The 55,327-nt window shown below is 71.4% G+C and carries 59 protein-coding genes, 1 pseudogene and 1 riboswitch (2 of these 61 only partly in view); of the genes and pseudogenes, 31 read left to right on the forward strand and 29 right to left on the reverse strand.

Annotation, left to right across the window (positions count from 1 at the left end):
- The 5 genes from QYS60_RS08020 to QYS60_RS08040 form a co-directional block, all read right to left on the reverse strand.
- On the reverse strand, positions 1-631 hold the 5' portion of the coding sequence (locus tag QYS60_RS08020; RefSeq protein ID WP_289377700.1) for a ZIP family metal transporter. 134 nt of this gene lie to the left of the window's left edge; the window shows 631 of its 765 coding nt (coding positions 1-631); its start codon is at positions 629-631; its stop codon lies beyond the left edge, outside the window.
- Positions 632-741: 110 nt separating this feature from the next.
- A complete protein-coding gene (locus QYS60_RS08025; protein WP_289377701.1) occupies positions 742-1,857 on the reverse strand; it encodes an MBL fold metallo-hydrolase in 1,116 nt (371 codons plus the stop codon).
- A 55-nt stretch (positions 1,858-1,912) separates the two neighbouring features.
- A complete protein-coding gene (locus QYS60_RS08030; protein ID WP_003936369.1) occupies positions 1,913-2,644 on the reverse strand; it encodes an enoyl-CoA hydratase in 732 nt (243 codons plus the stop codon).
- Between the two features lie 69 nt (positions 2,645-2,713).
- Positions 2,714-2,914: a hypothetical protein gene (locus tag QYS60_RS08035; protein ID WP_003936370.1), complete on the reverse strand. Its 201-nt coding sequence runs from the start codon at positions 2,912-2,914 to the stop codon at positions 2,714-2,716.
- A 15-nt stretch (positions 2,915-2,929) separates the two neighbouring features.
- A complete protein-coding gene (locus QYS60_RS08040) occupies positions 2,930-3,817 on the reverse strand; it encodes an SPFH domain-containing protein (protein ID WP_003936371.1) in 888 nt (295 codons plus the stop codon).
- A gap of 150 nt (positions 3,818-3,967) precedes the next feature.
- Between QYS60_RS08040 and QYS60_RS08045 the strand changes: the two genes are divergently transcribed.
- Together QYS60_RS08045 and QYS60_RS08050 are read left to right on the forward strand one after the other, a co-directional pair.
- A complete protein-coding gene (locus QYS60_RS08045; RefSeq protein ID WP_371382864.1) occupies positions 3,968-5,068 on the forward strand; it encodes an NAD(P)-binding domain-containing protein in 1,101 nt (366 codons plus the stop codon).
- On the forward strand, positions 5,065-6,129 hold the full coding sequence (locus QYS60_RS08050; RefSeq protein ID WP_081005201.1) for a S1C family serine protease: 1,065 nt from the start codon (positions 5,065-5,067) through the stop codon (positions 6,127-6,129). Before QYS60_RS08045 ends, QYS60_RS08050 begins: the two co-directional genes overlap by 4 nt.
- 75 nt (positions 6,130-6,204) lie before the next feature.
- On the opposite strand, the gene QYS60_RS08055 is transcribed toward QYS60_RS08050, so the two are convergent.
- Both QYS60_RS08055 and QYS60_RS08060 read right to left on the reverse strand, forming a co-directional pair.
- A complete protein-coding gene (locus QYS60_RS08055; RefSeq protein ID WP_289377705.1) occupies positions 6,205-6,711 on the reverse strand; it encodes a pyridoxamine 5'-phosphate oxidase family protein in 507 nt (168 codons plus the stop codon).
- A gap of 213 nt (positions 6,712-6,924) precedes the next feature.
- Positions 6,925-7,749, reverse strand: coding sequence for an aldo/keto reductase (locus QYS60_RS08060; RefSeq protein WP_289377706.1), 825 nt, complete (start codon positions 7,747-7,749; stop codon positions 6,925-6,927).
- A gap of 86 nt (positions 7,750-7,835) precedes the next feature.
- On the opposite strand from QYS60_RS08060, the gene QYS60_RS08065 reads away from it, so the two are divergent.
- The 8 genes from QYS60_RS08065 (at position 7,836) to QYS60_RS08100 (ending at position 16,422) form a co-directional block, all read left to right on the forward strand.
- Entirely contained in the window at positions 7,836-9,473 is a 1,638-nt protein-coding gene (locus QYS60_RS08065) for an ABC-F family ATP-binding cassette domain-containing protein (protein WP_371382865.1), read from the forward strand.
- Positions 9,470-9,844 carry an RNA-binding S4 domain-containing protein gene (locus QYS60_RS08070; protein WP_003936377.1) on the forward strand — a complete coding sequence of 125 codons (375 nt, stop codon included), beginning with the start codon at positions 9,470-9,472 and terminating at the stop codon, positions 9,842-9,844. The genes QYS60_RS08065 and QYS60_RS08070 overlap by 4 nt, the downstream gene beginning before the upstream one ends.
- A 103-nt stretch (positions 9,845-9,947) precedes the next feature.
- On the forward strand, positions 9,948-10,238 hold the full coding sequence (locus QYS60_RS08075) for a helix-turn-helix transcriptional regulator (RefSeq protein ID WP_003936378.1): 291 nt from the start codon (positions 9,948-9,950) through the stop codon (positions 10,236-10,238).
- Entirely contained in the window at positions 10,235-10,780 is a 546-nt protein-coding gene (locus tag QYS60_RS08080; protein ID WP_371382866.1) for a hypothetical protein, read from the forward strand. Before QYS60_RS08075 ends, QYS60_RS08080 begins: the two co-directional genes overlap by 4 nt.
- A gap of 33 nt (positions 10,781-10,813) precedes the next feature.
- Positions 10,814-11,704, forward strand: a complete 891-nt coding sequence (locus QYS60_RS08085; protein ID WP_371382867.1) for an ABC transporter ATP-binding protein — start codon at positions 10,814-10,816, stop codon at positions 11,702-11,704.
- Positions 11,701-12,897: an ABC transporter permease gene (locus QYS60_RS08090; protein ID WP_289377709.1), complete on the forward strand. Its 1,197-nt coding sequence runs from the start codon at positions 11,701-11,703 to the stop codon at positions 12,895-12,897. The genes QYS60_RS08085 and QYS60_RS08090 overlap by 4 nt, the downstream gene beginning before the upstream one ends.
- A 9-nt stretch (positions 12,898-12,906) precedes the next feature.
- On the forward strand, positions 12,907-14,409 hold the full coding sequence (locus tag QYS60_RS08095) for a carboxyl transferase domain-containing protein (protein WP_003936382.1): 1,503 nt from the start codon (positions 12,907-12,909) through the stop codon (positions 14,407-14,409).
- A 120-nt stretch (positions 14,410-14,529) separates the two neighbouring features.
- A complete protein-coding gene (locus tag QYS60_RS08100; RefSeq protein WP_003936383.1) occupies positions 14,530-16,422 on the forward strand; it encodes a propionyl-CoA synthetase in 1,893 nt (630 codons plus the stop codon).
- Between the two features lie 91 nt (positions 16,423-16,513).
- Here QYS60_RS08100 and QYS60_RS08105 read toward each other — a convergent pair whose 3' ends face one another.
- The 3 genes from QYS60_RS08105 to QYS60_RS08115 all read right to left on the reverse strand — a co-directional run bounded on the left by QYS60_RS08105 (position 16,514) and on the right by QYS60_RS08115 (position 19,384).
- Positions 16,514-17,428, reverse strand: coding sequence for a type IV toxin-antitoxin system AbiEi family antitoxin domain-containing protein (locus QYS60_RS08105; RefSeq protein ID WP_289377712.1), 915 nt, complete (start codon positions 17,426-17,428; stop codon positions 16,514-16,516).
- A 157-nt stretch (positions 17,429-17,585) separates the two neighbouring features.
- A complete protein-coding gene (locus QYS60_RS08110) occupies positions 17,586-17,825 on the reverse strand; it encodes a DUF3618 domain-containing protein (RefSeq protein WP_289377713.1) in 240 nt (79 codons plus the stop codon).
- Positions 17,822-19,384: a YhjD/YihY/BrkB family envelope integrity protein gene (locus tag QYS60_RS08115; RefSeq protein WP_371382868.1), complete on the reverse strand. Its 1,563-nt coding sequence runs from the start codon at positions 19,382-19,384 to the stop codon at positions 17,822-17,824. The genes QYS60_RS08110 and QYS60_RS08115 overlap by 4 nt, the downstream gene beginning before the upstream one ends.
- Positions 19,385-19,500: 116 nt before the next feature.
- Between QYS60_RS08115 and QYS60_RS08120 the strand changes: the two genes are divergently transcribed.
- Positions 19,501-20,253: a pyrimidine reductase family protein gene (locus tag QYS60_RS08120; protein WP_289377715.1), complete on the forward strand. Its 753-nt coding sequence runs from the start codon at positions 19,501-19,503 to the stop codon at positions 20,251-20,253.
- Here QYS60_RS08120 and QYS60_RS08125 read toward each other — a convergent pair.
- Positions 20,228-21,280, reverse strand: a complete 1,053-nt coding sequence (locus tag QYS60_RS08125; RefSeq protein WP_289377716.1) for a YbdK family carboxylate-amine ligase — start codon at positions 21,278-21,280, stop codon at positions 20,228-20,230. The genes QYS60_RS08120 and QYS60_RS08125 overlap by 26 nt on opposite strands.
- 80 nt (positions 21,281-21,360) lie before the next feature.
- Here QYS60_RS08125 and QYS60_RS08130 point away from each other — a divergent pair, with 80 nt between their 5' ends.
- Complete coding sequence (locus QYS60_RS08130) at positions 21,361-21,849, forward strand: CinA family protein (protein WP_371382869.1); 489 nt, start codon at positions 21,361-21,363, stop codon at positions 21,847-21,849.
- Here the strand turns inward: QYS60_RS08130 and QYS60_RS08135 are convergent.
- A complete protein-coding gene (locus QYS60_RS08135) occupies positions 21,818-22,432 on the reverse strand; it encodes a TetR/AcrR family transcriptional regulator (RefSeq protein WP_371382870.1) in 615 nt (204 codons plus the stop codon). The two genes, QYS60_RS08130 and QYS60_RS08135, sit on opposite strands and share 32 nt — an antisense overlap.
- Positions 22,433-22,510: 78 nt before the next feature.
- On the opposite strand from QYS60_RS08135, the gene QYS60_RS08140 reads away from it, so the two are divergent.
- Positions 22,511-23,080, forward strand: a complete 570-nt coding sequence (locus QYS60_RS08140) for a dihydrofolate reductase family protein (RefSeq protein ID WP_289377718.1) — start codon at positions 22,511-22,513, stop codon at positions 23,078-23,080.
- Here the strand turns inward: QYS60_RS08140 and QYS60_RS08145 are convergent.
- Positions 23,077-24,876 carry an acyl-CoA dehydrogenase gene (locus QYS60_RS08145; protein WP_289377719.1) on the reverse strand — a complete coding sequence of 600 codons (1,800 nt, stop codon included), beginning with the start codon at positions 24,874-24,876 and terminating at the stop codon, positions 23,077-23,079. The two genes, QYS60_RS08140 and QYS60_RS08145, sit on opposite strands and share 4 nt — an antisense overlap.
- A gap of 104 nt (positions 24,877-24,980) precedes the next feature.
- Between QYS60_RS08145 and QYS60_RS08150 the strand changes: the two genes are divergently transcribed.
- The 4 genes from QYS60_RS08150 (at position 24,981) to QYS60_RS08165 (ending at position 27,988) form a co-directional block, all read left to right on the forward strand.
- Positions 24,981-25,610 (forward strand): TetR/AcrR family transcriptional regulator, encoded by a 630-nt coding sequence (locus tag QYS60_RS08150; RefSeq protein WP_081005203.1) that lies wholly within the window; start codon positions 24,981-24,983, stop codon positions 25,608-25,610.
- Entirely contained in the window at positions 25,607-26,302 is a 696-nt protein-coding gene (locus QYS60_RS08155; RefSeq protein ID WP_289377720.1) for a response regulator transcription factor, read from the forward strand. Before QYS60_RS08150 ends, QYS60_RS08155 begins: the two co-directional genes overlap by 4 nt.
- Positions 26,299-27,621 (forward strand): sensor histidine kinase KdpD, encoded by a 1,323-nt coding sequence (locus tag QYS60_RS08160; protein ID WP_289377721.1) that lies wholly within the window; start codon positions 26,299-26,301, stop codon positions 27,619-27,621. The genes QYS60_RS08155 and QYS60_RS08160 overlap by 4 nt, the downstream gene beginning before the upstream one ends.
- An 88-nt stretch (positions 27,622-27,709) precedes the next feature.
- Positions 27,710-27,988 (forward strand): hypothetical protein, encoded by a 279-nt coding sequence (locus QYS60_RS08165; RefSeq protein ID WP_289377722.1) that lies wholly within the window; start codon positions 27,710-27,712, stop codon positions 27,986-27,988.
- A 72-nt stretch (positions 27,989-28,060) separates the two neighbouring features.
- On the opposite strand, the gene QYS60_RS08170 is transcribed toward QYS60_RS08165, so the two are convergent.
- From QYS60_RS08170 to QYS60_RS08185, 4 genes and pseudogenes are all read right to left on the reverse strand, one after another.
- Positions 28,061-28,414 (reverse strand): FKBP-type peptidyl-prolyl cis-trans isomerase, encoded by a 354-nt coding sequence (locus QYS60_RS08170; RefSeq protein ID WP_274521210.1) that lies wholly within the window; start codon positions 28,412-28,414, stop codon positions 28,061-28,063.
- 21 nt (positions 28,415-28,435) lie between these two features.
- Positions 28,436-28,786: pseudogene (locus QYS60_RS08175) on the reverse strand (FKBP-type peptidyl-prolyl cis-trans isomerase); the annotation flags it as partial.
- Positions 28,787-28,812: 26 nt separating this feature from the next.
- Complete coding sequence (locus QYS60_RS08180) at positions 28,813-30,111, reverse strand: citrate synthase (protein ID WP_289377723.1); 1,299 nt, start codon at positions 30,109-30,111, stop codon at positions 28,813-28,815.
- Between the two features lie 261 nt (positions 30,112-30,372).
- A complete protein-coding gene (locus QYS60_RS08185) occupies positions 30,373-31,311 on the reverse strand; it encodes an aldose 1-epimerase family protein (RefSeq protein WP_289377724.1) in 939 nt (312 codons plus the stop codon).
- 130 nt (positions 31,312-31,441) lie between these two features.
- Between QYS60_RS08185 and QYS60_RS08190 the strand changes: the two genes are divergently transcribed.
- A complete protein-coding gene (locus QYS60_RS08190) occupies positions 31,442-32,359 on the forward strand; it encodes an MBL fold metallo-hydrolase (protein ID WP_371382871.1) in 918 nt (305 codons plus the stop codon).
- 99 nt (positions 32,360-32,458) lie between these two features.
- Here the strand turns inward: QYS60_RS08190 and QYS60_RS08195 are convergent, their stop codons facing one another.
- From QYS60_RS08195 to pdxH, 3 genes are all read right to left on the reverse strand, one after another.
- Positions 32,459-32,746, reverse strand: coding sequence for a hypothetical protein (locus QYS60_RS08195; RefSeq protein WP_289377726.1), 288 nt, complete (start codon positions 32,744-32,746; stop codon positions 32,459-32,461).
- Between the two features lie 87 nt (positions 32,747-32,833).
- Positions 32,834-34,102 (reverse strand): MFS transporter, encoded by a 1,269-nt coding sequence (locus QYS60_RS08200; RefSeq protein WP_289377727.1) that lies wholly within the window; start codon positions 34,100-34,102, stop codon positions 32,834-32,836.
- Positions 34,099-34,752, reverse strand: a complete 654-nt coding sequence (gene pdxH, locus QYS60_RS08205) for a pyridoxamine 5'-phosphate oxidase (protein ID WP_054372933.1) — start codon at positions 34,750-34,752, stop codon at positions 34,099-34,101. Before pdxH ends, QYS60_RS08200 begins: the two co-directional genes overlap by 4 nt.
- 245 nt (positions 34,753-34,997) lie before the next feature.
- Here pdxH and QYS60_RS08210 point away from each other — a divergent pair, with 245 nt between their 5' ends.
- The 4 genes from QYS60_RS08210 (at position 34,998) to QYS60_RS08225 (ending at position 39,259) form a co-directional block, all read left to right on the forward strand.
- Positions 34,998-36,125, forward strand: coding sequence for a citrate synthase 2 (locus QYS60_RS08210; protein WP_003936403.1), 1,128 nt, complete (start codon positions 34,998-35,000; stop codon positions 36,123-36,125).
- A 115-nt stretch (positions 36,126-36,240) separates the two neighbouring features.
- Positions 36,241-37,362, forward strand: a complete 1,122-nt coding sequence (gene serC, locus QYS60_RS08215; RefSeq protein WP_289377728.1) for a phosphoserine transaminase — start codon at positions 36,241-36,243, stop codon at positions 37,360-37,362.
- A 244-nt stretch (positions 37,363-37,606) separates the two neighbouring features.
- Complete coding sequence (sepH, locus tag QYS60_RS08220; protein ID WP_371382894.1) at positions 37,607-38,494, forward strand: septation protein SepH; 888 nt, start codon at positions 37,607-37,609, stop codon at positions 38,492-38,494.
- A gap of 15 nt (positions 38,495-38,509) precedes the next feature.
- Positions 38,510-39,259, forward strand: coding sequence for a hypothetical protein (locus tag QYS60_RS08225; protein ID WP_371382872.1), 750 nt, complete (start codon positions 38,510-38,512; stop codon positions 39,257-39,259).
- A 40-nt stretch (positions 39,260-39,299) separates the two neighbouring features.
- Here QYS60_RS08225 and QYS60_RS08230 read toward each other — a convergent pair whose 3' ends face one another.
- The 4 genes from QYS60_RS08230 to QYS60_RS08245 form a co-directional block, all read right to left on the reverse strand.
- Positions 39,300-39,581, reverse strand: a complete 282-nt coding sequence (locus tag QYS60_RS08230) for a DUF2537 domain-containing protein (RefSeq protein WP_003936407.1) — start codon at positions 39,579-39,581, stop codon at positions 39,300-39,302.
- Positions 39,578-40,384 carry an RNA methyltransferase gene (locus QYS60_RS08235; protein WP_289377731.1) on the reverse strand — a complete coding sequence of 269 codons (807 nt, stop codon included), beginning with the start codon at positions 40,382-40,384 and terminating at the stop codon, positions 39,578-39,580. Before QYS60_RS08235 ends, QYS60_RS08230 begins: the two co-directional genes overlap by 4 nt.
- Before the next feature lie 81 nt (positions 40,385-40,465).
- Complete coding sequence (locus QYS60_RS08240; RefSeq protein ID WP_003936409.1) at positions 40,466-40,897, reverse strand: MarR family winged helix-turn-helix transcriptional regulator; 432 nt, start codon at positions 40,895-40,897, stop codon at positions 40,466-40,468.
- A 43-nt stretch (positions 40,898-40,940) separates the two neighbouring features.
- Positions 40,941-42,425 (reverse strand): NCS2 family permease, encoded by a 1,485-nt coding sequence (locus QYS60_RS08245; RefSeq protein WP_371382873.1) that lies wholly within the window; start codon positions 42,423-42,425, stop codon positions 40,941-40,943.
- A gap of 74 nt (positions 42,426-42,499) precedes the next feature.
- Here QYS60_RS08245 and QYS60_RS08250 point away from each other — a divergent pair, with 74 nt between their 5' ends.
- Positions 42,500-42,748, forward strand: a complete 249-nt coding sequence (locus QYS60_RS08250) for a DUF2530 domain-containing protein (RefSeq protein WP_003936411.1) — start codon at positions 42,500-42,502, stop codon at positions 42,746-42,748.
- 22 nt (positions 42,749-42,770) lie between these two features.
- Here the strand turns inward: QYS60_RS08250 and QYS60_RS08255 are convergent, their stop codons facing one another.
- The 3 genes from QYS60_RS08255 to QYS60_RS08265 are packed head-to-tail and all read right to left on the reverse strand — an operon-like array spanning position 42,771 to position 47,070.
- Positions 42,771-43,406 carry a phosphatase PAP2 family protein gene (locus QYS60_RS08255; RefSeq protein WP_371382874.1) on the reverse strand — a complete coding sequence of 212 codons (636 nt, stop codon included), beginning with the start codon at positions 43,404-43,406 and terminating at the stop codon, positions 42,771-42,773.
- On the reverse strand, positions 43,319-46,078 hold the full coding sequence (locus tag QYS60_RS08260; protein ID WP_371382875.1) for a sacsin N-terminal ATP-binding-like domain-containing protein: 2,760 nt from the start codon (positions 46,076-46,078) through the stop codon (positions 43,319-43,321). The genes QYS60_RS08255 and QYS60_RS08260 overlap by 88 nt, the downstream gene beginning before the upstream one ends.
- A gap of 2 nt (positions 46,079-46,080) precedes the next feature.
- On the reverse strand, positions 46,081-47,070 hold the full coding sequence (locus QYS60_RS08265) for a DUF3027 domain-containing protein (RefSeq protein WP_371382876.1): 990 nt from the start codon (positions 47,068-47,070) through the stop codon (positions 46,081-46,083).
- A 49-nt stretch (positions 47,071-47,119) separates the two neighbouring features.
- Here QYS60_RS08265 and QYS60_RS08270 point away from each other — a divergent pair, with 49 nt between their 5' ends.
- The 3 genes from QYS60_RS08270 to QYS60_RS08280 all read left to right on the forward strand — a co-directional run bounded on the left by QYS60_RS08270 (position 47,120) and on the right by QYS60_RS08280 (position 50,134).
- Complete coding sequence (locus tag QYS60_RS08270) at positions 47,120-47,926, forward strand: glutaminyl-peptide cyclotransferase (protein WP_371382877.1); 807 nt, start codon at positions 47,120-47,122, stop codon at positions 47,924-47,926.
- A gap of 61 nt (positions 47,927-47,987) precedes the next feature.
- Complete coding sequence (locus QYS60_RS08275) at positions 47,988-49,670, forward strand: MFS transporter (RefSeq protein WP_371382878.1); 1,683 nt, start codon at positions 47,988-47,990, stop codon at positions 49,668-49,670.
- Positions 49,667-50,134, forward strand: a complete 468-nt coding sequence (locus QYS60_RS08280; protein ID WP_289377736.1) for a DUF2771 family protein — start codon at positions 49,667-49,669, stop codon at positions 50,132-50,134. Before QYS60_RS08275 ends, QYS60_RS08280 begins: the two co-directional genes overlap by 4 nt.
- Positions 50,135-50,219: 85 nt before the next feature.
- Here QYS60_RS08280 and QYS60_RS08285 read toward each other — a convergent pair whose 3' ends face one another.
- Positions 50,220-50,630: a cold-shock protein gene (locus QYS60_RS08285; protein WP_193788702.1), complete on the reverse strand. Its 411-nt coding sequence runs from the start codon at positions 50,628-50,630 to the stop codon at positions 50,220-50,222.
- A gap of 167 nt (positions 50,631-50,797) precedes the next feature.
- Between QYS60_RS08285 and QYS60_RS08290 the strand changes: the two genes are divergently transcribed.
- The 3 genes from QYS60_RS08290 (at position 50,798) to QYS60_RS08300 (ending at position 52,460) form a co-directional block, all read left to right on the forward strand.
- On the forward strand, positions 50,798-51,040 hold the full coding sequence (locus tag QYS60_RS08290; RefSeq protein WP_289377737.1) for a hypothetical protein: 243 nt from the start codon (positions 50,798-50,800) through the stop codon (positions 51,038-51,040).
- The gene (locus QYS60_RS08295; RefSeq protein ID WP_054371186.1) at positions 51,037-51,429 is read left to right on the forward strand and encodes a YccF domain-containing protein; all 393 of its coding nucleotides are present in this window, start codon (positions 51,037-51,039) and stop codon (positions 51,427-51,429) included. Before QYS60_RS08290 ends, QYS60_RS08295 begins: the two co-directional genes overlap by 4 nt.
- Positions 51,430-51,713: 284 nt before the next feature.
- Positions 51,714-51,866: riboswitch (cyclic di-AMP (ydaO/yuaA leader) on the forward strand.
- A 9-nt stretch (positions 51,867-51,875) separates the two neighbouring features.
- On the forward strand, positions 51,876-52,460 hold the full coding sequence (locus QYS60_RS08300) for a resuscitation-promoting factor Rpf1 domain-containing protein (protein WP_371382879.1): 585 nt from the start codon (positions 51,876-51,878) through the stop codon (positions 52,458-52,460).
- 64 nt (positions 52,461-52,524) lie between these two features.
- On the opposite strand, the gene QYS60_RS08305 is transcribed toward QYS60_RS08300, so the two are convergent.
- Positions 52,525-52,713 carry a hypothetical protein gene (locus QYS60_RS08305; RefSeq protein ID WP_289377739.1) on the reverse strand — a complete coding sequence of 63 codons (189 nt, stop codon included), beginning with the start codon at positions 52,711-52,713 and terminating at the stop codon, positions 52,525-52,527.
- A 60-nt stretch (positions 52,714-52,773) separates the two neighbouring features.
- Between QYS60_RS08305 and QYS60_RS08310 the strand changes: the two genes are divergently transcribed.
- Together QYS60_RS08310 and QYS60_RS08315 are read left to right on the forward strand one after the other, a co-directional pair.
- On the forward strand, positions 52,774-55,056 hold the full coding sequence (locus tag QYS60_RS08310; RefSeq protein WP_371382880.1) for a helicase-associated domain-containing protein: 2,283 nt from the start codon (positions 52,774-52,776) through the stop codon (positions 55,054-55,056).
- A gap of 76 nt (positions 55,057-55,132) precedes the next feature.
- Positions 55,133-55,327: the 5' portion of a DNA repair helicase XPB gene (locus QYS60_RS08315; protein WP_289380903.1), read on the forward strand. It continues 1,464 nt past the right edge of the window; only the first 195 of its 1,659 coding nucleotides appear in the window; its start codon is at positions 55,133-55,135; its stop codon lies beyond the right edge, outside the window.

Raw genomic sequence — 55,327 nt, forward strand, 5'->3', positions numbered from 1 at the left:
CCAAGGGCAGGGAGATCGTCTCGGGCGGGGTCACCGCCAGTGGCCCGGCTCCGACGACGACGGCGACGGTCAGCAGCGCGGCGCACGCCACCCACATTCCGAGGATGTATTTCCGGGACCGGCCCTGGGCGCGCATGGAGGCACTGCCGACGAGCGACTCCGGGAAGTTGGATACGAAGATCGCAACCAGCAGAGCGAGACCGCCGGTGCCCTCCCCCAGGGACACACCCAGCGCCACGTTCTCGGGCACCCCGTCGAGGGTGACCGCCGCCAGCAGCGCCAGCCCGGCGGCCCCGCTGACCGAGGACGACGACGGCGCGGTTTCCTCGGCGGCCGCAGCGACGTCGAGTTTCTCGCTGCCGTGGTCCTTTTCGCGGCGACCCTCGGCCACCCGGTCCAGCCACGCGCTGAGCGCGGTGAACACGACGGCGCCGACGACGAGGCCGATCGCCGCACGCCAGATGCCACCCTTCTCGTACGAATCCTCGAACAACTCGAACGACAAGGCGGTGATGAGCGCGCCGGCGGCGAACGCCAGCATCGCCGCGAGAACGCGTTTGGGGATTTCCACCCATCCGCCCACCAACGCGCCGAGCACCAGCGCGCTCGACGCGATGACCCCGAAGAGCAACGATTCGACGATGACCCGGCCCTCCCTCCGACGCTCCCCGACGGACGACCGGATACCCGCGGCGACGGGCCGGAAACCCTACCGGCGCACCGAAGTCGACCGAACCGAAGTCAGCCGAGCGGAACCCACCACGGATCCTGCGAGCCCGGCCGCAGCGCGTCGACCCGCTGGCCCGGCATCGGCACGGCCGTGGGCACCCCCTCCGCCCGCGCGGCCGGCAGGAGCCGCGCGATCGGCTCCGACCAGGCGTGGAACGCCAGATTGAAGGTGCCCCAGTGCACGGGGACGAGCAGGCTGGGATAGTCGCAGCCGCCGAGGTCGGTGTGCGTGCGCACGGCCTCCTCCGGGTTCATGTGCACGTCGGGCCAGCGCGGGTCGTACGCGCCCACCGGCAGCAACGTCAGATCGAACGGCCCGTAGCGGTCTCCCAGGTCGGCGAACCGGGGCGTGTAGCCGCTGTCGCCGCCGAAGAACACCCGCCGCGTCGGCCCGGCGATCACCCACGACGACCACAACGTGATGTTGCGGATCAGGCCGCGGCCGGAGAAGTGCCGCGCCTCGGTGCAGGTGACGGTGAGCGCACCCACCTCGGTGTGCTGGTCCCAGTCCAGCTCGACGATCCGGTCGGCGGGGATCCGCCACCGGCGCAGGTGCGCCCCCACGCCGAGCGGGACCAGGAACCGGGCCTCGGGCTGCGTGGCCGCGAGGGCCTCGACGGTCCCGCGATCCAGATGGTCGTAGTGGTCGTGGGAGATCACGACGGCGTCGATCGGCGGCAGTTCCGCCAGCTCCACCGGCGACGGGTGCAACCGGGCCGGGCCCACGGCCGGCGACGGCGAGACCCGCTCGCTCCACACCGGGTCGGCGAGGATCCGGTGGCCGTCGATCTCGAGGAGGGCACTCGAGTGTCCGTACCAGGTCACCGCGAGCTCCGCGGCCTGCACCGGGGCGAGCTGCGGCGCGAGCGGCACCGCGTCGCGCGGCACCCCGGAGGACCGCCGGGTGAGCATGTCCTTGACGAGGCTGCCGCCGGCCTCGGGCAGCACGGTGCTACTCGGCTCCGAGTTGTGGAAGCGCCCGTTCCGATACCGGGGGGACCCGGCGGCGTACGGGCGGATGTCCGCCGGGGTCGCGCCGATCGTGCCCGGGACGCCGCGGGCGGCCCGCGCCACCCACAGCAAGCCGGCGCCGGCAAGGGCGGACGAGGCGGTCTGCTTGACGCTCACCCCACCACTGTAGGGGCGCAGGGACGCGGGCGCGCTCGGCCGGCGCGGTCGCGCCTCAGCGACCGCGGAAGACCGGCGCCCGGCGTTCCGTGCGGGCCCGGCGCGCCTCCTGGGCGTCCTCGCTGAGCCACGCCTCGGCGAGCGCGGCCGTCTGCTCGGGCGACGGCTCGTCGCGCGTGCCGTCGTCGTTGAGGAACAGCTTCATCGCGTGCAGCGACAACGGGGCGAGTTCGGCGATCTCGCGTGCCCAGGACTGCGCGGCGACGAGATCGCCGATCCGGTTGGCCAGACCGCGGTCGACCGCCTCGTGTGCGTCGACCGGTTCGGCGGCGAGCAGCACGGCCCGCGCGGGGCCGCCGCCGAGCAGGGCGACGAGCCGCCGGACCGTCCAACGGTCCACCGAGATACCGAGACGCGCCGCCGGAATCGCAAATCGAGCCCCCGGTGCGACGACCCGCAGGTCCGCCGCGAGGGCGAGCTGGGTGCCCGCTCCGATCGCGGGGCCGTTGATCGCGGCGATCACCGGGACGGGCGCCTCCTGGATCGCACGGAGCATCTCCCCCAGGCTGTCGAGGAATCCTTCCGCGTAGACGTCCCCCGACAGGTCGGCGCCGGCACAGAAGCTCGAGCCGCGCCCGGTGATCACGACCGCACGCGCACCCCCGTCGAGAGCCTCCTCGAGTCCCTCCCGGACCTGGACGCACAGCTCGGTGTTGAGCGCGTTGCGGCGCTCCTCGCGCCGCAGTTCGAGCGTGACCACGTCGCCGTCACGGCTGATCCCCATCATGTGTGCTTCACCTTTCGTCGACGGCACGCATCATCGCACCCGCCGCGGGCAGGCGCGAGGGCGCTCCCGTCAGTCCTCGTCCGCGCGCGGCCGGCCGGGTTTGCGGATGCGCCCGGCCTCGCGCGGCATGCGTCCTGCCTCGCTCAGCGCACGACGGAGCAGGAACTCGATCTGTGCGTTGGTGCTGCGCAACTCGTCGGCGGCCCACCGTGCGAGCGCATCGTGGACCGCAGGATCGAGCCGGAGCAGCAGCTTCTTGCGTTCGGCCATGGTGTCGACGACGCGTCAGGCGTAGAGCGACCCGGTGTTGAGCACCGGTTGCGCGCTCTGGTCGCCGCACAGGACCACGAGCAGGTTGCTCACCATCGCGGCCCTGCGCTCCTCGTCGAGTTCGATGGTGTGTTCCTTCTCGAGCTGTTCGAGGGCGGTTGCGACCATGCCGACCGCGCCCTTGACGATCTGCTCACGCGCGGCGATGACCGCACCCGCCTGCTGCCGGCGCAGCATGGCCTGCGCGATCTCGGGCGCGTACGCGAGCCGGTTGATCCGGGATTCGACGACTCGCACGCCGGCGGATCCGACCCGCTCGTCGACTTCGGCGGACAGCCTCGAGGTGATCTCGTCGGCGTTCTGCCGCAGCGACAACGTCTCCGGGCCCGCGTCGTACGGGTAGCTACCGGCGATGTGACGGACCGCGGCCTCGGTCTGCACGGCGACGAACTCCTCGAAGTCGTCGACATCGAACACGGCCCGGGCGGTGTCCTCGACCTGCCACACGATGACCGCCGAGATCTCGATGGGGTTGCCGTCGGCGTCATTGACCTTGGCGATCCCGGTCTCGTGGTTGCGGATCCGGGTCGAGACCTTGCGCCGGGTGTTGAGCGGATTCATCCAGCGCAGCCCGTCCTTGCGGAGGGTGCCCGAGTACGAGCTGCCGAGCAACTGCAGCACCCGCGCCTCGTTGGGCTCGACGAGGACCAGGCCGGCGAGCGCCACGGTGGCAGGGACGATCAGCACCGCTCCGACCACGATCAGCGCGACGTTGCGGTTCAGCGCGCCGAACACGACGAGCGCCACGGCCGCGGCATCCACGGCGAGCGCGATCGCGAGGACGGACCAGCCGTCGACGGACCTTCCGGGTCGCTCCGTGACGACGGAGGGGGTGGCGGACATGGCGGGACTCCCTTACCGGAGAAGTTCAATGAGATATTAAAGTGATATCACATTATCGGCCGGCCGGACAGCGGCAACGGACACGTCGGTGCATCACGCGACGGACACGTCGGTGCATCATGAAGACGGGCCACGGAAGGGAGAGCGGCGATGACGACGGACGCACCGGCCACCGCCGTCGACGTCGTCGTGATCGGCGCGGGCCAGGCCGGGCTGTCCACCGCCTACTTCCTGCAACGGTTCGGCGTCGAACCGCAGTCCGGGTTCGTCGTCCTGGACCGGTCGTTCGGCCCCGGCGGCGCGTGGCAGCAGCGGTGGCCGTCACTGACGCTGAGCACCGTCAACGGAGTGCACGACCTGCCGGGGTGGCCGTTCTCCGAGGCGGTCGACACCACCGCCGGAGAGGTCCCGGCCTCCGCCGCGGTGCCCGAGTACTACCGCGCCTACGAGGCGCGCTTCCACCTGCCGGTGCACCGCCCCGTCCAGGTCGCCGTGGTGTGCGACCGCGGCGAGCGCCTGCGGGTGGAGACCGACCACGGGGTGTATTCCGCCCGCGGGCTGGTCAACGCCACCGGCACGTGGGAACATCCCTTCGTGCCGTGGTATCCGGGAGCCATGCGCTTCCGCGGGCGCCAGCTGCACACCCGGGACTACCGCAGCGCCGACGAGTTCGCCGGTCGTCATGTCCTCGTCGTCGGCGGCGGCATCTCGGCGGTACAGCTGCTCGACGAGATCTCCCGCGTCACCGAAACGACGTGGGTCACCCGTCGCGAACCCGCTTGGCGTGACGAGGATTTCACGCCGGAACTCGGGCGTTCCGCCGTCGCACTCGTCGAGGACAGGGTACGACAGGGGCTGCCGCCGGGCTCGGTGGTGTCGGTGACCGGTCTGCCGGTCACGCCGGCGATCCGCGCGGCGCGTGAACGCGGCGCCCTCGACCGCCTCCCGATGTTCGAGGAGATCACCGAGACCGGCGTCCGCTGGTCCGACGGCACCACGCTCGCCGTGGACGTCATCCTGTGGTGCACCGGTTTTCGTAGTTCCCTCGACCATCTCGCTCCCCTCGGCCTGCGTAATCCCGGCGGCGGCATCACCATGACGGGCAAGCTGGCGACGCAGGTCGCGGCGGACCCGCGGATCCATCTCGTCGGGTACGGGCCCTCGGCGTCGACCATCGGCGCGAACCGTGCCGGACGCGCCGCCGCCCGCGAACTCGTCGATCACCTCGCGGCCACCGCGCCGGGGCCGTGATCCGCCGCCTCGGCGCCGTTCTGGCGATGGTGGCCGCCGGCCTGGTGCTCACCGCACCGGCGACGGTCGAGATCGCCGTGCCGCCGCCACCGCCCCCGGCTCCCGCTCCGCCGATCGTGCCGCCCACGGCGGAGGAGGTTTCGGCACGGATCGCTCCGGCCGTCGTCACCCTCACCGCGAACCGCGGCTGGCGCGGCATCTCGGGCACCGGCATCGTACTCACCGCCGACGGCACGGTACTCACCAACCACCACGTCGTCACCGGGGCCACCGACATCAGCGCGGTGAGCCCCCACACCGGTGCGAGCTACGACGTCGCGGTGCTCGGCTACGACTCCACCCTCGACATCGCCGTACTGCAACTGGGCTCCGCCGCCGATCTGCCGGTCGCGGCCGTGACCGAGACTCCCCTCCCGCAACCGGGCGCGCCCGTGACGGCCTTCGGCAACGCGGACGGCGGCGGCGTCGTCGTGCCCGCGCCCGGCACGATCGTCGCCGTCGACAAGACGGTGTCGGTACGCGACTCGATGGACGGATCCCTACGTCGGCTGCGCGGAATGCTGCAGGTCAGCGCGGCGATCCGGCCCGGAGACTCCGGCGGTCCGCTCGTCGACGCGTTCGGCACCGTCGTGGGGGTCAACACCGCCGGGGCGGTCGAACCGGACCCGGCCGCCGTCCCCGACCCACCCGAGGCGTACGCGGTGCCCATCGGGACCGCCCTCGACGTGGTGGACCAGGTCCGTGCCGGGACGAGCGCCGGGACGGTGCACGTCGGCCCGACGCCGCTGCTCGGAGTGAGCGTCACCACCGACCGGACCGGCAACGAGGAAACCGGCGCCGAAGTGCTGTGGGTCGGCTACGGCACCCCCGCCGCCGGCACCGGCCTCGAGATCGGCGATGTCATCGTCGCGTTCGACGGGCGCCCCGTCACGACCACGGTGGACCTCGAGGAGATGCTGATGGCGCGCCGACCGGGCGACAGCGTGGAGATCGGCTGGCTCGACGCCGCCGGCCGGCAACGCACCGCCCGCGTCGTGCTGGACGCCGGCCCGCCACGCTGACCCCCGAACCCCCTTGGCCGAATGTCACATTCAGTCGGTCACGTCGACCGAATGTGACATTCGGTCACGGGCAGGTCAGGCGAACCGGTGGGTGGTCTGACCGAACGGCCCCTTGGCGAAGACGAGCACCTTGCTCGGCACGACGCGGAAGACCCAACCCGGATCGTCCACCGGGCCGACGGCGTCACCGTGGACCTCGAAACGCCACTGCTGGCCGTACTTGACGAAGTACGCCTCGGCGACGGCGCGCAGCTCGTCGCCGTCGGTGACCCGGCGGGCGCGCCCCTCGACGACGACGTCCGTGCCGGCCGCCCAGGTCGCGACACCCGTCGTGACCGCGACGGCAGCGTTGTGCCGGAGGTTGTGGGTCTTCTGCTCGCCCGGACCCGTACAGAAGACGAATCCGCCCGCCTGCCACAGTCCGATCAGCGGCGTCACGTGCGGGACGCCGTCGCGCCGGACCGTGCTGAGCCAGTACAGCTGCGCGGACTCGAGCAGCTCCTCGGTGTCGGGCCATGGCAGGGGCGGCTCCCCGTCGTCCCCGAAACGCGCATCGACGGTAGTGGTGACCGGTGTACTCACGACGACTCCTCTCCCGGCTCCGGCCGGAGCCCGTATCGGTACCGACCGGCCGGACGGGGAGAACTCATCGCGCAGGCCGAATGTGCGGACCGAAAGTGGTGGCCGAATGTCACATTGCGTCGATCAGATCGAACGCATGTCACATTCGGTCACCACCACCACCATCGCCACCGCCACCGACGACGACGACGGCGGCGGCGGCGGCGGCGGTGATCAGGAGAACGTGGCGGGGTCCCCGCCGATGCGGCCGCTGTCGTCGTGCAGCCCGCGGATCCGGTCGAGGTCGTCCGGGGACAGCTCGAAGCCGAAGACGTCGAAATTGCTCGCGATGCGCTCGGGGGTGACGGACTTCGGGATGACGATGTTGCCGAGCTGGATGTGCCAGCGCAGGATCACCTGCGCGACGCTGCGGCCGTGAGCCTGCGCGATGGCCGTCAGCGTGGGGTCGTCGAGCACGGTGCCCTGGCCGAGGGGACTCCACGCCTCGGTCGCGATGCCCTTACCGGTGTGGTAGGCCCGCAGCTCGGCCTGATCGAACCGCGGATGCAGTTCGATCTGGTTGACGGCCGGAACCTCGCCGACGGCGTCGATCAGCCGGTCGAGATCCTCGATCCGGAAGTTGGAGACACCGATCGAACGGGCCCGGCCCTCGGCCTTGATCTTCTGGAAGGCGCGGAAGGTGTCGATGTAGCGGTCCTGGCCCGGTGCCGGCCAGTGGATCAGGTACAGGTCGACATAGTCGAGGCCGAGCCGATCGAGGCTCGTGTCGAAGGCGCGCAGCGTCGAGTCGTAGCCCTGGTCGCTGTTCCACAGCTTGGTGGTGACGAACAGCTCGTCGCGTGGGACGTCCGAGTCGCGCAGCGCGCGGCCCGTGCCGGCCTCGTTGCCGTAGATCGCCGCGGTGTCGATGCTGCGGTAGCCCACCCGCAGGGCCTCGGTCACCGCGTCGTAGCTCCGGTCGTCCTCGACCTGCCAGAGGCCGAAGCCGAGCTGTGGAATGGTGTTGCCGTCGTTGAGGGTGATCGTGGGAACGGTCATGATCGGCCCAACGGGTTCCGGCCGCCCGATGTTCCCCCTATCCCACCATCCGGAAACCCACCAGCCCGCGTGGGGATAATCGAGTGGTGACTGCAACACTGCGCATCAGCGGCCTGTCCGCCTCCCGGGGCGAACGCACCCTGTTCACCGACCTGAATCTGACCGTCGCGCCCGGCGACGTGATCGGCCTGGTCGGCGCGAACGGCGCAGGCAAGTCGACCCTGCTCACGACGCTCGCCGGGGTGGGCACCGCCGACGTCACCGGCACGGTCGCATTCAGTCCGCCCGACGCCACCGTGGGGTATCTCGCGCAGGAACCCGAGCGCGTCCCGGGCGAGACGATCCTCGGCTTTCTCGGCCGGCGAACGGGCGTCACCGACGCCGAGCACGCGATGAACGCCGCGGCCGAGGCGCTGGGGAACACCGACGTCGACGACTACACCCCCGCCCTGGAGCGCTGGCTCGCCCTCGGCGGCGCGGATCTCGCCGAACGCGCCGAGAAGGTCGTCGCCGACCTGGGCCTCGACGTCGGGCTGGACGCACCCATGACGGGCCTGTCGGGGGGACAGGCGGCGCGGGCCGGGCTGGCGGCCCTGCTGCTGTCGCGGTACGACGTGCTGCTGCTCGACGAACCCACCAACGACCTCGACCTGGCCGGGCTCGACCAGCTCGAGCGTTTCGTCGCCGAAACCCGCACCGCGCTGATGGTGATCAGCCACGACCGCGAGTTCCTGGCCCGCACGGTCACCGGAATCGTCGAACTGGATTCCGCGCAGCAGCAGATCGCGGTGTACGACGGCGGCTACGAGGCGTACCTCGTCGAACGCGAGGTGGCGCGGAAGCACGCCCGCGAAACGTACGAGGAGTACGCGGACACCAAGCAGGAGCTCGAGGATCGCGCCCGGATGCAACGCAACTGGCTCGAGCACGGGGTCCGCAACGCCCGGCGCAAGTCCAAGGACAACGACAAGGTCGGCAGGAAGTTCCGTGCCGAGGCCACCGAGAAGCAGGCGGCGAAAGCACGGCAGACGCAGCGCCGCATCGAGCGGCTCGACGTCGTCGAGGAGCCGCGCAAGGAGTGGGAGCTGCGCATGTCGATCGCCGCGGCGCCGCGCAGCGGCGCGGTGGTGGCCACCCTGAACGGCGCGTGCGTCGACCGGGGCGACTTCGTGCTCGGGCCCGTCACCACGCAGGTGCAGTGGGGGGACCGGATCGTCCTCACCGGCCCGAACGGCGCGGGGAAGACGACGCTGCTGCGCGCACTGCTGGGCCGGATCCGCCTCGACACGGGCACCGCGGCCCTCGGGTCGGGGGTGAAGATCGGCGAGATCGACCAGGCGCGCGCGCTGTTCGAGGGCGACGAGCCGCTCGTGGACGCGTTCGCCGCGCAGGTGCCGGACTGGCCGGATGCGGACGTGCGGACGCTGCTCGCGAAGTTCGGGCTCAAGGGCCATCACGTGCTGCGGTCCGCGTCGTCGCTGTCACCGGGGGAACGCACCCGGGCCGGACTCGCCCTGCTGCAGGCCCGGGGGGTGAACCTGCTGGTGCTCGACGAACCGACGAACCACCTGGACCTGCCCGCGATCGAGCAGCTCGAGCAGGCCGTCGACAGCTTCGAGGGCACGCTGGTGCTGGTCACCCACGACCGCCGGATGCTGGCCACCACCCGTTCGACCCGCCGATGGCACCTCGACGGCGGGCGGCTGACGGAGGACCCGGCGTGACGGCCGGCAGTGTGCGGGTCGACAGCTGGACCTGGGCGGTGCGCCTGTTCAAGACACGGTCCGCAGCCGCGGCCGCGTGCCGGGGCGGGCACGTGCGGGTCAACGACGCCCCCGCGAAACCGTCGCAGGCGGTGAAGGTCGGCGACGAGGTGCGGGTGCGGGTCGCCGGGGCGGAACGGATCGTGCGCGTGACGCAGCTGCTCACCAAACGGGTGGGTGCGCCGATCGCAGCACAGGCCTACGAGGACCACAGTCCCCCACCTCCGCCCCGGGAGATCCTGGCCTCCCTCCCGCGCCGGGACCGCGGTGCGGGCCGGCCCACCAAGCGGGACCGTCGCGAGCTCGACCGGCTGCGGGGGCTGCTCGAATAGCCGCACCCGTTTCGGACATCGACAACCGTACCGATGGTTGTTTCGCATGCGATCCGGCGAATCCCACTTGACGAAACGTTGTGTTTTTACAACAATTCGTTGCATGAGCCCGGTCCGTCGGGGGGAAACCCTGCCGATTCACAACCGCATCCGCGTCCTGCGCGCGGAACGCGGAATGAGCCGCGCGCAACTCGCGGAACTCGTCGACGTCAATCCCCAGACCGTCGGCGCCCTCGAGCGCGGCGACCACTACCCCAGCCTCGACCTGGCCTTCCGGATCTGCGACGTCTTCGGCCTGCCGGTCGAAGCCGTGTTCTCCCGCAACGAATTCGGGCCGCTGTCCACCGAGGTGTACCGCATTCGCACCGCAACCGAAGGACGTGACGCACAGTGACCGAGATGCCCGTGCACGACACCACTCTCCTCGCGCGGTACGAGGAGTTCCGCACCCGGCGCTTCCTGAAGAACGAGGAGAAGTTCCGGAACATGCTGCCGCGCTGGCGTACTCGCCGGCGACGTCGCGTCCTCGTGGTAGCCCTCGCCGCGACGTTCGTTCTCATGTTCACCGTGAGCGTGCTGTGCCACTTCTTCGAGCGGGCACCGCTGCTGTGGCTGCCGGCGTGCCTCGTGTTCTTCCCCGTCTGGATCTCGCTCCAGATCGTCTCGGGCCGCCAGGGTGACGCCCCGCGCGCCGCGCTCGACGAACGAGAGATCCAGGAACGCAACAGCGCTCGCTCCATCGCCCTGACCGTCACCCAGGCCCTGGTCATGATTCCGGTGCTCTACCTCGTCGTGGGCAGCGTGCAGACCGACGGCATGCATCCGCGGATGGCGTACGCCGGCGGGCTGATGACGTTGACCGCGACACTCGTCGGCGGCTGCCTGCCCGCCATGATCCTGGCCTGGAACACCCCTGATCCGGACGAGATCGACTGATTTGCAAGACAACCCGAGGAATACGGAGGAAACGTGACCCTCACGATCGACGGTGTCTCGAAACGATACGGTGACGTCGTCGCACTCGACGACGTCACCTTCGATGTGCAACCCGGCGAGTTGTTCGGCTTCGTCGGCAGCAACGGTGCCGGGAAGACCACCACCATGCGGATCGTCCTCGGTGTGCTCGCGGCCGACTCCGGTGCGGTCCGGCTCGACGGCCGGCCCGTCGACCTCGACGTGCGCCGCACCATCGGGTACATGCCGGAGGAACGAGGGCTGTACCCGAAGATGAAGGTCGGGGCGCAGCTGTCGTACCTTGCTCGCCTGCACGGACTTTCCCGATCCGACGCCGATGCGGCCGTCGCACGCTGGACGAGCAGGCTGGGCATCGCCGAGCGGGTGGACGATGCCGTCGACGCGCTCTCCCTCGGTAACCAGCAGCGGGTCCAGCTCGCCGCCGCCCTGGTGCACGACCCGAAGGTGCTGGTCCTCGACGAGCCGTTCTCGGGCCTGGACCCCGTGGCCGTCGACGTCATGAGCGACGTGCTGATCGAGAAGGCCGAAACCGGAGTGCCGGTGATCTTCTCGAGCCACCAGCTCGACCTCGTGCAACGGCTCTGCCACCGGGTCGGGATCATTTCCAAGGGAACGATGCGCGCCGTCGGCACCGTCGACGAACTGCGCGGCCACGGCGCGGCCCGGCTCGAGGTGCACGCCCCGCACGCCCCCGAGGGCTGGGCAGCCGATCTGCCCGGCGTCACCACCGTCGCCCACGGTGGTGGCCGCACCGTTCTGCTGCTCGGGAAGGGCGCCGACGACCAGCAGATCCTCCGGACCGCCCTCGCCACCGGTCCCGTGCACGAATTCTCCGTCCACCGCCCGACCCTGACCGACCTGTTCCGAGAGGTGGTAGCCGCGTGAGCGCCCCGCTGAGCCCCGTCCACGCCGTGGCCCTGGTGGCCCGCCGCGAGTTCCTCACCCAGGTCCGCAAGAAGAGTTTTCTGATCAGCAACGCGATCATCCTGCTCGCCATCGTCGGGGGCATCGTCGCTGTGTCGCTGTTCTCGGGCGACGACGAACCCGCCACCGTCGGCGTCGTCGGCGACCCGGCGCTCGGCGCGACGATCACCGCGATCGGAGACGCCACCGGCAGCTCCGTCGACGTCTCCGAGATTCCCGACGCCGAAAGCGGCCGCGACCGGGTACGCGACGGCGAACTCGACGTCGCGCTGATCCCGGGCCCGGGAGGTTCGGTCACCGCCGTCGCCGAATCGGAGATCGATCCGGCCCTGCGCGCGACGATCGACACGGCCGTCGCGCAGCAGGCCCAGGTCGACGCCCTCACTGCGCGCGGCGTCGACCCGTCGGCGCTGGCCGCGGACACCGCCCGCGCCACCGTGACCGTCGAAGCCCTCGACCCTCCGGACCCCGAGCAGGGACAGCGCACCACCCTGGCGATCGCCGCGGTCGTGCTGCTGTACATGCAGATCATGATGTTCGGCATGTACGTGGCGATGGGCGTGGTCGAGGAGAAGTCGTCGCGCGTGGTGGAACTGCTGCTGTCGACGCTGCGCCCGCTGCAGCTGCTGTGGGGCAAGATCGTCGGCATCGGCGCCGTGGGGCTGCTGCAACTCACCGCATACGGAGTGGCCGGGGTCGGTGCCGGTCTCGCCACCGGGACACTCACCGTGACCGGCGCGGCCCTGGGCACGCTCGCCGGCACCCTGGGCTGGTTCGTCCTCGGGTTCGCGTTCTTCGCGGTCCTCTACGCCGCTGCCGGGTCGATGGTGTCGCGGCAAGAGGACGTGAACGCCACGGCGTCGCCGCTGATGGTGCTGATCGTCGCGATGTTCTTCGCGGCCTTCTCGTCGGTCGACGACCCCGAGTCGACGTGGAGCACCGTGCTGAGCTGGATCCCGCCGTTCTCGGCGATCCTCATGCCGCTGCGCATCGCCGCCGGTGTGGCGACACCGCTGCAGATCGTCGGCACCATCGTGCTGATGCTGCTCGTGACCGCCGCCCTGAGCGTGGTCGGGGCGCGGATCTACCGCAGGTCCATCCTGCGCATCGGCCGCGTCGTCACGTGGAAGGAAGCGATGGGCGCGCACCGCTAGGGTCGTGCCATGGCCCCCAGGATCTCGGCGCAGGAGTTCATCGACAGCGTGCTCGACGCAGGCACCTTCCACTCCTGGGACACCGCCCCCGTCGACGTGCACCCCGACGAGCAGTACCGCGCCGAACTGGAGGCCGCGGCGGCGAAGTCCGGCGTCGACGAGTCCGTGATCACCGGCGTCGGAACCGTGCACGGCCGCCGCATCGCGGTGATCGCCTGCGAGTTCGCCTTTCTCGCCGGATCGATCGGGGTCGCGGCGGCCGAGCGCATCGTCCTCGCCGTGGAACGCGCGACTCGCGAGAAGCTGCCTCTGCTCGCCTCCCCCACCTCCGGTGGCACCCGGATGCAGGAGGGCACGCTCGCGTTCGTGCAGATGGTCAAGATCGCGGCGGCCGTCACCGCCCACAAGGCCGCGCACCTCGGCTATCTCGTGTACCTGCGCAACCCCACCACCGGCGGGGTGTTCGCCTCGTGGGGCTCGCTCGGGCACGTCACCGCCGCGGAACCCGGTGCGCTCGTCGGCTTCCTGGGGCCCCGCGTCTATCAGGCGCTCTACCACGAGGACTTCCCGGAGGGCGTGCAGACCGCCGAGAACCTGTCCCAGAAGGGCGTGATCGACGGGGTGGTGCCTCTCGCCGGGGTCCGCCGGCTCGTGCACCGGATGCTGCGTGTGCTCACCGAGCCGACGATCGTCGACGCGTCGGCGGGTCCCGCAGTGACCTCCGCCGACGACGTGCCCGACGTCCCGGCGTGGCAGTCGGTGATGCTCTCCCGCCGGCCGGAACGTCCCGGCATCCGGCAGTTGCTGCGGCATGCGGCATCCGCGCAGGTTCCGCTGTCGGGCACCGGACAGGGCGAGTCCGACCGCACCGTGCTGGTCTCCCTCGCCCGGTTCCGCGGCGCGTCGTGCGTGCTGTTCGGTCAGGACCGCAGCGGCCAGTCCGCGGCCCGGACGATGGGTCCGGGCGCGCTGCGTGAGGCGCGTCGCGCGATGCGGCTGGCCGACGAGCTCCGCCTTCCTCTCGTGCTGGTGATCGACACGCTCGGAGCCTCGTTGTCGAAGGAGGCCGAGGAGCGTGGACTCGCGCCGGAAATCGCCCGCTGCCTGGCCGACCTGGTGACTCTGCCGACCCCTACGGTGTCGGTGCTCCTCGGGCAGGGCACCGGCGGCGGCGCTCTGGCGCTGCTGCCCGCCGACCGGGTGCTGTGCGCCCAGAACGGCTGGCTCGCCCCGCTGCCGCCCGAAGGCGCCAGCGCGATCGTGCACCGCGACACCACGCACGCCCCACAGATGGCAGCGGCCCAGGGCATCCGCTCCCGGGATCTGCTGCGCGACGGTGTCGTCGACGGTGTGATCCCCGAGTTCCCCGACGCCGCGGCGGAGCCCACCGAGTTCGCCAAGCGCGTCGGGGCCGCCGTTGCCCGCGAACTCGGCGTGCTCGTCGGTCAGGACGCGACGCTGCGGTACCGGCGGCGGCTCGAGCGCTACCGGAAGCTGGGGCTGCCGCGGTAACCCGCTCACCGACGCCGAGGCGCCGTCCGGCGCACCGCCCGAACGGGCAGTGCCTCGCGCCGGGGAATCTCGAATAGGGTGGTCGGCGTCACAAGCTGTGGTCAGAGAGGATGCGAATCGATGAGCTCGTACGCGGAGGCCTACCGGCAGAGCGTGGAGGATCCCGAGGGATTCTGGCTCGAGGCGGCCCGCGCCGTGGACTGGGTGGCCGCGCCGACGCGGGCCCTCGACGGCTCGCAGGCACCGTCGTTCCGCTGGTTCCCCGACGCCACGCTCAACACCAGCTTCAACGCCCTCGACCGGCACGTGCAGGCCGGACACGGCGACCGGCCCGCCCTGATCTGGGACTCGGCGATGGTCCCCGCCAAGCACACCTACACCTACGCCGAGCTGCTGGACGAGGTCGCGGCGTTCGCCGGGGTGCTGCGCGATCAGGGCGTCGTTGCCGGCGACCGCGTCGTGATCTACATGCCGATGATCCCGGAGGCGGCGATCGCGATGCTCGCGTGCGCCCGCATCGGTGCCGTGCACTCGGTGGTGTTCGGCGGGTTCGCCGCCAAGGAGCTCGCCACCCGCATCGACGACGCCCGCCCCGTTCTGCTCGTCACCGCCTCCGGCGGACTCGAACCGGGCCGCACCGTCGAGTACCTGCCGATGGTCGAACAGGCGCTGTCGCTGTCGCAGACCCCGCCGCACACCGTGATCGTCAAGAACCGGGAGATGATCCCGGGCACGGCGGCCGACTACAAGACGTCCGCCGCCACGTGGTTCGACTGGGACGAACTCGTCGCCGACGCGGATCCCGCCGAGCCGGTGACCGTCGCCGCCACCGACCCGCTGTACATCCTCTACACCTCCGGTACCACGGGGAAGCCGAAGGGTGTGGTGCGCGACAACGGCGGGCATGCGGTGGCCCTGACCTGGTCGATGCGCAACATCTACGACATCTCCCCCGGCGACGTGTGGTGGACGGCCTCCGACGTGGGCTGGGTCGTCGGCCACTCGTACATCGTCTACGGCCCGCTGCTGATCGGTGCGACGACCGTGATGTACGAGGGCAAGCCGGTGGGCACGCCCGATGCCGGTGCGTTCTGGCGCATCGTCAACGAGAACGACGTCGTCGCGCTGTTCACCGCCCCCACCGCGATCCGCGCGGTCCGCAAGGCGGACCCCGAGGCGAAAGAACTGGAGAACTACGACATCTCCTCCCTCCGGACGCTGTTCGCGGCGGGCGAGCGGCTCGACCCGGACACCTACGAGTGGGCGACGAAGGTGCTCGACCGGCCCGTCGTCGATCACTGGTGGCAGACCGAGACCGGGTGGGCGATCGCCGCGAACCTGCGCGGACTCGAGTCCATGCCGATCAAGGCCGGCTCGCCGACAGTGCCGGTACCCGGCTACCGCCTCGACATCGTCGATGCGGAGGGCAAGCCGGTCGGACCGAACACCGAGGGCAACATCGTGATCGCGCTGCCGCTGCCGCCGGGCACACTGACCGGACTGTGGCAGGACGAGGACCGCTACCGGCGGTCGTATCTGGAGACGTTCCCGGGCTACTACCTCACCGGCGATTCCGGCTACGTCGACGAGGACGGCTACGTCTTCGTCCTCGGCCGGTCGGACGACGTCATCAACGTCGCCGGCCATCGCCTGTCGACCGGAAGCATGGAGGCCGTCGTCGCCTCGCATCCGGCCGTCGCCGAGTGCGCGGTCGTCGGCATCCGCGACGAGCTCAAGGGTCAGCGGCCGTCGGGGTACGTAGTGCTCAAGTCCGGTGTCGAGATCGACCCGGAGACGCTGCGACAGGAACTCGTGGCGATGGTGCGCGACCAGATCGGCGCGGTGGCGACGTTCCGGGACGTCACCGTGGTGCAGGCCCTGCCGAAGACCCGCTCCGGCAAGATCCTCCGCAAGACGATGCGGCAGATCGCCGACCACGAGCAGTACACGGTGCCGTCCACCATCGAGGACCCGTCGGTGCTCGAGGCGCTCGAGCAGCAACTGCGCGGATAGCCGATCCGGCGCAGCCGCTCCGCGCTCGGTCATCCGCTGCGACGACGGTCGCAGCGGATGACCGATGGTCGAGCGGCCGTGCCCCGAGCAGCTACAGCCACGGCGTCGGGTGGGGCCGCGGACGACCGGGCGCCGGACGGCTGCGGTGGACGGCTCGCCGAAGTCGCTCCACGACGACGTCGAATCGGAACAACTCCGGCCACGTCCACCGCACCACCTGCAATCCCAGGTCACGCAGCGCGTCCTCGCGGCGCTTCTCGGCGCGCACGTCGTCGACGGTGCCGTACTTCACCATCCCGTCGAATTCGCCGACGATGCCCCACTGCTCCCAGAAGAAGTCGACGCGCGCGACGAACACACCACCCGGGGTGTGGATCTCCCGCTGCAGGACCGGCGCCGGGAGACCCGCGTCGTGCAGGCGTAGCCGGCTCAGGGACTCACCTGGGCTTTCGCTCCGGGTGTCGAGAAGCCCGACGACGCGCCGCGCCGCGGCGATCCCCGCGCGCGGCACGACGAAGTGAGCTTCGAAGTCGAGGAACGGATATCGACGCAGCGCGCTGTCCCCGACGACGACGGCCTCCTCCACGGGCAGCGTCCGCGCCAGGTCGACGACGGTGCGCGCCGGTGAAGTGACCCGCACGCCGTCGAGCTGCACGACGTCGCCGCCGAGCACAGCCGCGTGCACGTAGCGGGTAGGTCCCCGGCGTCCACCGGCGGGGCGCCCGTTGGTGGTGTGGATGAGGGTGAGATCGGTGTGCCACACGTCGAATTCGTGCAGGACCGCCGCGGAGACGTGGCTGATCGCGGCGGCCGGACCGAGTCCGGCGCCGACGGTACGCGCCAGCAGTCGGTGTCGCCCGACGTCGTCGAGGAGCTGCACGCCGTCGGCGTCGAGATACACGCCGGGGGTGAGACGCTGGAGTTCTCCGCGTCGCACCGCGCGCCGCAGCTCGGCGTCGGTGCGTCCGGCGGCCAGTGCGGAACGTCGCAACAAGGGTTCGGTCACCGCCTCAGCGTGCCGCGACAGTGACGGGAACGGGCCGCTCTTACAGCCAGCCAGCCGAATCTGTGGATGGAACGTCGGCCTGTGGACAACACCCGCTTCGTACGCAGTCATCCGCTGCGACGACTGTCACAGCGGATGACTGGGCGACGAGCGGATGTCAGCGTCGGCGACGGCGCCGCACCACGGCCCGCACCGTGAGCGCAGCTACCACGCTGCCGACGACAGCAGCGACGATCTGGGGCTTCTCGGCAGCGGTCTGCTTGGCGGCTTCGACCTTCTCGTGGGCGGCGGCCTTGGTGCGGGCGGGCACGTCCACGCGCTGCGCGAGTTCGTCGACGGTTGCGGCGAGTTCGGCGCGCTGCTGCTCGACGGATGGTACGGGCTCGGGGGTGGTCATCGCACGTGCTCCTTCACGGTGTTCACGTCACGCCGGACGCTCTCGGCGGTGTCCGTCGGGACGGGCGGGGCCGAGTTCTTCGCCCGCGACGCACCGACGGCAGCCAGCGTCCCGCCGATGGCCAGGACGACCAGCGAGACGATCAGCGCGGCCAGCCACGGGGAGAGCACGGTGGCGAGCCCCAGGATCGCGGTCGCGATGAGGGCGCCGATGCCGAGGTAGATCAGCATGAGTCCGGCGCCGGAGATGCCGACGCCCACTCCGATCCGGGTGCCCTTGGCTTTCACCTCGTCGAGGGCGTGGCCGACCTCGGTGCGCACGAGCATCGACACCTGGGTGGTGAGCCGCTCGGTCAATTGCGCGGTGGACAGTTCACTCGGGTCCGTGGCGCTGGGCGTGCCACCGGGGGACGCGGTCATGGTCGAGTCCTTTCCGTGTCGTGCGACTTCTGGGGGTCGTGCGACTTCTGGGGCCGGTCTGTCGCCCTCCGCATCGTCGGCGCTCTCGCGGTCCGAGACGGTGTGCGCGAGGCGGAGTTCGCGGCCGCGTTCGATGTCTTCCTGCCGCTTCTCCTCGTTCTTCTCGATGTTGCGGGTGTCCCGCGGCGGCAGCTGCAGCGTCTCCTCCGCCTCGATGCCGGCCTGCAGCTGCCGTCCGCGCTCGAGCTCGGCGTCGAACTCCGCGCCGAACAGCAGCGCGAGGTTGGTGATCCACAACCACAGGAGGAAGACGATCGCGCCGGCGAGGGAGCCGTAGGTCTTGTTGTAGCTGCCGAAGTTGGAGACGTAGAAGGCGAACGCGAGGGACGCCACGATCCACGTGACGATCGCGATGGTCGCGCCCAGGCTGATCCAGCGGAACTTGGGCTGCGACACGTTCGGCGTCGCGTAGTACAGGACCGCGATGATCATGATGACGAGCAGTAGGATGACCGGCCACTTCGCGATGCTCCAGATCGTCACCGAAGTCTCACCGAGCCCGATCACGTCTCCCACAGCCCTGGCGATGGGACCGCTGACGACGAGCATGAGCGCCGTCGCGCCCATCGCGATCAGGGCGAGCGCGGTGATGAGGAGCATCCAGGGCCGCAACTTCCAGATCGGCCGCCCCTCCTCGATCTCATAGATGCGGTTCATGGCGCGGCCGAACGCGCCGACGTAACCGGACGCCGACCACAGGGCGCCGGCGATACCGAGGATCAGAGCCAGGCCCGCGGTCGGTGCCTGCACCAGCTGTTCGACGGGGCCGCGCAGCGTGTTCACCGCATCGGTGGGCCCGAGATCCTCGACCAGCTGCAGCACCGTGTCCACCGTCGTCGCCCCCTGGCCGAACACACCGAGGAGCGACACGACCACGAGGAGAGCGGGAAACAGCGACAGGACGGCATAGTAGGTCAGGCCGGCAGCGAGGTCGGTGCACTGATCGTGACTGAACTCGCGAGCAGTCTTGCGCAGCACGTACGTCCACGACGGTTTGGTCAGGTCGGTCGGCGAGTCGGGTTTACGCGAATCTTCGGCCCGGGCCTCCGACCCGTCGCGGACCCGGTGATCTGCGGTCATGGTTCCCGAGGTACCCGTGGCGCCGGCGGACCAAACGCCGCGACCGGGCACCCACGACCGCGCCTGTGCGGTGCACCGGAACCCGCCGGCGCGGCGGAGCATGGTGTGATCGAGCGATGCGGCGCCTCGACGATCCGACCTGCCCGGCCCGTCCACTCGACGACGACGAGTTACGGGCCCTCTACGCCTACCCGGCGGAGCTGTCCTCCCCGTGGCTCCGGGTGAACTTCGTGTCGTCCCTCGACGGTGCCGTCGCCGTGGAGGGACGCTCGGGTGGGCTCGGCACGCCGTCGGACAAGAAGGTGTTCGGTCTGTTGCGGGCGCTGGCCGACGTGATCGTCGTCGGCGCGGGCACGGCACGCAGCGAGAACTACGGCGGCGCCCGCACGAGCGCGGCACTGCGCGCGCGGCGCGCCGAGTCGGGACTGTCGGAGGTTCCGCCGATCGCGGTCGTCACCGCGACGTGCGACCTGGATCCCGACTGCCGGTTGTTCACCGACACCACCGTCGCTCCGGTCGTCCTCACGTGCGAGACGGCACCGGAGGAACGCCGCCGGGCCCTCGCCGACGCCGGTGCGGACGTGCGGCTGGTCGCCGAGCACTCGATCGACGGGCACGCGGTGCGGGACGCACTGTCGGCGGCAGGCTGGAGTCGTGCGCTGTGCGAGGGCGGGCCGCGGCTGTTCGGTCAGCTGATCGCCGACGGTGTGGTCGACGACCTGTGTCTGACGTTGGCGCCGCTGCTCGCCGCCGGCCCGGCGGGCCGGATCGCCACCGCCCCGCGGACGGCGCCGACGTCGATGCGGCCTGCCCACGTCCTCGCCGACGACGACGGAACCGTGCTCATGCGGTGGGTACGCGGGGAGTGACCGGCCGGGGCCGGACCAGCAGATTTCGCACCACGTCGAGGTCACCGTGGGTCCGCAGCACCGGCGCGACGCGGTCCAGCAGACGGGCGAGCAAGTCCCGAGCCGGGATCCGGGCGCCGGTGCGCACGTCCACCGCCGGACCGTCGAGACCGTACCGGGCGGCACTCCACACCGCCGCCGCACCGACATCCGGCTCGACAACCTGTGCCTCGTCGCCGCGGCGCAGATCGTCGAGACCCGCGCCGACCAGGCCCCGGACCAGGGCGGCCTGCACGACCGTCCCGTCCACCGTGGCCGCGGTGTCGGCCGCGCGGATCTCCACCGTCGGCACGTGCACCGACGGGCGGGCAAGCCAGAAGGTCATCCGCGAGTCGAGCAGCACCCCGGCGCCGACCAGGCGCGCGACCAGGTCGGCGGCGTGCTGGGCCGAACGCAGGTACGGCGGCAGGCCGAAGCCGGGAAACCGGCTCTGCTGCACGATGCGCCAGCTCGCATAGCCCGTGTCGCGGCCGTCGTGCCGTCTCGAGTTCGCGCCGAGCGCGACGAGGGTGGGCAGCCACGGGGTCAGATGGTTCACCACGGCGGCCGCGGTGTCCCGGTCGGCGACGCCGACGTGCACGTGGCAGCCGCAGGCGTGGTAGTCGTCGACCAGCGCGCGGTACCGCTCGGCGATGGCGGCCCGGCGTCCCGTCGCGACGACGGTGCCGGGGCCGGCGTCGCGCTCGGGCACCCCGGTGGCGGCGATACGCAGCCCGCATCGGAGGGCGGCACCGTCGAGGGCGGAACGGGATGCGGTCAGCTGGGCCCGCAGGTCGTCGAGGGTCCGGCACACCCCGCCCACCGCCTCGATCTGGGTCGGGTGCAACTCGCCGACGAAGGTCACCCCGGGCACCTGCGGAAGCTGTTCGTACAGCGCGTCGAACCCCGGGGTGGGACGACCCGACGCCGGGTCCACGAGCAGGAACTCCTCCTCCACACCCATGGTGACGCCGTCGCCCGGATCCGGGCGGGAGGTTTCGGAGTTCATGGTTGCGGGCTACCCGTTGCCGCCGGCGACGACACGCCGGCCGGTACAGTCCGGACAGCATCCGGCGGAAGGAGTTCCCCATGCCCGACGACGTTCCCGAAGGCTCGGCACGGTCGAGTGCCACTGCGGAGCGGATCGGCGAGCTCGCCGCCGACCGCGGCCTGACCGTCGCGTGCGCCGAATCGCTCACCTCCGGCGCCCTGGCCGCGCGGCTCGGCGCGGCACCGGGCAGCGCCGAGTGGTTCCGCGGCGGCGTCGTCGCCTACTCGCGGGAGGTGAAGCACTCGCTGCTGCGGGTGCCGGAGGGGCCGGTGGTGTGCGAGTCCGCGGCGCGGGCCATGGCCGAGTCGACGGTCGACCTCCTCGGTGCCGACGTCGCGGTGGCGGTGACGGGCGCGGGCGGCCCGGAGAGCCAGGACGGGCAGGAGCCGGGCACGGTGTGGTTCGGGGTGGCAGGTCGAGGACCGACGCACGCCGAGGAGAAGTTCTTCCCGGGTGAGCCCGAGGAGGTGCTGGCCGAGACGGTCTTCCATGCGCTCACTCTGCTGGCGGGCCGGGTGGGGAGCTGAGAGGGCCGGTGCCCGGCCGGGCGAGCAGCCGGGTGACGAGTGCGGTGACCAGTTCGTCCGGGGTGGCGTCGGCGCCGATCGAGGGGGTGAGCAGGTCCAGCAGCAGCCCGTCGATCGCGAAGTGCAGCAGGGCGACGTCGAGCGCGGTGGCGGGTAGCCCTGCGGCGTCGTTGAATTCGACGTCGAGCCGGTAGTTGCGGGAGAGGGTCGCACCGAGCACCTCGGCCAGTCCGGGACTTCGGCGGGATTCGAGGCGCAGTTCCATCAGGGCGACGGTCAGATCCGGCTGGGCGGTCGTGCGCTCGACGAGGTATCGCATGTAGTCGACGTAGAGGTCGACGTCCGGGGTCCGGCCGGCGAGCGCCTCGAGCCGGTCCGGCTCGGGGGCGAGCCGCTCGAAGATCCGCGCGCCGAGGGCGCCGAGGAGGTCGTCCCGCGTCGGAAAGTAGTTCGCGCAGGTGCCCAGGGGCACCCCCGCTTCCCGGTCGACGGCGCGGTGGGTCAGCTTGCGGGCACCGTCCGCGCCGAGTACGCGCAGACCGGCGTCCGCGAGCTGGGCTCGGCGCTCCGGATTCGCTGCCACGGAAAAACCGTAGCACTGAATACAACACCTGTTGTAGTTTGACCACCACAGGTGTTGTAGTCGACCGAGGAGCGTTCCGTGCGAAAACTGACCTACTACGTGGCGACCACACTCGACGGTTTCATCGCCGACCCCGCCGGGGGGTTCGACTTCTTCCCCCTCGACGGGGACCACGCGCACTACCTGGTGCAGGAGTTCCCCGAGACGATCCCGACGCCCGCCCGCGGGCCGCTCGGCATCGAGGGGCCACCGAAACACTTCGACGCCGTCGTGATGGGCCGGCGCACGTGGGAACCGGCCCGGGACGCCGGCTGGACGAGCGCCTACCGGCACCTGCAGCAGTACGTGTTCACCACGACGATGACGCAGGCGCCGGACGAGACGGTCACCCTCGTCGCGACCGACCCGCTCGAGTACGTGCGCAACCTCAAACAGCAAGACGGGCTGGGCATCTGGCTCTGCGGCGGAGGTGCGCTCGCCGGCGCGCTGCTGCCGGCGATCGACGAGCTGGTGCTCAAGGTCCATCCGATCGTCGCCGGGGACGGAATCCCGTTGTTCCGGCACGGTTTCGAGCCACACCGCTTCGACCGACTCGAGGCGAGGACCTTCGACAGCGGAGTGACGGTCTGCCGCTTCGCCGCCCGCTAGAACCAGGTGGGCTGTACGTCGAGCGTGGTCCGGTCCAGGCTGTCGAGCAGGTCGAACTGCGGACCGGTCTTCGGCAGTTCGAACGCGAAGAAGTACCGGGCGGCGGCGCGCTTACCGTCGTAGAAGTCGCCCTTCCGGGTCCCGGCCGCGAGGAGTTGCTCGAGCCACATCCACGCGACGACCACGTGCCCGACGGCCTCGAGGTACACCGACGAATTCGCCAGTGCCAGTTCGGGATCACCGGTCCCCCACAGCCGGGCGGTGGTGGCACCCACCCGGGTCACCGCCGCCTGCAACTGCTCGGCGTAGCGGGCGGCGTCGCCGCCGGCCTGGATACCACGCGCGACGGTGCGACCGATCGTCTCGCCGAGCAGCGCCAGGCCCGCCCCGCCCTGCATGACGACCTTGCGGCCGAGCAGGTCCAGCCCCTGAATGCCGTGCGTGCCCTCGTGGATGGGGTTGAGGCGGTTGTCCCGGTAGTACTGTTCGACGTCGAACTCGCGGGTGTATCCGTAGCCCCCGTGCACCTGGATGGCCAGGCTGTTCGCCTCGAGGCACCACTGCGACGGCCAGGACTTCGCGACGGGCGTGAGCATGTCCAGCAGCAGTCCGGCGCGGGCACGCGCGTCCTCGTCCTCGGCGGTCTGCTGCTCGTCGACGAGCTGCGAGCAGTACAGCCCCAGCGCCAGTGCGCCCTCGACGTAGGCCTTCTGGGCGAGCAGCATCCGGCGCACGTCGGCGTGCTCGATCAGCGGCACCGGCGGGGACGACGGGTCCTTGTCGCCGAGCGGGCGGCCCTGGGTGCGGGTACGGGCGTACTCGAGGGACTGCAGGTAGCCGGCGTAGCCGAGCGAGGTGGCGAGGAACCCGACGCCGATGCGGGCCTCGTTCATCATGTGGAACATGTACGACAGGCCCTTGTGCGGCTCACCGAGCAGGTAGCCGACGGCGCCGGCACGGCCCGCGGGGGTGAAGGTGCCGTCGCCGAAGTTCAGCAGCGTATTGGTGGTGCCGCGGTTGCCCATCTTGTGGTTGAGGCCGACGAGGGCGACGTCGTTGCGCTCACCGAGCTGCCCGTCCGCGCCGACGAGGATCTTCGGGACGATGAACAGCGAGATGCCCTTGACCCCGGCCGGACCGCCGGGGATCTTCGCGAGCACGAGGTGGACGATGTTCTCGGACAGCTCGTGGTCGCCGCCGGAGATCCACATCTTGGTGCCGGTGAGGCGGTAGCTGCCGTCGTCCTGCGGCACGGCCTTGGTGGTGATGTCCGCCAGCGACGAGCCGGCCTGCGGCTCGGACAGGCACATGGTGCCGAAGAACCGGCCCTCGAGGAGCGACGGAACGTACGTGGCGATCTGCTCCTCGCTGCCGTGGGTGGCGATGAGGTTGGCGTTGCCGACGGTGAGGAACGGATACGACGAGGTGCCGGCGTTGGCGGCCTGGAACCAGGCCATCGCCGCCCGCAGCACGGTGACCGGCAGCTGCATGCCGCCGAGTTCCTCGTCGAAGGAGGAGCCGATGAGCCCGGCCTTGGCGAACAGATCCAGCGCCGCCTTGACCTCGGGGATGATCTCGACCCTGCCGTCGTCGCCGATCCGCGGCTCCTGGGCGTCCGCCTTCTTGTTGTGCGGCGCGAAGTGCTTGGTGGCCATGTCCGCACTCAGGTCGAGGACGGCGTCGAACGTCTCCCGCGAGTGCTCGGCGAACCGGCCGCGTGCGGTGAGCGACTCGACGTCCAGCCACTCGTAGAGCAGGAAGTCGAGGTCACGCCGGGACAGGACGGGAGCGGGCATGGAGGTTCCTTTCACAGGGCCGCGAGTTCACTAAGCGCTCACTTAGTAGAGCAACGACGGTGCATGATGTCAACGGACCAGCCCGGCGACGGAGAGAACCCAGCATGATCGACACGCCCACCACCGACGACCTCGCCGGTATCTTCACCGAGGTCGAATCCGACGTCGCGCGTCGTCTCATCGGCTCGGCCGTGGAGTCCTTCGCCCGGCGCGGCTACCACGCCACCACCACCCGTGACATCTCCGTCGGTGCCGGCCTGAGCCCGGCCGCGCTGTACGTGCACTTCAAGTCCAAGGAGGAGGTGCTGTTCGAGGTCAGCCGTATCGGGCATCAGCACGTCCTCGACGCCGTCGTCGCCGCCGCCGCCTCCACTACCGACCCGGCCGGCCGGATGCGGGCGATCGTGGACGGTTTCGTCCGCACCCACGCGGTGCACCACACCGTCTGCCGGGTGTCGCAGTACGAGCTGCACGCCCTCACCCCGGAGCACTACCGGACGATCGCGGCGATCCGCCGCGACACCGATGCCGTGATCCGCGCCGAGATCGAGCACGGCATCGCGGCCGGGGTCTTCTCCGTCCGGGACGTGCCGACCACCGCCCTGGCGATCCTGTCGCTCGGCATCGACGTCGCCCGCTGGTACCAGCCCGGCCGCATCGACGTCGACACCCTGGCCGGGAACTACGTCGAGCTCGTCCTCGGCATGCTCGGCGCGGGCACAATGCAGGGGTGACCGAACCAGCCACCGTCCTCGTCGTCGACGACGACGAGGACGTCCTGTCCTCGTTGCAGCGCGGGCTGCGCCTGTCCGGATTCGACGTGCTCACCGCCGCGACCGGGACACAGGCGCTCGACGTCGTCGCGCGCCGGCGGCCGGACGCGATGGTGCTCGACATGAACATGCCGGTCCTCGACGGCACCGGGGTCGTCACCGCTCTGCGCTCGAACGGCAACGACATCCCGATCTGCGTGCTCAGCGCCCGCAGCACCGTCGGCGACCGGATCGCGGGGCTCGAGTCCGGCGCCGACGACTACCTGACGAAGCCTTTCGTGCTCGCCGAGCTCGTCGCACGGATCCGGGCGATGCTGCGGCGCAGCGCGCCCGGCACTCCCGGCGCCGGCTCCGTCGTCCGGGCCGGCGGGCTCGAGCTCGACACCGCGGGTCGCCGGGTGCGCCTCGACGGCACCGAGGTGGAGCTGACCAAGCGCGAGTTCGAACTGCTCGAGGTACTCGTCCGCAACGCGGGCATCGTCCTGAGCCGCGACCGGCTGCTGGCCCTCGTGTGGGGCTACGACTTCGACGCGGACACCAACGTCGTCGACGTGTTCGTCGGGTACCTGCGCCGCAAGCTCGAAGCCGGGGGGCGGCCGCGGCTGCTGCACACCGTGCGTGGGGTGGGCTTCGTGCTGCGGGATGCGGGATGACGCAACGCTTCTCGCTGCGTGCGCGGGTCGCCGCGGCCACTGCGCTCGGCACCACGCTCGTCGTCGCGGTCCTGGGTGTGCTCGTCGCTCTGGCGATCACCCGGAACAACCTCGCGCAGCTCGATCGCCGCCTCGAGACGGCCACACAGGTACTGGTCGCCAATGCCGGCACCGCCGGCCTGTTCCTGCCCGCGCTGGGCGACGCCGGAGCCTTCGCCGTCACCATCCGCACCGAATCCGGCGGACTGCTCAGCAGCACCCCGACCGAACTGCCCGTCCTCTCCCCCGGCGCCCATACCGTCGATCTCGGCGGCACCGCCTACCGGACGTACACCGCGCCGACCGACCGGCTGCCCTCGCTCCTGTCCGTCGCGGTGCCCTATGCCGAGGCACAGGACATCACGACCGAGCAGCACCGGCAGCTCGCCGTCGCCGGTGCGATCGCCGTCGCGGTCGCGACGGCCCTCGGCTGGATCTTCGGGGGCCGCGCCGTGCGACCCCTGGTCGACCTCACCCGCCGGATCGTGGCCCGCGAACCCACCCTCGAGCCGCGGCGCTCCGGCATCCGCGAGGCCGACGAGCTCGCTGCCGCAGCCGGCGACATGCTCAACGACGTCGCCCGCGCCCAGGCCGCCACCGACGCCGCTCTCGCCACGGCGCGGGACTTCGCAGCCGCCGCCGCACACGAGCTGCGGACCCCGCTGACCGCGATGCGCACCGACCTCGAGGTCCTCTCCACCCTGGACCCGGCCGGTGACGTCCTGAGCGTCGAGGAACGCACCGAGATCCTCGACGACCTCACCCGCACACAGAGCCGGGTCGAATCCACGCTCGACGACCTCGAGCGGCTCGCCCGCGGCGATCTGTCCACCTCTCGGGACTTCGTGCCCACCGACCCGGTGGAGATCTGCGACGCCGCGGCCGCCGACGCGACGAGCCGGCATCCCGGCGTGCAGATCGAGGTGGTCGGCGAGCCGGGGCGCGAGATCCGGGCGCTGCCGAGCGGGCTGCGGCTCGTCGTCGACAATGCCGTGGCCAACTCGGTACGGCACGGCGGTGCCCGCCGGATCCGGCTGACGGTCGCCGCCGAGGGCACCGACACCGTGCTCACCGTCGACGACGACGGCCGCGGGGTGCCGGCCGTCGAGCGCGGCGTGGTGTTCGAACGGTTCCGCCGGGGCAGCGGCGCCGCCCGGGGCGGTTCGGGTCTGGGCCTGGCGCTGGTGGCGCAGCAGGCGGCGTTGCACGGCGGTACCGCGCGGCTGGCGGAGAGCCCGCTCGGCGGGGCCCGGCTGACGGTGCGGTTCGCCGCGGGGTGACCGTATTCCACCCCTCGGGTCCCTACGACACGGGACGGGGCGGGCGCAGGATCGTATGCATCCCCTCCACCGATCCCAGGAGATCCGAATGTCGAAGAGCCGCAAGCTGATCGTCACCGCCGCGCTGATCGCCCTGCCCGTCTTCGGCGGCGCCGGGACGGCGGCCGCGTCCTCGGACCACCACGACGACCACGATCGCCGCGACCGTGGTTGCGCGATCACGCATTTCGACCGGAACGGCAACTTCCTGCGCACCGAGTTCCGCAACGCCGGTTCCCGGTTCGACGGGCGGATCTGCCGCAGCGACGATCAGTGGCACTTCCTCGACAGCGGCGACATCGCCCCCACTCCCTTCGTCCGGCACTGACCCCGGGGCACCCCGATGCGACGGAGCCCCGCAGCGCGAAAAGCGGTGCGGGGCTTCGGCCGTGCGCGGGACCTACTCGGTGCCGAGGAGGTCGATGACGAAGACCAGGGTCTTGCCGCCGAGCGGGTGCCCGGACCCGGCCGGGCCGTAGGCGAGCTGCGGGGGCACCGTCAGCTTGCGGCGACCGCCCACCTTCATGCCGGGGATGCCCTCCTGCCAGCCGGGAATGAGCCGGCCGAGCGGGAACTTGACGGACTCGCCGCGGGCGAACGACGAGTCGAACACGTCGTTCGTGTCGTACTCGACGCCGTGGTAGTGCACGTCGACGACCGACCCCGGCTGCGCCTCGGTCCCGTCACCGACGGTGATGTCCTCGATCACGAGTTCGGCGGGGGCCGGCCCGGTGGCCGGTTCGATCTCCGGCACCTCGGGCTTGGCCTCGACCCCGAGCAGGTCGATGACGAACACCAGGGTCTTGCCGGCGAGGCGGTGCCCCGAACCGGCCGGGCCGTACGCCATCTCCGGCGGGATCGTCAGCTGACGGCGGCCACCGACCCGCATGCCGGGGATGCCCTCCTGCCAGCCGGCGATCAGGCCGCTGAGCGGGAAGGTGATGGACTCGCCCCGGCTCCACGACGAGTCGAACTCCTCGCCGGAGTCGAACTCGACGCCGACGTAGTGGACCTCGACCTTGGCCCCGGGCGTCGCCTCGGCGCCGTCGCCGACGGTGAGGTCCTTGACGACCAGACCGGTCGGAGCCGGGCCTTCCTGGAATTCGATCTCGGGCTTGCTGCTCATGTGTCGGTCTTCCGGTAGGGGACGGGTCAGCGCGCGTCGATACTGCTGTAGTTGCGCTCGGTGTAGCCGGTGTAGATCTGCCGCGGGCGGCCGATCTTCAGGGTCGGGTCGGAGTGCATCTCGCGCCAGTGCGCGATCCAGCCGGGCAGGCGGCCGAGCGCGAACAGCACGGTGAACATGCGATCCGGGAAGCCCATCGCCCGGTAGATCAGGCCGGTGTAGAAGTCGACGTTCGGGTACAGCTTGCGCTCGATGAAGTAGTCGTCGGTGAGCGCAGCCTCCTCGAGCTTCATCGCGATCTCGAGCAGTTCGTCGCCGGAACCGAGCTTGTTCAGGATCGAGTCCGCCGTCTTCTTGACGATGGCGGCGCGCGGGTCGTAGTTGCGGTAGACGCGGTGTCCGAAGCCCATGAGCTTGACACCGGCCTCCTTGTTCTTGACCTTGCGGACGAACTCCTTGACGTCTCCGCCGGAGGACTTGATCTCGTCGAGCATCTCGAGGACGGCCTGGTTGGCGCCGCCGTGCAGCGGGCCCCACAGGGCGTTGATACCACCCGAGATCGAGGTGAACAGGTTGGCGTCGGACGAACCGACGAGACGCACCGTCGACGTCGAGCAGTTCTGCTCGTGGTCGGCGTGCAGGATCAGCAGCATGTCGAGGGCCTGCGCGACCTCCGGGTCGATCTGGTACGGCTCGGCCGGGAAGCCGAAGGTCATGCGCAGGAAGTTCTCGACCAGGCTCAGCGAGTTGTCCGGGTACAGGAACGGCTGACCGACCGACTTCTTGTAGGCGTAGGCCGCGATGGTCGGCAGCTTGGCCATCAGCCGGATGGTGGACAGCTCCACCTGCTCCGGGTCGTCGGGGTCGAGCGCGTCCTGGTAGTACGCCGAGAGGGCGTTGACGGCGCTGGAGACGACGGGCATCGGGTGCGCGTTGCGCGGGAAGCCGTCGAAGAAGCGCTTGAGATCCTCGTGCAGCAGCGTGTGCCGGCGGATCTTGTCGGTGAAGACCTCGAGCTGATCCGCGGTGGGCAGCTCACCGTAGATCAGCAGGTAGCTGACCTCGATGAAGGTGGACTTCTCCGCCAGCTGCTCGATGGGGTACCCGCGGTAGCGCAGGATGCCCTTCTCCCCGTCGATGAAGGTGATGGCCGACGTGGTGGAGGCGGTGTTGACGAAACCGGGGTCAAGGGTGGTGTACCCGGTCTCCGCAAGGAGCTTGCCCAGCTCGATGCCGTCGTTGCCTTCCGTCGCCTTGGCGATAGACATTGTGTGCTCGCCACCGGGGTAGCTGAGGGTGGGTCGGGTGTCATTCTCAGCGGGCACGAAGGATCCCTCTCAAGCTCAGATCAAAGCGATTCTGCCGAACATTCACGTAGAACCTAGCCCTTGCGCAGGCCATGTGCCCAGGGAGGGTCCGTCGAAGGTCCCTGATCGCACCTGTGCGCAGACGCGCCGCCGGGGCGCCGGGCCGTCCGAGAACCCCCTCCGGCACGGCGCTCACCTGCGTCGATATTGCATATCACGTTCCCGCCGCCGGTGCGGTGAGCACCCGCCCGTGTCCCGCACCCGCGGTGCAGGATCCCGTCATGCGGACGCCAGCGCGGTCAGGCCCCACCGGCCCGTCCAGGTCTGTCCGGGCTGCAGCACGACGAGATCGATGCCGAGGTTGAAGGCGTCCGGCGGGCACGTCATCGGTTCGAGCGCCAGCGCACGCCCCCGTCCCGGATACTCGAGCTCGGGCACGGCGCCGGCGGTGAACACCTGCAGCCAGCCGAACTCGCGCCCGGCCCACAACCGCACACCCCGCCCGTCGGGGCCACGCAGGTCGTGCCGGGCCCGGCCGTCCACGTCCACGTCGAGTGCACTGTACGGGGCGTCGAGCTCGACTCCGCGCAGCGATCGCGGCGAGGTGAAGTCGAAGTCGGTGTCCTCGACCGGCTGCGAGTACGCGTTCGGCAGTCCGCGGCCGGGATCGATCGGCAGCCGGGTGCCGGCGGCCAGGCGCAGCGTGCACTCGTCGAGCGGCGCGTCGCCCGCCCGGACGTACGGATGCACGCCGAGCCCGAACGGCGAGTGGTAGCCGCCGACGTTGGTGGCGGTGTGTGTGACGGTGAGGCCGTCGTCGCCCACCTCGTGGCTCACGGTGAGCCGCAGCTGGTACGGCCACCCCTTGTGCAGTCCCACATCCAGCGCCTGCTCGACTCGGAAGTCGTTGTGGGAAACCAGAACCCAATCTCGATGCCAGACGAATCCGTGGACCGCGTTGCCGCGTTCGGGTTCGGTGAGCGCGAGCTGGTGCTCGATGCCGTCGAAGTAGAAGTGCCCGTCCCGGATGCGGTTCGGCCACGGGGCGAGCACCGTGCCGGAGCGCAGCGGGGGCCGTTCGTTCGCCGGCCAGCTCTCCGTCAGCGGGTACGGCCCGTCCGCCGTTTCGTGCTCGAGTACCCGCAGCGCCGCCCCCGAGCTGGAGACCTCCGCGCGGTACCCACCCCTTCGGATCCGGTAGTTCGTCGGATCGGACATGGGCCCAGTGTCCCGCGGACGGGCGCGGCGGGTCGGGGAATCGACGATCGCGGCGGCGACCTCGCCCATCGCGGTGGGGTCGTCGGGCCGGATCGGCCCGCCGGGGTGCCTCCGCACCTACGATGACCGGATGCGACTGCGCCTCGGCCGCCCGGACCTCGCCGCCTACGCCGACCGGTTCGACGTCCCCGCCGCGACGGCGGCGTCCCGCACGGCCGTGACGTTCCTCGGGGTCTCCACCCTGCTCGTCGACGACGGCACCGACGCGCTGCTGACCGACGGCTTCTTCACCCGCCCGAGCCTCGGTGCCGTCGCGCTGGGCCGGCTCGCACCCGACCCGGCCCGGATCGACGCGTGCCTGACCCGGGCCGGCGCGACGCGACTCGCGGCCGTCCTACCCGTCCACAGCCACTTCGACCACGTACTCGACTCCGCGGTCGTCGCCGAGCGGACGGGTGCGGTGCTCGTCGGCGGTGAATCGACGGCGAACGTCGGGCGGGGGCACGGCCTCCCGCCGGAGCGGATCGTCGTCGCCACGCCCGGCGAGCCGCTGCGGTTCGGCGGGTTCACCGTCACGCTCGTCGCGTCGGAGCACTGTCCGCCGGACCGCTACCCGGGCACGATCGACGCGCCCGTCGTCCCGCCCGCGCGGGCCGGGGCGTACCGGTGCGGTGAGGCGTGGTCGACGTTCGTCGCGCACGCCGACGGCCGTTCCCTGCTGATCCAGGGCAGTGCCGGTTTCCGGCCGGGGGCGCTGGCCGGCCGGCGCGCGGAGGTCGTCTATCTCGGCGTCGGCCAGCTCGGGGTGCAGAGCGAGGAGTACATCCGCAGCTACTGGGCGGAGACCGTCGGCACGGTCGGCGCGCGCCGGGCGGTGCTCGTGCACTGGGACGACTTCTTCCGCCCGCTCGACCGGCCGCTGCGCGCGCTGCCCTACGCCGGGGACGACCTCGACGTCACCATGCGGGTCCTCGGCGCGCTCGCCGAGCGCGACGGGGTGGAGCTGCACCTGCCTCAGGTGTGGCGGCGCGAGGATCCGTGGCGGTGACGGATTCCCATACCCCGAGCATGCCGGTGCCCCGTGGAAACGAACGGCCCGGCGCCGATCGGTGAGAGGCCGGGGTGGGTTCCGCGAATGTGCGGGTGATCATCCGCTCGCAGTGTGCGTTGCCGCGAAGACGACGAACACCACGAACAGTGCCGCAATCCCCAGGACCGCACCCGCCAGGGCCTCCCCGTGGTTCGTCGCCGAGCCCTTGTCCACCCGGCCCAGGCCGACCCAGCCGCACACCACCGCAGCCACCCCTGCGGGGATCGTGACCAGCTCACCGAGAAAGGGGAGGAAGGCACACCCTGCGGCGACGATGCCCGCAACGAGGGCCGCGGTCCCCACTCCGTTGCGGTCCGGCGATCGGACGGAACGATTCGATGGCATACCGGCTCCCGCTTCAGGGCTTGCGATCACGTCCGTCCATCGTGCCCTGCCCGGGTGGATATCGCACGAACTCCGTCGGTGGACGGGTCAGTGGATCGTGCGGTCCACCCGGTACCGCACGAACGCGGGGAAGGCGAGCACACACACCAGCACACCGACCACGACGAGGACCCCGCCGCCCGCCGCGGCGACCGCCGTGCCCACCAACGCTGCCGCCCCGCCGTGCAGGACGTCGCCGATGCGGGGTCCGCCGGCGACGACGACGATGAACACGCCCTGCAGCCGGCCCCGCATCTCGTCGGTGGCGACGGACTGCAGCATCGTCGAACGGAATGCCGCCGAGACCATGTCGACCGCGCCGCCGAACGCGAGGAACGCCAGGGCGACCCACAGCCACACCGCGGTGCCGCCCGGTTCCGCGAGACCGACCGCGACGCCGAAGCCGACCATCGCCAGGCCCCAGGCGACGATGCACACGATTACCGCCAGCCCCTGCCGGCGCACCCGCGGCAACCAGCCGGAGAACACCCCACCGAGCACCGCACCGACCGACATCGCGGCGAACAGCAACCCGAGCGCGAACCCGCCCTCGGCGGGGTCGCCGAACGAGTCGTGCGCGATCTGCGGGAACAGCGCCCGCGGCATGCCGAACACCATCGCGACGATGTCGACGACGAAGGAGGCGAGCAGGATCTTCTGGGTGGACAGGTAGCGGAACCCGTCGAGCACCTCGCGCAGGCCGGCACGCCGGGCCTGACCGGTCGGGGGGATCGGCGGCAACGCGAGCACCGCCCACAGCGTCGCGAGCAGCGCGACGGTGTCGATCAGGTACAGCGTGGGCAGACCGAGGACGGGGATCAGAGCGCCCGCGAGCAGCGGCCCGGCGATCGCTCCGAATTGCATCACCGTCATGTTCAGCGAATTAGCGGCCGCCAGTTGCCCTTTCGGGATGAGTCGCGGGATCACCGCGCCGCGGGTCGGCTGGTTGACCGCGAAGCAGGCCTGCTGCAGCGACAACAGCACCAGCACCAGCCACACGTTCGCCAGGCCCGCGGCGGCCTGCGCCCACAGCAGCAGGGACGTCACACCCATACCCAGCGTGGTGAAGGTGAGCAGCCGGCGCCGGTCCATCACGTCGGCCAGCGCACCGCCCCACAGTCCGAACACCACGAGCGGGACGAGGGCGAACACACCGGTCAGGCCGACGTACGCCGAGCTGCGGGTGATCTCGTAGATCTGTTGGGGCACCGCGACGACGCTGAGCTGGGCGCCGACGACCGTGACGATGCCGGCGGTCCACAACCGGCGGTAGTCGCGGTTCTCGAGCGGTGTGGTGTCGGCGAGCAGCCGCCTCACGGCTGCAGACGCTCGGTGATCCACCGCCCGTCCACCAGCCGGGTCCGCACCCGGTTGTGCAGGCGGTTGGGCCGGCCCTGCCAGAACTCGACCGACTCGGGGCGGATCCGCAGTCCACCCCAGTGCGGCGGCACCGGGATCTCGGCGTCCATGCCGTAGCGCTCGGCGACCTCGACGAGCGCATGCTCGAGCGCCGCCCGGGACTCGATCGGCCGGGACTGCTGCGAGGCCCACGCGCCCAGGCGGGAGCCGCGAGGCCGGGAATGCCAGTACTCGGCGGTCTCCTCCGCACCGACCCGCTCGACGGGTCCGCGGACGGTGACCTGGCGGAAGATCGGGACCCAGGTGAAGGTGGCCGACGCGTAGGGCGTCGCGGCGAGCTGCCGGCCCTTGTCCGAGTCGTAGTTGGTGAAGAAGGTGACCCCGTCCGCGTCGACCCCCTTGCACAGCACGGTGCGGGTGACGGGCCGGCCGTGCTCGTCGACGGTGCCGAGCACCATCGCGTTCGGTTCGGGCAGCCCTGCCGCGGCGGCGTCGAGGAGCCAGCGGCGCAGCACCGGCAACCACCCGTCGGTGAGCCACTCGGGTTCGAGGTCCTCGTCGACGGCGGACGCGCTCTGCGGTCCGGCGGGGGTGTAGTCGACACGCATCGACGCCAGATCGGCGTGCTCGGCCGCACTCGCAGGCAGCCCCTCGGTGTTCTCGGCGCCGGGCCGTGGATCGGTGGACACGATGCTGGACACTACTCCCGGGTATCCGGGCGCCGATCCTCCCGCCCGGGGGACTACAGTCGCACCGACGAACGGAGTGGGGCGCCGATCACATCCGCCGAGTCCCGCTTCACCGGCAGTGCTGCCCGGACCGGGTTGCACCGAACGAGGAGAGCCCAACCGTCATGGCATCGCGCGCGTCTGTACCCGAGGATTTCGTCGCCGGCCTCGAAGGCGTCGTCGCCTTCACCAGTGATATCGCCGAACCCGACAAGGACGGCGGCTCGCTGCGCTACCGCGGCGTCGACATCGAGGACCTCGTCACGCGCGGGGTCACGTTCGGAGACGTGTGGGCCCTGCTGGTCGACGGCAAGTTCGGCCAGGGCCTGCCTCCGGCCGAGCCGTTCCCGTTGCCGATCCACACCGGCGACGTCCGCGTCGACGTCCAGGCCGGCCTGGCGATGCTCGCCCCCATCTGGGGCTTCGAGCCGCTGCTCGACATCGACGACGCCACCGCGCGGGAGAACCTCGCCCGCGCCGCGGTGATGGCCCTGTCGTACGTCGCGCAGTCCGCGCGCGGCATCTACCAGCCCGCCGTGCCGCAGAAGCGCATCGACGAGGCCGCGACCGTCACCGAGCGGTTCATGGTGCGGTGGAAGGGTGAGCCCGACCCGGCGCACGTCGCCGCGATCGACGCGTACTGGGTCTCGGCCGCCGAGCACGGCATGAACGCCTCCACCTTCACCGCCCGCGTCATCGCCTCCACCGGCGCCGACGTCGCCGCCGCACTGTCCGGCGCGGTCGGCGCGATGTCCGGCCCGCTGCACGGTGGGGCCCCGGCTCGGGTGCTGCCGATGATCGAGGAGACCGAGCGCACCGGCGACGCCCGCGCGCTGGTCAAGGGCATCCTCGACCGCAAGGAGAAGCTGATGGGCTTCGGGCACCGCGTCTACCGCGCCGAGGACCCCCGCGCGCGGGTGCTGCGCGACACCGCGAAGCGACTGAACGCGCCGCGCTACGAGGTCGCCGCCGCGCTGGAGCAGGCCGCCCTCGCCGAACTGCGCGAGCGTCGCCCCGACCGGGCCATCGAGACCAATGTCGAGTTCTGGGCCGCGGTGATCCTCGACTTCGCCGAGGTCCCGGCCGCGATGATGCCGGCGATGTTCACCTGCGGCCGCACCGCCGGCTGGTGCGCGCACATCCTCGAGCAGAAGCGCCTGGGCAAGCTGGTGCGTCCGGCCGCGATCTACACCGGCCCGGATGCCCGCAGCCCGGAGAGCGTCGAGGGCTGGGATTCCATCACCCACAACTGATCCACCGAACCGGACGGACGGGCCCCGCACCTGGCGCCCGTCCGTCCGGCCGTTCGGGGGGGGCCGTCTAGACTACCGGTGCACTCGTTCCTCGACGTTTAGGACACGCATACCGATGGCTGACGCTACACCGATCATTCCCGCCGATCTCAAGCCCGCCGACGGCCGCTTCGGCTGCGGTCCATCCAAGGTTCGTCCCGAGCAGCTGCAGTCCCTGGTCGAGGTCGGTGCCTCGGTGTTCGGTACCAGCCACCGGCAGAAGCCCGTCAAGGACGTCGTCGCCCGCATCCGTTCGGGTCTGCGCGAGCTGTTCTCCCTCCCCGACGGCTACGAGGTGGTGCTCGGCAACGGCGGCACCACCGCGTTCTGGGACGCTGCGGCGTTCGGCCTGATCCGGGAGAAGTCTCAGCACTTCACCTACGGCGAGTTCTCGTCGAAGTTCGCCACCGTCGCCAAGAAGAACCCGCTGATCGGTGACCCGATCGTGGTGGACAGCGCGCCGGGTACCGCACCGGAGATCGTCGCCGACGGATCGGCCGACCTCATCGGCTGGGCCCACAACGAGACCTCGACCGGGGTCGCGGTGCCGGTCACCCGCCCGGCCGGCTCCGAGAACGCCCTGATCGCCATCGACGCGACGTCCGGCGCCGGCGGCCTGCCCGTCGCCGCGGAGGACTTCGACGTCTACTACTTCGCGCCGCAGAAGTGCTTCGCCGCCGACGGTGGCCTGTGGATCGCACTGATGAGCCCGGCCGCGCTGGAGCGGGTGGACGAGATCAAGGCCTCGGGCCGTTTCACCCCCGAGTTCCTGTCGCTGCCGATCGCCGTCGACAACAGCACGAAGGATCAGACGTACAACACCCCCGCGGTGGGCACGCTGCTGCTGCTGGCCGACCAGATCGAGTGGATGAACGGCAACGGCGGCCTGGCGTGGACGACCGCCCGTACCGCGGACTCGTCGTCGCGGCTGTACGCGTGGGCCGAGGCCTCCGAGTACGCCACCCCGTTCGTCGCCGATCCGGCGCTGCGCTCCCAGGTGGTCGGCACCGTCGACTTCGCCGACTCGGTCGATGCCGCGCAGGTGGCGAAGATCCTGCGCGCCAACGGGATCGTCGACACCGAGCCGTACCGCAAGCTGGGCCGCAACCAGCTGCGCGTCGGCATGTTCCCGGCGATCGACCCCGAGGACATCACTGCGCTGACCAAGTGCATCGACTGGGTGGTCGATCGGATGTAGAACGGTCGCGCGACCGTTCGGGGCGGGGTCGGATCCGGGTCGGGTCCGGCCCCGTTCGCCGTCCGGGAGCCTTCCCGAACTCTCGACAACGAGTCGAGACTTTCGGGGAAACCTTGGACAATAGCGCCACGTCGGCGGATTCGCGCCACCGGGCCCCCGGCGTGTCGGCGTGTCCTGCTCCGCAGGGATCACGAGTCCGTTACAGTCGGGCGGGTCAATCGCGATTCCCCGCGAGGAGGTCATGGTGCGAGAGCTTCGAGTGGTCGGCCTCGAGCCCGACGGAACGCACGTCGTGCTCGCCGATCCCGGAAACGGCGACAGATTCCGCATCCCGATCGACGAGACGCTCCGCGCCGCCTCCCGAGGTGACCTCGCCCGCCTCGGGCAGATCCAGATCGAGACCACCAGTCAGCTGCGCCCCCGCGAGATCCAGGCTCGCATCCGCTGCGGCGCTTCCGTCGAGCAGGTCGCCGAGGAGGCCGGGATCCCGCTCGCGAAGGTGGAGCGGTTCGCCTACCCGGTGCTCCTCGAGCGCTCCCGCGCGGCCGAGATGGCTCAGCAGGGTCATCCGTTGCGTCCGGACGGCCCGGCCGTGCACACCCTCGCCGAGATCGTCGCCCAGGCCTTCCGTGCCCGCGGGCACAGCATCGACGCCGCCACCTGGGACGCGTGGCGCGACGACGAGGGTCACTGGGTGGCTCAATTGCAGTGGGACGCCGGCCGGTCCACCAACGCCGCGCACTGGCGCTACCAGCCCGACGCCCACGGCGGCACGATCCTCCCGCTCGACGACACCGCCACCGAACTGATCGATCCGGACTGCGGGCGGCCGCTGCGCTGCCTCACGCCGGTGTACACGGCGCGCGACGTCGACGACACCGGAGACAACGACGGGTCCGACCGGGAGGACGTCGTCGCCGAGACGCTCACTCTCGATCCGCCGCCCGCGGTCATCGACGCGGAGGTCGAGGAGGTCCGTCCCGCGGCGGCGAGCCTGCCCGACCCCGCCGTGGACGAGGACCGGCCGAAGCTGGCGCCGCAGCAGAATCCGGGTAAGGACAAGCGCGGTAAGCCTGCCCTGCCCTCGTGGGACGACGTGCTGCTCGGCGTGCGCAGCAACGGGCGCGGCTGAGAGCCGGACCCACCGATGGCGGCCGCGACGGTGTCGACCATCTGGTACGTCGACGCCCCCGACCCCGGCGAGGTGCTGCGCGATGCGCGGGCCGATTGCACGACGGCCCACGCACTCGTCGGCCGGCTGCATCCGGGACTGTCGTCCGAGCCGCTGGGCCGGGTGCCGCTCGCGCAGGCCGCGGCCGGGACGGCCGGCCGGGTCTACGTGGGCAGCTTCCCGGGTGTGACGGTGGTGTGCAGTCCGGACCTGGCGGTCATGCGTCCGTCGCAGCTGCCCGAACGCTGGAGGCACACCGTCGCGTCCGAGAACACCTATCTCGTCGTGTCGGATCCCACCGGGGCACGCGGCGCCGTCGGTGCCTGGCGGCGCGGCACGCTGCGACGAGCGTTCGACGCCACGCCCGTCGACATCGTCGAGGACGACGGGCTGCCGTTCGTGTGGGAGCGGCCGTTCTGGGGCGGAGAGTTCCCCATCCGCTGGCCACTGGACGTGCTGCCCCACCCCGAGGCGTTGCCGTTCCACCCCCGCCGGTTCGCCGAGGCCGCCAACGCCGCGTGGCTCGGGTTCCGCTACACGGGCCGCGCCGACGGCGAGCTCGACCCCCACGAGATCGAAGTGTGGGGCTTCGAGCTGTACCGCGAGGGCGAGCGGCCGCCCACCGACCGGGACGCGCCGGGCGCCCGGCCCGCACGACGGCGGTGGTGGCCGCGCCGGATCTCCGCGCCCGGCCGCGTACTGTCCGGACGTACGCGCGCGGAATAGCCGGTGCGGCTGGCAGATTCGTTCGCGGCTGTGGATCGGCTCAGAACGCCGCCGCGGCGAGCAGTGCAATCCAGCCGACCGGGACACCGGCGGCGACACCGGCGGCGATCCACCGCCACAGCGGTACCCGACGCCACCACCACAGGGTGGGGGCGATCCCGGCGGCGACGACGAGGTTGACGATCACCGCGAGCAGTGGGTGCACGCGCCCGAGTTCGAGCCCGAACGCCACGATCGTCACCACGGTGACGACGAGGGCGAAACCCGTCAGCGTCAGCCCCGTCGACCACGGTGTCGACGGGGCGCGCGGGGGCGCGATCACCGCGGGATCCGTACCCGCTCGTAGAACGCCATCGCCGCGGCCGTGGCGACGTTGAGCGAGTCGGTGCCCGGGGCCATCGGAATGCGCGCCCGCACGTCCGTCGCGCGCATCGCGTGCTCGCTCAGCCCCGGACCCTCGGCACCGAGGAGCAGCGCGACCTTCTCCCCCGTCATCGCCTCGGCCAGCGGCACGGCCTCGGGATTCGGGGTGAGCGAGATGAGCTGGAAGCCGCGCCCCCGCAGCCGGTCCAGATCGTGCGGCCACCGTTCGGCGTGCGCGAACGGCACTCGCAGCACATGGCCCATCGAGACCCGCACCGACCGTCGGTACAGCGGGTCGGCGCAGCCCTTGCCGAACACGACGGCATCGACACCGAGGCCGGCGGCGTTGCGGAACATCGAGCCGAGGTTCTCGTGGTCGTTGACACCCTCGAGCACCGCCACGGTGGTGGCTTTCTCCAGGACGTCGTCGAGGTCGAGCGCCGGTGGCCGGCGCGCCGCGGCGAGCACCCCGCGGTTGAGGTGGAAGCCGACGACCTCAGCCATGACCTCGGCCGAGGTGCGGTAGAACGGCACGTCGACGTCGCGCAGGTCGTCGGCGAGTTCACCGAGACGACGATCCACCCCGAGCAGGCTGCCGGGGGTGAACCGCGAGTCGAGCATCCGCTGGACGACGAGCACGCCCTCCGCGATCACCAGTCCCTTGCCGGCCGGCAGATCGGGCCGGCGATCCGACGAGTTGAGGTCTCGGAAGTCGCCCAGCCGGGGGTCGGCGGGATCCTCGATGTCGACGATGTGCACCACGCCGTCGATTCTCCCAGGCCACGTCCCGGACCCGTCGGCGGGTTCACCGAACACATCCCGGCCACGAGGACCGGGATCGGCTCATTCCGCTTCGCTGACCAGCTTGTTGATGATCTCCACCGCGTCCCCGAGCGTGGCGAGGCTGGCCTCGTCCAAGGTGGCGAGGCGTTCGGTCAGCCACGCCTCGCGGGCCTGCTGTTCGTCGATCAGCAGTGCCCGGCCCGCGTCCGAGAGCGAGACGATGATCTGCCGGCCGTCCGTGGGATGCGGGGTCCGCTCGACGAGCCCGAGCTCGTCGAGCGAGGCGATCACCCGCGTCATGGACGGCGGCTGGACCTTCTCGCGTGCGGCCAGCACACCGGGGGTCATCGCTCCCTCCTGCCTCAGCGTGCTCATGGCCGACAGCTGAGTCAGGGACACCCGGGAATCGGAGCGCCGCCCCCGCAAATGGCGCGTCAGGCGCACGACTGCCAACGAGAGGTCGCCGGCGAGCGTGCGATGTTCCGATGTCATGGCGTGCACAATACGGGACCGACCGGACACATCGCGCCGCATGTCAGGTGAGCAGTTCGGTGATCGGGTCCACCGCGAAGTAGGCGACGAACAAGCCCGCCACCACCCACAGCAACGGGTGCACCGACCGCGCCTTCCCGGCCGCGGCGTGCAGGACGACCCACGTGATGAAGCCGACGCCGATGCCGTTGGCGATCGAGTACGTGAACGGCATGACGACGATCGTGAGGAACGCGGGCAACGCGATGGCGAACTGGGTGAAGTCGATGTCGCGGACCTGCCCGATCATGAGGGCGCCGACCACCACGAGAGCCGGAGCGGCGGCCTCGACGGGCACCATCTCGTAGAGCGGGGTGAGGAACATCGCGGCGAGGAACAGCACGCCGGTCACCACGTTTGCCAGACCGGTGCGCGCCCCCTCGGCGATGCCGGAGGCGGACTCGACAAACACCGTGTTCGACGACGCGGAGCCCACACCGCCGGCGATGGCCCCCGTGCCCTCGACGACGAGGGCACGGCCGATGCCGGGCAGGTTGCCGTCCTTGTCGGTGAGGCCGGCTTCCTTACCCAGGCCGGTCATCGTGCCCATCGCGTCGAAGAAGTTGGCGAGGACGAGGGTGAACACGAGCAGGGTCGCGGCGATCACGCCGATCCGGGTGAACGCACCGAAGAGGTCGACATTGCCCACCAGGCTCAGATCCGGCACGCCGGCGACCTTCTCGGGCACCTCCGGGGTGCTCAGGTTCCAGCCCTTCGGGTCGGTGCCCTGCGACGGCCCGACCCCGGCGACCGCTTCGACGATCGCCGCGACCACCGTGGTCGCGACGATGCCGATGAGCAGACCGCCGGGCATCCGGCGCACGACGAGCACCCCCATGAGCAGCACACCGAACACGAACACCGCGGTCGGCCACGAGGCGATCGAACCGTCGATGCCCAGCCCGACGGGGACGGTGGTGCCGGCCGCGTCCGGCAGGCGGCGCACGAATCCGGCGTCGACCATGCCGATCAGGGCGATGAACGCGCCGATACCGGCCGCGATGGCGGCCTTCAGCTCGGGCGGGATCGCGTTGAACACCGCGGTGCGGAAGCCGGTGACGGCGAGAATCACGATGATGATGCCGTCGATCACCACGAGGCCCATCGCTTCGGGCCAGGTGACCTGGGGCGCGATGGTGACCGCCAGCAGGGTGTTGATGCCCAGGCCGGCCGCGATCGCGAACGGATAGTTGGCGACGATGCCGAAGACGATGCTCATCAGTCCGGCCACCAGCGCGGTGACGGCCGCAACCTGGTTGACGGGCAGGATGTTGCCGAGCACGTCGACCTTGGCCGTGGCGTCGTCCGGGGAGAAGCTGCCCAGGATCAGCGGATTGAGTACCACGATGTAGGCCATCGCGACGAACGTGACGACACCACCGCGCACCTCCCGCGAGACCGTCGATCCCCGTTCGGTGATCTTGAAATAGGTGTCGAGGAAGGAGGTGCCGGTCGCCGTGCCGGACTTCCGCTCTGAGGATTGGGCCATATCGACTTCCGCTCTGGGGTGGGGGTGCGTCGCAACGGGAGATTATTGCAATCGGGCTGGACTAGCCTGAAATCGTGAACGATGCACACACGGTCGCCGAGCGGACCCGGCGCCTCGCCGACCCCCGTCCCGCACTGGCGATCGGCACGGCGCTGTGGACGGTCGCGACGATCGTCGTGCTCGTCGCGGGCGACCGGTGGTCGGCCGCCCTGCCCGTGTGCGTAGCGGGAATCGTCGTGGGACTCTTGGGTTTCACCGTGTTCCTCGTGCAGCGCCGGGCCGCGCGGCTGGGCCGACGCGGCGCGCAGGTCGGACTCGACTGACGAGGGGCCGTGCCGCCCGGTGTCACGGCCGGGGCGACAGCCGGGCCCGCACCCGCGTGATCAACCCCACCCACAGCAACGCCCACAGCGACCCCAGCACCCACCCGGCGACGACGTCGGTCAGCCAGTGCGCCGCGAGGTAGACCCGCGAGAGCCCGACCGCGAGCGTGTAGGCGCCGAGAGCGCAGTACGCCACGAGCGCTCGGTGGCTGCGGGGCGGCGACCGGCGGGCGATCACGGCGGCGAGCACCGTCGCCAGCATCGCGGTCATCATGGCGTGCCCGGACGGGAACGAGTGGGTGGTCAGGTCTATCAGTCGTTCGGGCTGCGGGGGGCGTTCGCGGCCGAACTGCAGCTTGAGCAGGCTCATCAACGGCCAGCCCGTCAGGATCGTCGCGGACAGCAGCAGCGCATCGTCGCGGCGGCCTGCACGCAGCATCAGCACCGTCAGCGCCGCCGTGACGACGGCGATCGCGGTCATGCCTCCCGAGTGGGTGACGGCGGTGAGGAGGGCGGTCAGCGTGGGCTCGCGCAGCTCCACCACACCCTCGAGGGTCGTCGTGTCGATACTCATCGCGGCTCCACCGGCGAGAGCGCCGCGACGGCGGCGGCCAGTCCCGGCGCGGTGCAGTGCGTCGTGCCGCTGCCGTCCACCCACCACGCGACCTCGTGCTCGCCGGTGACCGCGCCCGAGCAGCGCACGGTCAGCCGCTCGTGCACGACGAGCGGTCCGCGCGGCAGCGTCCGCCCCGCGGCGGCCGCCGCGAGCACCGCGGCCGGCTCGTTCCGCCATTCGGTCGCGCGCCCCGGGCCCGTGACGTGGCCGGACACCTCGGCCGACGCGAGGGGCACGTCGAGGAGGTTGGCGAGGACCGGCGCAGTGGGCAGGGTGCCGAGCACGAGCCGGTCGGCGGGAATCACGGCGGCAAGCCACGGCCGGTCCAGGACCAGTGCGTGCGCGGCATCGACGGTCGTCCCGGCGAGGCTGCGGACGGCGTCGGGCAGGTGCAGGTCGTCGAGGTCGAGTACTCCGGTGGCGCTCGCCGCGGTCAGGGCGGCGTGGGCGTGGACGGTGACGGCCGGGGCGGGGGTGCGGCCGGGATCGGCGAGGAGGTCGAGGAGCAGCGCGGCGGTCTCGGTGCTCTCGACGTCCGTCGCGGCCAGACACGACCGCAGACGGTCCGCCTCCGGGTGCGGGCAGGGGTCGAGCAGCCCGGCGAACGCGTCGTCGTCGGGGGCACGCAGATGCCCGAGGGTCCGGCCGTCCAGCGTCGCGAAGGTACGCAGCCACCAGGCGGTGTAGCCGCGACGGTCGTCGAGGGCCGCGGCAGTGCCGGGATCGGCGACGAGGAGCGACAGGGCCCGGTCCCAGCACGCATCGTCGACCAGGTCGAGATCGCGCACGGCCACGAGCAGTTCGGGGTCCCCGTCGAGGGTTTCCCACCACTGTTCCTCGTCGGGCAGGTCGTGATCGGGACCGGTGGGCAGTTCGGCGCGCAGCACGGTGAAACCCCATCCCACGCCGACCGCCCGCAGCGCGTCCACGTCGTACCGTTCGGCCACCTGCGGATCGAGGGTGGCGAACGGCGCGTCCGCCACCAGCACCTCGGCGAGGGGCGCCTCCGGCAGCAACAGTTCGTCCGCGGGCACGAGTTCACCGTCGACGTCGGGCAGCAGCAGCGCTCCGAGTTCCCGGGGCACCGCCCCGGCCGGTACCTGCGCGGCCAACCGGAGCACTACGTCCGCCAGTTCGGCCGTCGCCTCGGAGTCTGCGGCGTCGACGTCCTCGACCGCCGCGAGCAGCGCCGGATCCGCGAGCAGATCCGCCGCCGTGACCGTGCCGGCGCCGAGCCGGGTGAGCAGCGGGTGCGCGGCGTCGGGATGCACGAGACGCATCCACGGCAGCCGCAGCGGCCCGACGTCCGTGCCCAGCACGACGGTCCTCGGCCCGGTCACGGTGCGCCCGTCCGACAGCGGGACCGGGATCGCGGCGAGTTCCTCGGCGACCACCGCGTCGACGACCAACGGGGTGAGCGCCTCGTACAGCCGGTGCCACCACGCGGGCTCACGCTCGACACCGGCGAGCAGCTCGGCGATCCGCGCCGGCCCGAGCCGGTGCACGTCGACGGCACCGAGCGCCGCCGCGTGCCGCGGTCCGCACAGATCGGGCCGGATCAGGCCGGGCACGACGTCGGCGAGGACACCGGCGAGCTCGTCGGTCAGACCGGTCAGCGCGGCGGCGCGGTCCGGGAGCAGATCGTCGCCACCGTCGGCCGGGGGCAGCCACGGATGCGCGCGCAGCTCCTGCAGCACGGCCTCCCGCAGCAGCGCGTCGACCTCGCTGCGTGCGAAACCGGGAACCGGAACCATCGACGGCCGTTGCCGCGGGGGCAGGGCCGCGACGAAGTCGGCGTAACCGCGGGCGAGCCCGGCCACGGGGGCGCCGGGGAGCAGGCGGCGCCGGTCGGGTTGCATGGGCACGTCGGCGATCACCAGCGCGGGCAGCGAGAGTTCCTCGTCCGAGCGGGTGGGAGCACGCAGCACGTCCTGTGACACCGGTACCGGCACCCCGTCCACGACCGGAACGAGCCAGCGGGCGTGCGGGCCCGCGTACTCCCACCAGGTCCGCTCCCCCACGGCAACGACGCGCAGTCCGGACTCGGTGTCGGTGCAGGTGCGGGTGAGCGCGCGATCGCCGACCGTGACGGTGGTCAGGGCGGGCAGCTCGAGGAGCAGGTCGACGGCCTCCGTGGCGAACCCGCCGAGCAGCGCGTCGGCGTCGATGCCGGCACGCAGCCGCAGCACCACCTCGGTGTCCCAGCCCGGTGCGGGCGGCGTGGGCACCGGCCAGGCGAGGCGCAGCACCGGAACGCCGGACTCCGGGACGGGTAGGTCGCGGTCGGCGAGCGCGTCCCGGGTGCGTTCGGCGGAGAAGTGGATCGAGCCGGAACGCGAACGGATCTCGATGTCCGCGCTGACCGCGGCGACGGCGGTGAACCCGACCCCGAACCGGCCGACCCCGCTCGTCTTGCTCGACGCGCGCAGTGCCGTCAACGCCTGCACGCCGGTCTCGTCGAGCACCGCGCCGGTGTTCGCGACGTGCAGGTCGTCGCCGTCCCGCCACAGGCACAGCGCCCCCGGCACGCCCGCGCGCGCAGCGGCGTCGGCCGCATTCTGCGCGAGTTCGGTCAGCACCCGGTTCCGGTAGCCGGCCCGGACGAGGTCGGCCTCGGTGGCGGCGTCCTCCCGCAGCCGGGTCGGGGACGACGCCCAGGCCAGCAGGATGCCCTCGCGCAGCGCCGCTGTCCCGAAGGGGTCGGGGCGCGGCATCGTCAGTCGGTCTGTTCCGGCGGCTCGACCGCGGCGGTCTCGGTGGACTCCGCGGTCCCGGTGGTCTCCGCGGTCCCGGTGGTCTCCGCGGTCCCGGTGCCGGCGGTCCCGTTCTCCGCCGCGGCCTCGCTGCCGACCACCACGGAGGCGCCGTCACGATCGTCCGCGCCGGACCGGGCCTGTGCCGGCGCACCTTCGCCGGCGGACGGCAGGGCAACGACCTCGACAGCGGAGTCGTCGTAGGGCTCGTGGACCGGGGATCCGGCGCCGGTCGGCAGGGTGGTGTCCGAATGGGCTCCACACCCGTACCCCGAATGCACCACGTGGCCGTCGGCGGCGAACTCGTTGCCGCACACCCCGAACGCCGCGCGCAGGGAACCCGCGAGGGGAAGGTAGAACCCGCACAGCCGGCACGTCGAGGGCGCCGCCTTGGCCATCTCCGACTCCGGACCGTAGTCGCCGTCGTGCCAGCGCTGGGCCGCCTCGAGACGTCCCTCGAGGCTCATGACCTGTTTGCGGCCGAGGCCGATCTCGCCGGCCGTCTCGTCGATCTCGGGATCGCCGGTGGCGACATAGCCCGGCACGAGGCGCGGATCCCCGGCCGGCGGGGCGAGCAGATCGCCGGGGCCGAGGTCACCGGGCCGGATCCGCTCGTTCCACGGCACCCACCGGGGCGCGACGAGGGCGTCCGGTCCGGGCAGCAACGCCAGTTCGCTCACCGTCACCCGATCCGAGCCGGGCGCGGCGGCGACGACGACCGCCCACTGCCAGCCTCGGTACCCGGGCAGGTCCGCGGCGAACCGGTGGGTGGCGGCGCAGTCGTCCTCGGCGGCGACGCCCAGGTACGCGCCGACGCCGGTCTCACCGGCGTCCAGCAGCGCGGCCCGCGCGATGTCGACGGCGTCGGCCAGCCGAGGCTGGACGAGCTGTTCGGTAGAGGCGGACGCGGAGCCGGAAGCAACTGAGGAAGGCACACCACTCACGGAGCCCATTCTGCCGCACGGAACCGTCGCCGCGAGCCTCGGCTGCCATCATGTGGGCATGCGCCGACGTCCGCTCTCCGTCGCAGCCGCGGTCGCGGCCGCGGTCGTGGCCGGTGTGGCGGCCGCCGCGTGCGGCTCCGCCCCGGCGGATCCCGGGCCGCCGGTCGAGCGGCTGCGCACCGAAGTCGTGGCCGTGTACCCGCACGATCCTGCCGCGTTCACTCAGGGCCTCGAGGTGTCCGGCGACGAACTGCTCGAGGGCACCGGCCTGTCCGGCCGATCGTGGATCGCGGCGCGGTCGCTGGCCACCGGCGCCGAACGGGTCCGGGTCCCCGTGCCGGACGACATGTTCGGCGAAGGCATCACGGCCGCCGGCGCCACCGTGTGGCAGCTGACGTGGCAGGACGGGGTCGCGATCGCTCGGGACCGGGACACCCTGGCCGAACGCGGCCGCGCCGGCTACGACGGGGAGGGCTGGGGACTGTGCGCACAGAACGACCGGCTGGTGATGAGCGACGGCACGGCGGAACTGACGTTCCGGCACCCCGGGACCTTCGCCGAGACGGGCCGGGTCACGGTACTGCGTGAGGGCCGCGCCGCCACCCGGCTCAACGAACTCGAGTGCACCGACGACGGTGCGGTGTACGCGAACGTGTGGAAGACCGACGAGATCCTGCGCATCGACCCGGACGAGGGCCGGGTGACCGCTGTGGTGGACGCCGGGGCGCTGCGCGAACACCTGACCGAAGGCCGGCGCGAGCGCATCGACGTGCTCAACGGAATCGCCCACCTGCCCGGTACCGATCGCTTCCTCGTCACCGGCAAGTACTGGCCGTCGATGTTCGAGGTGCGGTTCGTGCCGTGACCGCGGCACCGGTGGGGTACGTCGACGAACGCCGATCCGCCCGGTGCGACAGAATTGTGCCGTGACCGATTCGGACGAGGAACGCGCGCACGACGACGCGGACCGTCGTGCCGACGTCGGCGGTCGCCCCCGCCCGTCGGCCCGGGCCCCGCACCCCGGCAACGGCAACTATCCGCCGCCACGGCGCACATCCGCGCGGCGCACTCCCCTGCCACCGCTGCACCCGGTCGAGGACGCTCGCCGGCACCGGGGCGACGACACGTCCCGCGGCGAGCGGGCCGACGCCCCACGGGCCCCGCGGATGCCGCGCAAGCTCACGGTCACGCGCGTCGCGGCGCTACGCAGCCGGGAGCTGACGAGCAAGGGCATCGCGACGTTCCGCCGGGCCGCCACGGCGGACGGCGCGGACCGCTCGGGCCTGACGGCCCTGACCTACGCGACGATGGCGAACTTCGCCAGCGACGCCGCGGTCGCCGTGGCCCTGGCGAACACCCTGTTCTTCTCCGCGGCGACGGGTGAGGACAAGACCAAGGTCGCCCTGTATCTGCTCATCACGATCGCCCCCTTCGCGGTGATCGCCCCGCTGATCGGCCCGCTGCTCGACCGGTTGCAGCACGGCCGTCGGCTGGCGCTGGCCACCTCGTTCGCAGCCCGCACCGTGCTCGCGGTGGTGCTGGTGTTCAACTTCGACAGCTGGGGTCTGTACCCCGCCGCCCTCGCGATGATGGTGCTGTCCAAATCGTTCGCCGTGCTCAAGTCGGCGGTGACACCGCGGGTGCTGCCACCCGAGATCGATCTCGTCCGGGTGAACTCGCGGCTGACGGTCTTCGGCCTGGTGGGCGGCACGATGGGCGCCGGGGCGGTCGCCGCCGCCGCGGCCTGGTTGCTCGGCTCGTCCGGGGCCCTGTGGCTGTGTGCCGCCATCACCGCGTTCGGCGCGTACCTGAGCATGCGGATCCCCTCGTGGGTGGAGGTCACCGAGGGTGAGGTGCCGGCCACGCTGTCGTATCACGGTGCCGAGGCCCGCACCGAAGTGGTCGCTGCACCCGGGCGCGCCACCGGCGGCGGGAAGGGCCGTCGCCAGCCGCTGGGACGGGCCGTGCTCACCGGACTGTGGGGTAACGGCACGATCCGGGTGCTCACCGGTTTCCTGACCTTGTTCATCGCCTTCGTCGCCAAGTCGAGGACCGAGCACGAGCCCTTGGTCCAGGCCGCGATGCTGGGCCTGGTCGGCGCCGCCGCCGCCGTCGGCAACTTCACCGGCAACGCGACCGGCGCGCGACTCACCCTGGGCCGGCCGGCCTTGATCGTGGTGCGCTGCACCGCGGCCGTGACGGTGGTCGCGGCGCTGGCCGCCGCGACGGGCAGCCTGTTCACCGCGGCGCTGGTGGCGCTGGTGGGGGCCTGCGCGAGCGCCCTGGCGAAGGTGTCGCTGGATGCGTCCCTGCAGCAGGACCTCCCGGAGGAGTCCATCGCGTCCGGGTTCGGTCGTTCGGAGACGGTGCTGCAACTGAGCTGGGTGTTCGGTGGGGCGCTGGGGGTGCTGCTGCCCACCGAGTACTGGCTCGGGTTCACCGTGATCACGGTCGTGCTGGCCCTCGGGCTGACGCAGACGATCCTCACCTACCGTGGAGGCACCGTCGTTCCGGGCTTCGGAGGCAAACGCCCGGAACACGCCACCCAGGAGACCACCGGTCGCATCCCGCGGCCAGGCGGACGTACGACGAGAAACGGAACCCGATGAGACTGCAGCCCCGGACGAAGAAGACGATCGCGATCCTGGTGGTCGTGGCGCTGATCGCGATCGGCGGGCTCACCGCGGTCGTGGTCTCCCTCGTCCGGTCGGCACCGCCGAGCCTGCCCACGGTGACGGCGTATGCGCAGGGCCGTACGGTCACGGTCGATCCCGGCCTGTGCAGCGCCGACGGCACGTGCGCCGGCCTGGAGGCGGTGATGCTCGAGGTCCCGGCCGGCATGCCGCTGCAGTTGTCGCTGCCGTCGGAGATCGCGGAGTCCGACTGGCGGCTCAACGTCACCTACGGTGATCTGCGCACCGGTGAGATCTTCGAGGGGTTCCGTGACTACACGCCCGGTCAGGCCCGTGCCGTGACGGTGCCGTCCGATCCCGGAGCGCAGTTGCTGAACGTGGTGCTGCAGCTGCCCGCGACCGGGGAGCAGGCGCCGGTCTGGGCCATCCAGACGTTCTGAGCCACAACGCGCACGCGTTCCGAGCCACAGCGCACGCGAGAGGGGCCTTCCGGTGCAGCACCGGAAGGCCCCTCTCGTTCAGGCGTCAGGCGTCGAGTTCGCGCGCGACGGCGCGCATGACCTCGGAGATCCGCTGGGCGGTCTTGCGCTCGGGATGACGGCCCCTGCGCAGCTCCGGCTGCACGGTGGCCTCGAGGAGCTTGATCATGTCCTCGACCATGCCGTGCAGTTCGTCGGGGGTGTGCCGCTTCTGGGGGGCCGCCTCGCGCCGGCCACCCTGACGGACCGACGGCAACGGCTCGAGCAGTTTCAGACTGAGGGCCTGCGGCCCGCGGCGGCCCGCGGCCATGCCGAACTCGACCCGCTGCCCCGGCTTGAGGCCCTCGACCCCGGCCGGGAGCGCGGACGCGCGTACGTAGACGTCCTCGCCCTCCTCCTGGGACAGGAAGCCGAAGCCCTTCTCCACGTCGTACCACTTCACCTTGCCGGTAGGCACTGCGTTCACCCGCTCCTCGACAGCCGTGCCCCGCAGGGCACGAGTGGATATGCAAAACAACGCGCCCCGCTTCGAGTGCGGGACGCGCAGACATGCGTCAGTGTACCCGTGGCGGAGTCCGCTTCCGAAAGTCCGGCGAAGGCGCGCCGGGCCGCGGAAGCACTACGGTGGAATGCGTGGGTACCTCCAGTTCTTCCGTACCGGGCAACGGCCTGCTCAAGGCCGCGCTGGCCTGCTTCGTGGTCGGGGTCGTCGCCGTCGTGGCGATCTTCCTGACCCCCGTCGTCACCGACGGCCGGCCGGGCCTGGTCCTGTATCTGCTGACTCTCGCCTGGCCGCTCGGTTTCGTGCTGGCCTTGACCTTCGCGCTGCGCTCCGGCCGGCGCGCCCGCGGAAGGGACCGCACGTGAGGATTCTGCTCAACATCATCTGGCTGGTCTTCGGCGGTCTCTGGCTGGCGCTGGGGTACTTCCTGGCGGGCCTGATCTGCTTCGTGCTGATCATCACCATCCCGTTCGGCATCGCGGCGTTCCGCATCGGCGTGTACGCGCTGTGGCCGTTCGGCAAGACGGTGGTGGACAAGCCCACGGCGGGGGCGGGTTCGCTGATCGGCAATGTGATCTGGGTGGTCGTCGCCGGCATCTGGCTCGCCCTGGGGCACGTCGTGACGGCGATCGCGATGGCGATCACGATCATCGGCATCCCGCTGGCACTCGCGAATCTGAAGATGGTGCCGATCTCGTTGCTGCCGCTCGGGAAGGACATCGTCCCGGTGGACAACCGCCCGGGTTACGTGTGACGTTCCTCACATAACGCGAGAATAACGGGGAGGTCGCAGGCCGGGCGCGGCGATGGACTTTCGGCCCTACCTGCGACTTCACTGCGTCACACCGGCCACGTCTGCACCGTGTGCGCGACGCTCGGCGTTATCAATTGGTGACAATCACCGTCCCGAGCCGTTACCGTCGTCTCCGGCCGGTTGGTTCGGCCACCCCGGGCCCGTCGCGCCAAATCCTGCTCCGCGGGTTCCCGGTGTCCCGACGAACGATCCACGGGAGCAGGAAGCGGGGGACCCACACGGTCTCCCAGGGAACACCGATTCCCAGGAGGCACCCGGATCGTCGCCACGTCGACGGTCCTCGGGGTGAAGCCGAATCGCCCACCGGCGAGGAGGCCGGGCTACCTCTTCAGCCCGAACCCGACAGCTGACCTCGCAGGCGCGTACGGAGAGGAACCGGAACCGACATGAGCGGACGCCATCGCAAACCCACCACCACCGGCCGCACCGTCGCCAAGTTCGCGCTGACCAGCGCTGTTCTCGGCGTCACGGGGGTCGCCTTCAGCGGCACCGCCAACGCCGCTCCCGACTCCGACTGGGATCGCCTCGCGCAGTGCGAGTCCGGCGGCAACTGGGCCATCAACACCGGCAACGGCTACCAGGGTGGCCTGCAGTTCTCCCCCAGCACGTGGAACGCCTACGGCGGCGGCGAGTACGCCGCGACCGCCAACCAGGCCAGCCGTGAAGAGCAGATCGTCGTCGCCGAGCGCGTGCTGGCCGGCCAGGGCTGGGGCGCATGGCCGTCCTGCTCCTCGAGCCTCGGCCTGAGCAGTGCGCCGACGGAGCGCAGCGCCCCGTCCACGAGCGCCGGCACCGTCCAGAACGCCCCGGTCGTCGAGACCGCCCCCGAGGTGCCCCAGGTGCCTGCCCTGCCCGCCGAGGCCCAGGGCCTGCGGGCCGGTTTCGAACAGGGTCTCGAGGCCCTGCGCCAGGCCGGCATCGCCGTCGACCAGAACCTCGTCGACGCCGTCAACGCCGCCCTGCCGAACTGACACCCGGCACAGCCGCACGAAAGAGCCCCGCACCTGCAGGTGCGGGGCTCTTTCGCAATCCGGATCAGCGGTTGATGACGGTGCGGGGATGGGTGTACGGCAGGGAGTCGACGGGCAGCGGGAACTCCGTCTCCTCACCGTACGGGGACAGCGGGCCGGAACGAGTCGAGGACAACTCGGTGACGGCGTGGTCCCCGTCCGCCACCTTGGGCCACCCCGGATCGACGTACTGCTTCTTCGAATTGTCAGCCATGCGCTCATTTTGGCAGGCAGGTTCACGGACAGCCACTTCAGGTCTCTAATCTTGGTGTCGATGACCGCCACCGACCCCGCCGCGCCGGAGACCGGCCCGGAGTCACTCGCCCACTGGCTTGCCGACCGCCGCGATGCCGACCTCGGCGAGCTGCTGCGCGCCCGCCCCGACCTGGTGGTCCCGCCACCTGCCACGATGAGCGTCCTGGCCGGCCGCGCACAGCAGCGCGCGTCGGTGTTCCGCGCCGCCGACGAGCTCTCCGTCCTCGACTTCGGGGTGGTCGAGGCCCTGACCCGGCTGGGTGCCGACCGGGAGCCCGTCACGCGACGCGCTCTGCTCGACTCCCTCTCCGGTCGGGTCACGGCCAAGAACATCGACCGGTCCCTCGAGGCACTGCGGCGGCTCTCCCTCGTGTGGGGCCCGGCCGACGGGCTGCGGGTCGTCGAGGCCGCCGCGGCGACCGTGCCGTGGCGCCTCGGCCGCGGTCCCGACCCCGACGGGCTGCCCGACGAACTCGGCGCCGTCCTCGCCGATCTCGACCCGGCCCGGCGCAGCCTGCTCGACACGCTGGCGCGCACCTCCCCCGTGGGCCGGACCCGCGACGCCGCGCCGGGCACCCCCGCCGACCGGCCCGTGCAGCGCCTGATCGCGGCCGGCCTGCTGATCCGGCTCGACGACGAGACCGTCGAACTGCCGCACCGCGTCGGTCAGGCGCTGCGGGAGGAGGCGCCTTTCGACCCCGCAGCCCTCACCCCGCCCCGGCCGCTGCCCGCGACGCACGTCGTCGCCGACGTCAATGCCACCGCGGCCGGAGCCGCCCTCGAACTGCTGCGGCACTGCGAGAATCTGATCGACGCGCTCGGTGCCCTTCCCGCTCCCGCGCTCAAGGCCGGGGGTCTCGGGGTCCGGGAGCTGCGTCGCCTCGCCAAGACCGTCGACGTCGACGAGCATCTCGCCGCACTGCTCGTCGAGCTGCTCGCCGCCGCCGGCCTGATCGCGCGGGGCATGCCGCAGCCCGCGCCGACCACGGACATCGACGACTACTGGGCGCCGACCACCGCCGCCGACGGCTGGTCGAACGCACCCCCCGCGCAGCGCTGGGCCGTGCTCGCCGGCGCGTGGCTCGACGCGCCGCGCCGCATGTGGCTCGTCGGGCGCCGCGATGCGACGGACAAGCCGATCGCCGCACTCTCCGACGAGGTCCGGTCCACCGCCGCACCCCGAGAGCGACGTCTGCTGCTCGAGCTGCTCGCCGAGGTACCCGGGTCGGCGCCCGACGCGGAGGTGGCGCGAGCCGTGCTGGCCTGGCGGCGGCCGCGGTGGGCGGCCCGGCTCGGCGGTGACACGGTGGCCGAGACGCTGCGCGAAGCGACGGCATTGGCCGTCGTCGCGCACGGTGCTCTCGCCTCCCCCGGTAAGGCGCTGCTGCACGGCGGCGACCCCGACGCCGAGATGGCCGCGGTCCTGCCCGAGCCGGTCGACTACGTGCTCGTCCAGGCCGACCTGACGGTGGTCGCGCCCGGTCCGCTGGTACCCGAACTCGCGGACCGCATCGCTCTGGTCGCCGACGTCGAGTCGGCGGGCGCCGCGACCGTGTACCGGGTGACCGAGGCCGGTGTGCGCCGCGCCCTGGATGCCGGCACCGGCGCCGCCGACCTGCACGCCCTGTTCGCCACGCATTCGCGAACGCCGGTCCCCCAGGCGCTGACCTACCTGATCGACGACGTCGCCCGCCGTCACGGCCGGCTCCGCGCCGGGGTCGCCGCCTCGTTCGTCCGCTCCGACGACCCCGCGCTGCTGGCCGAGGTACTCCGGCACCCCGTCGCCGTCCACCTCGCCCTGCGTGCCGTCGCGCCGACGGTCGCGATCTCGCAGGCGCCGCTGGCGGAGGTGCTCGCCGAGCTGCGCGGTGCGGGATTTGCGCCGGCGGGCGAGGACGCAACCGGTGCGGTGCTCGATCTGCGGCCGCGAGGCGCACGGGTGTCGGTGCCGCGGGCACGGCCCCGTTACGCCGGCCCGACCCCGCCGACCGGGGAGCAGCTCGACAACCTGATCCGCACGCTGCGCGCCGGGGACCGGGCCGCGGCCGCCCCGCGTGGGACCACGGTCCGTGGTGACGGCTCCCGCACCGGCGGTGCCGCGACGATGGCGCTGCTGCAGCTCGCCGCGCGCGACAAGCGCAGCGTCCGGATCGGCTACGTCGACGCGCAGGGTGTCGCCACTCATCGCATCGTCGATCCGGTCGCCGTCGGCGGCGGACAGCTCGAGGCGTTCGACCCGGCCGCGGGCACGGTCCGCAGTTTCGTGCTGCACCGCATCACCACGGTCGCCCTCGTCGACTGACGGCGGCGGTGGCGGCCCGGCGGTCCCGCCTGGAGAATGGAGAGGTTGTTCTCTGTTCCCGTGCTAGGAGGCGTCCGTGCCCGACGGACCGTTGATCGTCCAGTCCGACAAGACCCTGCTCCTCGAGGTCGACCATGCGCTCGCCAACGAGGCCCGACAGGCGATCGCTCCGTTCGCCGAACTCGAACGCGCCCCCGAGCACGTGCACACCTACCGCGTCACCCCCCTGGCGTTGTGGAACGCCCGGGCGGCGGGGCACGACGCCGAGCAG

This window comes from Rhodococcus sp. GXMU-t2271 (genome assembly GCF_041414735.1).
GTDB lineage: Bacteria > Actinomycetota > Actinomycetes > Mycobacteriales > Mycobacteriaceae > Rhodococcus > Rhodococcus indonesiensis.

Excerpts from the sequence above, each read along its gene's own strand:
- QYS60_RS08030 (WP_003936369.1), bottom strand. The coding sequence starts at position 2,644 with ATGATGGGGATCAGCCGTGACGGCGACGTGGTCACGCTCGAACTGCGG.
- QYS60_RS08035 (WP_003936370.1), bottom strand. The coding sequence starts at position 2,914 with ATGGCCGAACGCAAGAAGCTGCTGCTCCGGCTCGATCCTGCGGTCCAC.
- QYS60_RS08040 (WP_003936371.1), bottom strand. The coding sequence starts at position 3,817 with ATGTCCGCCACCCCCTCCGTCGTCACGGAGCGACCCGGAAGGTCCGTC.
- QYS60_RS08045 (WP_371382864.1), top strand. The coding sequence starts at position 3,968 with ATGACGACGGACGCACCGGCCACCGCCGTCGACGTCGTCGTGATCGGC.
- QYS60_RS08060 (WP_289377706.1), bottom strand. The coding sequence starts at position 7,749 with ATGACCGTTCCCACGATCACCCTCAACGACGGCAACACCATTCCACAG.
- QYS60_RS08075 (WP_003936378.1), top strand. The coding sequence starts at position 9,948 with ATGAGCCCGGTCCGTCGGGGGGAAACCCTGCCGATTCACAACCGCATC.
- QYS60_RS08095 (WP_003936382.1), top strand. The coding sequence starts at position 12,907 with ATGGCCCCCAGGATCTCGGCGCAGGAGTTCATCGACAGCGTGCTCGAC.
- QYS60_RS08100 (WP_003936383.1), top strand. The coding sequence starts at position 14,530 with ATGAGCTCGTACGCGGAGGCCTACCGGCAGAGCGTGGAGGATCCCGAG.
- QYS60_RS08110 (WP_289377713.1), bottom strand. The coding sequence starts at position 17,825 with ATGACCACCCCCGAGCCCGTACCATCCGTCGAGCAGCAGCGCGCCGAA.
- QYS60_RS08115 (WP_371382868.1), bottom strand. The coding sequence starts at position 19,384 with ATGACCGCAGATCACCGGGTCCGCGACGGGTCGGAGGCCCGGGCCGAA.
- QYS60_RS08120 (WP_289377715.1), top strand. The coding sequence starts at position 19,501 with ATGCGGCGCCTCGACGATCCGACCTGCCCGGCCCGTCCACTCGACGAC.
- QYS60_RS08125 (WP_289377716.1), bottom strand. The coding sequence starts at position 21,280 with ATGAACTCCGAAACCTCCCGCCCGGATCCGGGCGACGGCGTCACCATG.
- QYS60_RS08130 (WP_371382869.1), top strand. The coding sequence starts at position 21,361 with ATGCCCGACGACGTTCCCGAAGGCTCGGCACGGTCGAGTGCCACTGCG.
- QYS60_RS08145 (WP_289377719.1), bottom strand. The coding sequence starts at position 24,876 with ATGCCCGCTCCCGTCCTGTCCCGGCGTGACCTCGACTTCCTGCTCTAC.
- QYS60_RS08150 (WP_081005203.1), top strand. The coding sequence starts at position 24,981 with ATGATCGACACGCCCACCACCGACGACCTCGCCGGTATCTTCACCGAG.
- QYS60_RS08160 (WP_289377721.1), top strand. The coding sequence starts at position 26,299 with ATGACGCAACGCTTCTCGCTGCGTGCGCGGGTCGCCGCGGCCACTGCG.
- QYS60_RS08165 (WP_289377722.1), top strand. The coding sequence starts at position 27,710 with ATGTCGAAGAGCCGCAAGCTGATCGTCACCGCCGCGCTGATCGCCCTG.
- QYS60_RS08185 (WP_289377724.1), bottom strand. The coding sequence starts at position 31,311 with ATGTCCGATCCGACGAACTACCGGATCCGAAGGGGTGGGTACCGCGCG.
- QYS60_RS08190 (WP_371382871.1), top strand. The coding sequence starts at position 31,442 with ATGCGACTGCGCCTCGGCCGCCCGGACCTCGCCGCCTACGCCGACCGG.
- QYS60_RS08195 (WP_289377726.1), bottom strand. The coding sequence starts at position 32,746 with ATGCCATCGAATCGTTCCGTCCGATCGCCGGACCGCAACGGAGTGGGG.
- pdxH (WP_054372933.1), bottom strand. The coding sequence starts at position 34,752 with ATGCGTGTCGACTACACCCCCGCCGGACCGCAGAGCGCGTCCGCCGTC.
- QYS60_RS08210 (WP_003936403.1), top strand. The coding sequence starts at position 34,998 with ATGGCATCGCGCGCGTCTGTACCCGAGGATTTCGTCGCCGGCCTCGAA.
- serC (WP_289377728.1), top strand. The coding sequence starts at position 36,241 with ATGGCTGACGCTACACCGATCATTCCCGCCGATCTCAAGCCCGCCGAC.
- QYS60_RS08225 (WP_371382872.1), top strand. The coding sequence starts at position 38,510 with ATGGCGGCCGCGACGGTGTCGACCATCTGGTACGTCGACGCCCCCGAC.
- QYS60_RS08240 (WP_003936409.1), bottom strand. The coding sequence starts at position 40,897 with ATGACATCGGAACATCGCACGCTCGCCGGCGACCTCTCGTTGGCAGTC.
- QYS60_RS08245 (WP_371382873.1), bottom strand. The coding sequence starts at position 42,425 with ATGGCCCAATCCTCAGAGCGGAAGTCCGGCACGGCGACCGGCACCTCC.
- QYS60_RS08260 (WP_371382875.1), bottom strand. The coding sequence starts at position 46,078 with ATGCCGCGCCCCGACCCCTTCGGGACAGCGGCGCTGCGCGAGGGCATC.
- QYS60_RS08265 (WP_371382876.1), bottom strand. The coding sequence starts at position 47,070 with ATGGGCTCCGTGAGTGGTGTGCCTTCCTCAGTTGCTTCCGGCTCCGCG.
- QYS60_RS08270 (WP_371382877.1), top strand. The coding sequence starts at position 47,120 with ATGCGCCGACGTCCGCTCTCCGTCGCAGCCGCGGTCGCGGCCGCGGTC.
- QYS60_RS08280 (WP_289377736.1), top strand. The coding sequence starts at position 49,667 with ATGAGACTGCAGCCCCGGACGAAGAAGACGATCGCGATCCTGGTGGTC.
- QYS60_RS08300 (WP_371382879.1), top strand. The coding sequence starts at position 51,876 with ATGAGCGGACGCCATCGCAAACCCACCACCACCGGCCGCACCGTCGCC.
- QYS60_RS08305 (WP_289377739.1), bottom strand. The coding sequence starts at position 52,713 with ATGGCTGACAATTCGAAGAAGCAGTACGTCGATCCGGGGTGGCCCAAG.
- QYS60_RS08310 (WP_371382880.1), top strand. The coding sequence starts at position 52,774 with ATGACCGCCACCGACCCCGCCGCGCCGGAGACCGGCCCGGAGTCACTC.